This window comes from Malonomonas rubra DSM 5091, from assembly GCF_900142125.1.
GTDB lineage: Bacteria > Desulfobacterota > Desulfuromonadia > Desulfuromonadales > Geopsychrobacteraceae > Malonomonas > Malonomonas rubra.
In genome coordinates, this window is sequence record NZ_FQZT01000005.1 from 1 (window position 1) to 57113 (window position 57113).

The 57113-nt window shown below is 49.8% G+C and carries 56 protein-coding genes; 37 read left to right on the forward strand and 19 right to left on the reverse strand.

Annotated elements, in window-relative coordinates:
* Together BUB13_RS08130 and nrfA are read left to right on the forward strand one after the other, a co-directional pair.
* The coding region (locus tag BUB13_RS08130) for a NapC/NirT family cytochrome c (protein ID WP_072907736.1) at nt 1-392 on the forward strand (392 nt) is incomplete at its 5' end.
* A gap of 30 nt (nt 393-422) precedes the next feature.
* Complete coding sequence (nrfA, locus tag BUB13_RS08135; RefSeq protein ID WP_072907738.1) at nt 423-1931, forward strand: ammonia-forming cytochrome c nitrite reductase; 1509 nt, start codon at nt 423-425, stop codon at nt 1929-1931.
* A gap of 394 nt (nt 1932-2325) precedes the next feature.
* On the opposite strand, the gene BUB13_RS08140 is transcribed toward nrfA, so the two are convergent.
* Complete coding sequence (locus BUB13_RS08140) at nt 2326-2631, reverse strand: hypothetical protein (protein ID WP_072907740.1); 306 nt, start codon at nt 2629-2631, stop codon at nt 2326-2328.
* Between the two features lie 542 nt (nt 2632-3173).
* Here BUB13_RS08140 and BUB13_RS08145 point away from each other — a divergent pair.
* The 11 genes from BUB13_RS08145 (at nt 3174) to BUB13_RS08195 (ending at nt 10150) form a co-directional block, all read left to right on the forward strand.
* Complete coding sequence (locus BUB13_RS08145; protein WP_072907742.1) at nt 3174-3401, forward strand: hypothetical protein; 228 nt, start codon at nt 3174-3176, stop codon at nt 3399-3401.
* On the forward strand, nt 3389-3652 hold the full coding sequence (locus BUB13_RS08150; RefSeq protein WP_072907744.1) for a hypothetical protein: 264 nt from the start codon (nt 3389-3391) through the stop codon (nt 3650-3652). Before BUB13_RS08145 ends, BUB13_RS08150 begins: the two co-directional genes overlap by 13 nt.
* A gap of 89 nt (nt 3653-3741) precedes the next feature.
* Complete coding sequence (locus tag BUB13_RS08155; RefSeq protein WP_072907746.1) at nt 3742-4248, forward strand: hypothetical protein; 507 nt, start codon at nt 3742-3744, stop codon at nt 4246-4248.
* On the forward strand, nt 4245-5012 hold the full coding sequence (locus BUB13_RS08160) for a metallophosphoesterase family protein (RefSeq protein ID WP_072907748.1): 768 nt from the start codon (nt 4245-4247) through the stop codon (nt 5010-5012). The genes BUB13_RS08155 and BUB13_RS08160 overlap by 4 nt, the downstream gene beginning before the upstream one ends.
* A 33-nt stretch (nt 5013-5045) precedes the next feature.
* Nucleotides 5046-5219, forward strand: a complete 174-nt coding sequence (locus BUB13_RS18925; RefSeq protein ID WP_153305035.1) for a hypothetical protein — start codon at nt 5046-5048, stop codon at nt 5217-5219.
* A gap of 21 nt (nt 5220-5240) precedes the next feature.
* The gene (locus BUB13_RS08165; RefSeq protein ID WP_072907750.1) at nt 5241-6002 is read left to right on the forward strand and encodes a metallophosphoesterase; all 762 of its coding nucleotides are present in this window, start codon (nt 5241-5243) and stop codon (nt 6000-6002) included.
* Nucleotide 6003: 1 nt separating this feature from the next.
* Nucleotides 6004-6318, forward strand: coding sequence for a DUF6915 family protein (locus BUB13_RS08170; protein WP_072907752.1), 315 nt, complete (start codon nt 6004-6006; stop codon nt 6316-6318).
* Nucleotides 6319-6415: 97 nt separating this feature from the next.
* The gene (locus tag BUB13_RS08175; RefSeq protein ID WP_072907754.1) at nt 6416-7093 is read left to right on the forward strand and encodes a hypothetical protein; all 678 of its coding nucleotides are present in this window, start codon (nt 6416-6418) and stop codon (nt 7091-7093) included.
* Nucleotides 7094-7591: 498 nt separating this feature from the next.
* The gene (locus tag BUB13_RS08185; protein WP_072907758.1) at nt 7592-8149 is read left to right on the forward strand and encodes a recombinase family protein; all 558 of its coding nucleotides are present in this window, start codon (nt 7592-7594) and stop codon (nt 8147-8149) included.
* 288 nt (nt 8150-8437) lie between these two features.
* On the forward strand, nt 8438-9379 hold the full coding sequence (locus BUB13_RS08190) for a hypothetical protein (RefSeq protein WP_072907760.1): 942 nt from the start codon (nt 8438-8440) through the stop codon (nt 9377-9379).
* Between the two features lie 384 nt (nt 9380-9763).
* Nucleotides 9764-10150: a hypothetical protein gene (locus BUB13_RS08195; RefSeq protein WP_072907762.1), complete on the forward strand. Its 387-nt coding sequence runs from the start codon at nt 9764-9766 to the stop codon at nt 10148-10150.
* Nucleotides 10151-10420: 270 nt separating this feature from the next.
* Here the strand turns inward: BUB13_RS08195 and BUB13_RS08200 are convergent, their stop codons facing one another.
* A complete protein-coding gene (locus BUB13_RS08200; protein ID WP_072907764.1) occupies nt 10421-10954 on the reverse strand; it encodes a hypothetical protein in 534 nt (177 codons plus the stop codon).
* A 278-nt stretch (nt 10955-11232) separates the two neighbouring features.
* On the opposite strand from BUB13_RS08200, the gene BUB13_RS08205 reads away from it, so the two are divergent.
* The 9 genes from BUB13_RS08205 to BUB13_RS08240 all read left to right on the forward strand — a co-directional run bounded on the left by BUB13_RS08205 (nt 11233) and on the right by BUB13_RS08240 (nt 23910).
* Nucleotides 11233-12744: a type I restriction-modification system subunit M gene (locus BUB13_RS08205; RefSeq protein WP_072907766.1), complete on the forward strand. Its 1512-nt coding sequence runs from the start codon at nt 11233-11235 to the stop codon at nt 12742-12744.
* Nucleotides 12745-12860: 116 nt separating this feature from the next.
* The gene (locus BUB13_RS08210; RefSeq protein ID WP_072908245.1) at nt 12861-14390 is read left to right on the forward strand and encodes a type I restriction-modification system subunit M; all 1530 of its coding nucleotides are present in this window, start codon (nt 12861-12863) and stop codon (nt 14388-14390) included.
* Between the two features lie 298 nt (nt 14391-14688).
* The gene (locus BUB13_RS08215; RefSeq protein ID WP_072907768.1) at nt 14689-15036 is read left to right on the forward strand and encodes a type II toxin-antitoxin system RelE/ParE family toxin; all 348 of its coding nucleotides are present in this window, start codon (nt 14689-14691) and stop codon (nt 15034-15036) included.
* Entirely contained in the window at nt 15029-16135 is a 1107-nt protein-coding gene (locus BUB13_RS08220) for a HigA family addiction module antitoxin (protein WP_072907770.1), read from the forward strand. Before BUB13_RS08215 ends, BUB13_RS08220 begins: the two co-directional genes overlap by 8 nt.
* Complete coding sequence (locus tag BUB13_RS08225; protein WP_072907772.1) at nt 16132-16950, forward strand: TIGR02391 family protein; 819 nt, start codon at nt 16132-16134, stop codon at nt 16948-16950. Before BUB13_RS08220 ends, BUB13_RS08225 begins: the two co-directional genes overlap by 4 nt.
* Nucleotides 16947-17069, forward strand: a complete 123-nt coding sequence (locus BUB13_RS19365; RefSeq protein WP_279625977.1) for a hypothetical protein — start codon at nt 16947-16949, stop codon at nt 17067-17069. Before BUB13_RS08225 ends, BUB13_RS19365 begins: the two co-directional genes overlap by 4 nt.
* Nucleotides 17066-18262, forward strand: a complete 1197-nt coding sequence (locus BUB13_RS08230) for a restriction endonuclease subunit S (protein WP_072907774.1) — start codon at nt 17066-17068, stop codon at nt 18260-18262. The genes BUB13_RS19365 and BUB13_RS08230 overlap by 4 nt, the downstream gene beginning before the upstream one ends.
* A 105-nt stretch (nt 18263-18367) precedes the next feature.
* Nucleotides 18368-20938, forward strand: a complete 2571-nt coding sequence (locus tag BUB13_RS08235) for a DEAD/DEAH box helicase (protein WP_072907776.1) — start codon at nt 18368-18370, stop codon at nt 20936-20938.
* A gap of 11 nt (nt 20939-20949) precedes the next feature.
* Nucleotides 20950-23910 (forward strand): type I restriction endonuclease subunit R, encoded by a 2961-nt coding sequence (locus tag BUB13_RS08240; protein WP_072907778.1) that lies wholly within the window; start codon nt 20950-20952, stop codon nt 23908-23910.
* A gap of 48 nt (nt 23911-23958) precedes the next feature.
* Here the strand turns inward: BUB13_RS08240 and BUB13_RS08245 are convergent, their stop codons facing one another.
* Together BUB13_RS08245 and BUB13_RS18770 are read right to left on the reverse strand one after the other, a co-directional pair.
* On the reverse strand, nt 23959-25062 hold the full coding sequence (locus BUB13_RS08245; RefSeq protein WP_139249335.1) for a ParB/RepB/Spo0J family partition protein: 1104 nt from the start codon (nt 25060-25062) through the stop codon (nt 23959-23961).
* A gap of 26 nt (nt 25063-25088) precedes the next feature.
* Entirely contained in the window at nt 25089-25478 is a 390-nt protein-coding gene (locus BUB13_RS18770; RefSeq protein ID WP_139249336.1) for a hypothetical protein, read from the reverse strand.
* 668 nt (nt 25479-26146) lie between these two features.
* Here BUB13_RS18770 and BUB13_RS08255 point away from each other — a divergent pair.
* A complete protein-coding gene (locus BUB13_RS08255; protein ID WP_072907784.1) occupies nt 26147-26776 on the forward strand; it encodes a class I SAM-dependent methyltransferase in 630 nt (209 codons plus the stop codon).
* Between the two features lie 154 nt (nt 26777-26930).
* On the opposite strand, the gene BUB13_RS08260 is transcribed toward BUB13_RS08255, so the two are convergent.
* From BUB13_RS08260 to BUB13_RS08275, 4 genes are all read right to left on the reverse strand, one after another.
* On the reverse strand, nt 26931-27455 hold the full coding sequence (locus BUB13_RS08260) for a DUF6691 family protein (protein ID WP_084091881.1): 525 nt from the start codon (nt 27453-27455) through the stop codon (nt 26931-26933).
* A complete protein-coding gene (locus tag BUB13_RS08265) occupies nt 27455-27997 on the reverse strand; it encodes a YeeE/YedE thiosulfate transporter family protein (RefSeq protein ID WP_072907788.1) in 543 nt (180 codons plus the stop codon). The genes BUB13_RS08260 and BUB13_RS08265 overlap by 1 nt, the downstream gene beginning before the upstream one ends.
* Nucleotides 27998-28069: 72 nt before the next feature.
* Complete coding sequence (locus BUB13_RS08270; protein ID WP_072907790.1) at nt 28070-29065, reverse strand: dihydroorotate dehydrogenase-like protein; 996 nt, start codon at nt 29063-29065, stop codon at nt 28070-28072.
* Nucleotides 29066-29260: 195 nt separating this feature from the next.
* Complete coding sequence (locus tag BUB13_RS08275; protein WP_072907792.1) at nt 29261-29956, reverse strand: peroxiredoxin; 696 nt, start codon at nt 29954-29956, stop codon at nt 29261-29263.
* A 265-nt stretch (nt 29957-30221) separates the two neighbouring features.
* Between BUB13_RS08275 and BUB13_RS08280 the strand changes: the two genes are divergently transcribed.
* Nucleotides 30222-31769, forward strand: a complete 1548-nt coding sequence (locus tag BUB13_RS08280) for a sigma-54-dependent Fis family transcriptional regulator (RefSeq protein ID WP_072907794.1) — start codon at nt 30222-30224, stop codon at nt 31767-31769.
* A 52-nt stretch (nt 31770-31821) separates the two neighbouring features.
* Here BUB13_RS08280 and BUB13_RS08285 read toward each other — a convergent pair whose 3' ends face one another.
* Both BUB13_RS08285 and BUB13_RS08290 read right to left on the reverse strand, forming a co-directional pair.
* The gene (locus BUB13_RS08285) at nt 31822-32214 is read right to left on the reverse strand and encodes an Hsp20/alpha crystallin family protein (protein WP_072907796.1); all 393 of its coding nucleotides are present in this window, start codon (nt 32212-32214) and stop codon (nt 31822-31824) included.
* Nucleotides 32215-32258: 44 nt separating this feature from the next.
* Nucleotides 32259-32693, reverse strand: a complete 435-nt coding sequence (locus BUB13_RS08290; RefSeq protein WP_072907798.1) for an Hsp20/alpha crystallin family protein — start codon at nt 32691-32693, stop codon at nt 32259-32261.
* Between the two features lie 362 nt (nt 32694-33055).
* Between BUB13_RS08290 and dnaK the strand changes: the two genes are divergently transcribed.
* Nucleotides 33056-34972, forward strand: coding sequence for a molecular chaperone DnaK (gene dnaK, locus BUB13_RS08295; RefSeq protein ID WP_072907800.1), 1917 nt, complete (start codon nt 33056-33058; stop codon nt 34970-34972).
* A 42-nt stretch (nt 34973-35014) separates the two neighbouring features.
* Nucleotides 35015-36031 (forward strand): zinc metalloprotease HtpX, encoded by a 1017-nt coding sequence (locus BUB13_RS08300; RefSeq protein WP_072907802.1) that lies wholly within the window; start codon nt 35015-35017, stop codon nt 36029-36031.
* A 15-nt stretch (nt 36032-36046) separates the two neighbouring features.
* On the opposite strand, the gene BUB13_RS08305 is transcribed toward BUB13_RS08300, so the two are convergent.
* Together BUB13_RS08305 and BUB13_RS18930 are read right to left on the reverse strand one after the other, a co-directional pair.
* Nucleotides 36047-36760 (reverse strand): hypothetical protein, encoded by a 714-nt coding sequence (locus BUB13_RS08305; protein ID WP_072907804.1) that lies wholly within the window; start codon nt 36758-36760, stop codon nt 36047-36049.
* Nucleotides 36761-36831: 71 nt separating this feature from the next.
* Nucleotides 36832-36990 (reverse strand): hypothetical protein, encoded by a 159-nt coding sequence (locus BUB13_RS18930; RefSeq protein ID WP_153305036.1) that lies wholly within the window; start codon nt 36988-36990, stop codon nt 36832-36834.
* A 176-nt stretch (nt 36991-37166) separates the two neighbouring features.
* On the opposite strand from BUB13_RS18930, the gene BUB13_RS08310 reads away from it, so the two are divergent.
* Genes BUB13_RS08310 through BUB13_RS08330 form a run of 5 tightly spaced genes read left to right on the forward strand, consistent with a single transcriptional unit; the run spans nt 37167 to nt 42272 of the window.
* Nucleotides 37167-37982, forward strand: coding sequence for an FRG domain-containing protein (locus tag BUB13_RS08310; RefSeq protein ID WP_084091883.1), 816 nt, complete (start codon nt 37167-37169; stop codon nt 37980-37982).
* Nucleotides 37983-38021: 39 nt separating this feature from the next.
* Nucleotides 38022-39188 (forward strand): nucleotide sugar dehydrogenase, encoded by a 1167-nt coding sequence (locus tag BUB13_RS08315; RefSeq protein ID WP_072907808.1) that lies wholly within the window; start codon nt 38022-38024, stop codon nt 39186-39188.
* Nucleotides 39188-39556, forward strand: coding sequence for a diacylglycerol kinase (locus tag BUB13_RS08320; protein WP_072907810.1), 369 nt, complete (start codon nt 39188-39190; stop codon nt 39554-39556). Before BUB13_RS08315 ends, BUB13_RS08320 begins: the two co-directional genes overlap by 1 nt.
* Nucleotides 39557-39565: 9 nt before the next feature.
* Nucleotides 39566-40468: an AEC family transporter gene (locus BUB13_RS08325; RefSeq protein ID WP_072907812.1), complete on the forward strand. Its 903-nt coding sequence runs from the start codon at nt 39566-39568 to the stop codon at nt 40466-40468.
* Nucleotides 40469-40478: 10 nt separating this feature from the next.
* The gene (locus BUB13_RS08330) at nt 40479-42272 is read left to right on the forward strand and encodes a hypothetical protein (protein ID WP_072907814.1); all 1794 of its coding nucleotides are present in this window, start codon (nt 40479-40481) and stop codon (nt 42270-42272) included.
* Nucleotides 42273-42323: 51 nt separating this feature from the next.
* Here BUB13_RS08330 and BUB13_RS18935 read toward each other — a convergent pair whose 3' ends face one another.
* Nucleotides 42324-42479 carry a hypothetical protein gene (locus BUB13_RS18935; protein ID WP_153305037.1) on the reverse strand — a complete coding sequence of 52 codons (156 nt, stop codon included), beginning with the start codon at nt 42477-42479 and terminating at the stop codon, nt 42324-42326.
* A 185-nt stretch (nt 42480-42664) separates the two neighbouring features.
* Nucleotides 42665-43945 (reverse strand): glucose-1-phosphate adenylyltransferase, encoded by a 1281-nt coding sequence (gene glgC, locus BUB13_RS08335; protein ID WP_072907816.1) that lies wholly within the window; start codon nt 43943-43945, stop codon nt 42665-42667.
* 334 nt (nt 43946-44279) lie between these two features.
* On the opposite strand from glgC, the gene BUB13_RS08340 reads away from it, so the two are divergent.
* From BUB13_RS08340 to BUB13_RS08350, 3 genes are all read left to right on the forward strand, one after another.
* Nucleotides 44280-44924: a DUF6198 family protein gene (locus BUB13_RS08340; protein WP_072907818.1), complete on the forward strand. Its 645-nt coding sequence runs from the start codon at nt 44280-44282 to the stop codon at nt 44922-44924.
* A 127-nt stretch (nt 44925-45051) separates the two neighbouring features.
* The gene (locus BUB13_RS08345) at nt 45052-47487 is read left to right on the forward strand and encodes a glycosyltransferase (protein ID WP_072907820.1); all 2436 of its coding nucleotides are present in this window, start codon (nt 45052-45054) and stop codon (nt 47485-47487) included.
* Nucleotides 47488-47645: 158 nt separating this feature from the next.
* Nucleotides 47646-48239: a hypothetical protein gene (locus BUB13_RS08350; protein WP_072907822.1), complete on the forward strand. Its 594-nt coding sequence runs from the start codon at nt 47646-47648 to the stop codon at nt 48237-48239.
* Nucleotides 48240-48328: 89 nt separating this feature from the next.
* On the opposite strand, the gene BUB13_RS08355 is transcribed toward BUB13_RS08350, so the two are convergent.
* Together BUB13_RS08355 and BUB13_RS08360 are read right to left on the reverse strand one after the other, a co-directional pair.
* Nucleotides 48329-48871: a hypothetical protein gene (locus BUB13_RS08355; protein ID WP_072907824.1), complete on the reverse strand. Its 543-nt coding sequence runs from the start codon at nt 48869-48871 to the stop codon at nt 48329-48331.
* A 256-nt stretch (nt 48872-49127) separates the two neighbouring features.
* Complete coding sequence (locus BUB13_RS08360) at nt 49128-49337, reverse strand: three-helix bundle dimerization domain-containing protein (protein ID WP_072907826.1); 210 nt, start codon at nt 49335-49337, stop codon at nt 49128-49130.
* Nucleotides 49338-49511: 174 nt separating this feature from the next.
* Here BUB13_RS08360 and BUB13_RS08365 point away from each other — a divergent pair, with 174 nt between their 5' ends.
* Together BUB13_RS08365 and BUB13_RS08370 are read left to right on the forward strand one after the other, a co-directional pair.
* On the forward strand, nt 49512-50837 hold the full coding sequence (locus BUB13_RS08365) for a PhoH family protein (protein WP_072907828.1): 1326 nt from the start codon (nt 49512-49514) through the stop codon (nt 50835-50837).
* An 11-nt stretch (nt 50838-50848) separates the two neighbouring features.
* Entirely contained in the window at nt 50849-52129 is a 1281-nt protein-coding gene (locus BUB13_RS08370) for a radical SAM protein (protein WP_208610142.1), read from the forward strand.
* Here BUB13_RS08370 and BUB13_RS08375 read toward each other — a convergent pair.
* The 3 genes from BUB13_RS08375 to BUB13_RS08385 form a co-directional block, all read right to left on the reverse strand.
* The gene (locus BUB13_RS08375) at nt 52122-52496 is read right to left on the reverse strand and encodes a response regulator (RefSeq protein ID WP_072907830.1); all 375 of its coding nucleotides are present in this window, start codon (nt 52494-52496) and stop codon (nt 52122-52124) included. The genes BUB13_RS08370 and BUB13_RS08375 overlap by 8 nt on opposite strands.
* Nucleotides 52496-53686 (reverse strand): sensor histidine kinase, encoded by a 1191-nt coding sequence (locus tag BUB13_RS08380; protein ID WP_072907832.1) that lies wholly within the window; start codon nt 53684-53686, stop codon nt 52496-52498. Before BUB13_RS08380 ends, BUB13_RS08375 begins: the two co-directional genes overlap by 1 nt.
* Before the next feature lie 171 nt (nt 53687-53857).
* Nucleotides 53858-55681 (reverse strand): lysophospholipid acyltransferase family protein, encoded by a 1824-nt coding sequence (locus tag BUB13_RS08385; RefSeq protein WP_072907834.1) that lies wholly within the window; start codon nt 55679-55681, stop codon nt 53858-53860.
* Between the two features lie 200 nt (nt 55682-55881).
* Here BUB13_RS08385 and BUB13_RS08390 point away from each other — a divergent pair, with 200 nt between their 5' ends.
* Nucleotides 55882-57072 carry a hybrid sensor histidine kinase/response regulator gene (locus BUB13_RS08390; RefSeq protein WP_072907836.1) on the forward strand — a complete coding sequence of 397 codons (1191 nt, stop codon included), beginning with the start codon at nt 55882-55884 and terminating at the stop codon, nt 57070-57072.
* Nucleotides 57073-57113 lie beyond the last annotated feature (41 nt).

Sequence of the window (57113 nt, forward strand, 5' to 3'; positions counted from 1 at the left end):
CCTGTCACACCATGAACACTCACTATGCGACTTGGCAACACAGTTCACATCGCGGACGGGCGACCTGTGTCGACTGCCACCTGCCGCGTGATTCCGTTTTCAATAAGTACATGGCTAAGGCAAGGGACGGCTTCAATCATTCGATGGCCATGACCTTCAAAACCTACGGCTATAACCTGCGTGCGACTGATAATGCGGCAAAGCGGATTCAAGACAACTGCATCTCCTGCCACGGCAACATTGTCTCGCAGATGCTGGAGAATGCCAAACTGTACAGTAAGACAGAAAGTCATGTGCAGATGGGCCGCAAATGCTGGGAATGTCATCGCGAAGTCCCGCATGGCATCACCCGCAACCTGACAACGACTCAAGAGAACCTGGTTCTTGACTAAATTATAGAAAACTTCCGGAGGAAACGACTTATGAAGAGATCAACGCTTGTAACTGGACTATGTGTCATCGTCATGGTGCCGATGCTGCTGCTGGCGGTGTCGATCAAGGAAAACAAGGCCGAGCAGGCACAGATCAACGCCACACCGCAAATTAAGAAGTTTGAGCCGCGCAGCGCCGAGTGGGGCAAGTACTACCCTCGTCAGTTTGATTCCTACATGCAGACTAAGAAGAGTGACGACATCAAAGATGTACTGAAGGACAACCCGGCACAAATCGTTATGTGGGCCGGATACGGCTTCTCCAAAGACTACAACGCACCGCGTGGTCATTATTACATCCTGGAAGACAACATCAACACCCTGCGCACCGGCGCACCGGTTGACAAGAAGACCGGTCCGATGCCGACTGCCTGCTGGACCTGTAAATCCCCTGATGTCCCGCGCTTGATCGACAAGATGGGCGAAAACGATTTTTACACCGGAAAGTGGGCGCGTCATGGTGGCGAAATAGTCAACCCGGTCGGTTGTGCTGATTGCCACGACAACGAAACCATGAAGCTGACCGTGACCCGCGATTACATCAAACGTGCACTCGATGCAGAAGGCAGCATGCCGTTCGCTGATGCCACCCATCAAGATATGCGGACCCTGGTTTGCGTGCAGTGCCACTCCGAGTACTACTTTAAAAAGACTAAGTGGACTGATGACGCTGGTCAGGAGCAAACAGCTGCTGTGGTCACCTTCCCGTGGAACAATGGTTTCTCCGCCGAAGATATCGAGCAGTATTACGATGAAAGAAACTTCGTCGACTGGACACATAAAGTCAGCAAGACCCCGATGCTCAAAGCTCAGCATCCTGGTTTTGAAACCTTCATTACCGGCGCGCACGGTAAAGCCGGCCTGGCCTGTGCCGACTGCCACATGCCTTACGTCCGCGAAGGTGGCGTCAAGTACTCCAACCACAACGTTGGCAGCCCGCTCAAGGATATCGCTAACACCTGTCTGAACTGCCACAGCGGCACCGAGGCAGAGTTTAAGAAGACTGTTGAAGACAAGCTGGCACGTAAGGACGAGCTGCACCTGAAGGCCACTCAGGTTATCGCCAGGGCCCATCTGGAGGCTGGTAAAGCAATCGAACTGGGTGCCACTGACGAAGAAATGAAGGCGGCCCAGACCGATATCCGTCATGCCCAGTGGCGCTGGGATTACTCGATCGCTGCTCACGGGTCCTTCTTCCACGCACCGGAAGAGACCCTTCGTGTGCTCGGCAGCGCGATTGAAAAGGGTCAGGAAGCACGTATCAAGCTGCGCACCCTGCTTGCCAAGTACGGTGCTGCTGATTTCGAAGCACCTGACTTCTCAACAAAGGAACAAGCTCAAGCCGTTATCGGCCTGCCGTTCGACAAGCTGGTCGATGAAAAGAACGAGTTCCTCAAGGGCTTGAAGCAGGAGTGGTTCCAGGAAGGTCTGGAAAAGGGAATCTACGATCCAAAGAGCCGTGAAGGCATGGTTCTGAAGGTCTCCTATCCGACCAACTAAAGACTCAACGCTAGCTGATCGTTATCCGGCCCTGTTTGCTATCGGTAAACAGGGCCATTTTTTATAAGTCATTTGAAATCAATTGTCCGATGATTGGTTAAATCAATATTATGTATAGTAAATCCGATTGTTAAGTGCATGGAAATCCCAAAAACAGTTGTCGGTCACAGGGCATTGAGACTGCATAAACTTAGGATATCTAGCGAGTTGGGATTATCTCCCCAGACGAACTTCTATTACCTACCAAAAATCCTTTCAAAACTCTCTGTCACATGTCTTTTAGAATATTGGCAAAGGCAGGGAGCAAGGCGGTTTGTTTCAGGTTATGACTTTATGATAAGCCGCCACCTCAATATCGGGGTGGCGGCTTTTTCTAATTGGCTGTCGCATTTGGTCAGTTTTTGTACCACACGATTTCAGCTGCCTCCTGGGCTCGGACATAAAAGAAACGCATAGCTAACGCTGCGCCTCCGATAGACCACCAAACCTCTTTATCCAAGAGTGTTTCGAGACCATATCTAGTGAACCCTTGAACTAAAACGACACCCGCGCCGAAAAGGAGAAGCAGGCAAAACGCATCTACAATTGTCACCTCCTGCATATCACCTCTTCTGCGCATATACGCGCCACATGCTCTACATGCTGTCGCGCCTGTATTGATCCTTGTTCTGCAAAATGGACAAACTTCGCTATAAGCCATATGAGCCTCCTTTTTCGCTTTTGGTAGTAATTGTGAGCCTATTTACTGAGCTTTTTTTATGAATTCTATTTTTAGAGGATTGAAATAAATATATGGCTGTTCAAGTTTGGTTGGATTTGTTCTTTATAAGTATGATGATATTTTATTACTTTAGTATAGGTTGATAATATAATTATTTAACTGTATCTGGAAAAATAAAATTAATACTTTTTTGTTAGTAAAAAAATATAACTTCGTCGAACCTTGAAACTCAAAGATAATCAGATTTTCTTATAGAATAATTTTATCAAACAAAGTAAAAATCTGGAACCCGTAAACTGTCCAGAGTAGAAAAAATAAAAAAAATGCTTTTTCTTTATTTTACGGGTTCCGGATTCTTCAGCTAAACCTTATAATGATTTCAGCCTTCCAAGCTACATTTCAAAGATCTTCTCTACATCATCATCATTTTATTTTTTCGCGCACAGAACACTCAAGGATCACTTTTTCGACCATGGGGCGTTTTGTTTGTTCTGACGAGTTTTCTCTGAACAGGAGGCGATATGGACAAAAAGATGGATGCTGTAAGCAGTACGATTTCGAAGGGTTTGAAGGAATGGCTCAAAACACTTCCTCCTGACGGAACATTCAAGATCACTCTGCCACCCAAAAGACTCAGTGCTGCCGAATTTGCCGAGTTGAAATCCCGCATGAAGTCAAGCGGAGTCGATCATCAAAAGACAGCCCGGAAACTTTTGAAAGCTATTGAGAGTGACTCATGCTCTCGCTGAAAGCAACGATTCAGGCAGTGATGACACCTGCCGTTGAAGAGGCTTTCGTTTGCTGGCTCCATAAAAACTCTGATGCCAGTAATGAACTGTATGTCGCTCGTCTGGTAAAGCAACTGCAGAACATGAGTTCGAGCCGCGAACTGGAACTTGAATTCTGTGCATTTGTGGCAGAGCGAGCAGGTTTTGCCGACATCATGGTTGATGATCATTTTATGTCTGCATATACCTGGGATTTTGTCGAGTGGCGTTAAGGCCGCAAGAGGCTTTGGCAGATGAGATTATGGAAAAGAGGGACTTTGCTTCGTTCAAGTAAACGTTTTTTGACATGCTGGAGACCTGAATGAAAGAGATTTTCCTGACAGCCGACCACCATTTTGGCCACGAAAAGATCCTGGAATACGAACCAGAAAAGCGTGGCCGGTTTTCAAGCATCGAAGAGCACGACGAATTCCTGATCGAGCAGTGGAACTCTGTGGTTCGGCCGGTCGATACAGTGATCCATCTTGGCGATATTTCTTTCGGAAAGCAGGGTTTTAATTGTGTTCGCAGATTGAATGGCTACAAAAAACTGATCCTCGGCAATCACGACAATTTGGATACCCAAGAGTACCTTCAGGTCTTCGCCAAGCTGCACGGATCGCTCTTTTTCAAAGGAGCTGCGTTATTGACCCATGTGCCGGTGCATCCGCAACAGTTGAATCATCGTTTTGCCTTCAATATCCATGGGCATTTACACGGCCGTGGAGGCATTGACGATCAAAGGTACATCGATGTCGGTATCGATGCCTGGGATTTTCGCCCGGTTGCGTGGAGCGAATTGAAAAAGATTATTGAGGAGAAATTATGAAGCGCTTGATCGCAGTGGGTGATATTCACGGACAGAGGAAGTTGCTTGCTGACCTCATCAATCAGATCCAGCCAGAAACTGAAGATCAGCTGGTATTTTTGGGCGACTATATCGACCGGGGCCCCGACAGTCCTGGAGTTATCGAAGATTTACTGGATATTCAATTCATTTTCCCGCAAACCGTATTTTTGCGAGGCAACCACGAACAGCTATTTTTGGATTCTCTGATTTCTTGCGGAGTTCTCCAGGGCAAGCGACTCGAAGAAATCTCTGCGACCTGGGGCCGTGAAATGATCAGGGATACCGATGTGGCATGCTTCAAGCGCAACGGCGGCGAAGAGACGCTAAAGAGTTACGGCGTTGAAATGGTTAGAGACAGTTCCCATGACGATAATGTTTTGTGGCCAAAATACATCATGCTGGGTGAACTTCCTCAAGAGCACTTGGGTTTTTTCCAGGCGACTCAACTTTATTATCAGCATGACAATTTTACGTTTGTCCATGCCGGATATCAGACACGGTATACCAACAAAGATATAGCTCAGCAGGCTTCTGACGACCCCTGGATTTTGTTGTGGGAGCGCTATGGCGGCAAAGGAACAGACGGAGAAACAATTGTCGTCGGTCATACCCCGGTACCGGATAAGCCATGCTTTGAGGCAGGTCGAATCAACGTTGATACCGGGGCTGCCTATGGTAAGCCGTTAAGTGCAGTAGACGTGCTGACAAACGATGTTTTCCAAGCATGTCCATGGTCGGACTGAACTGTAAATCTCAGATTTTGGGAGGCAGCGTAGATGCGGAATGATTTACCGAAAATCGACCCAACAGTTCCTGACGAACAAATCCTCGCATGGGTCCATTCGGTTTTCGACAACCTTGATCAATACAAAGCGGAACAGAGTACCTATATGTGGGCTGTCGCGTTGGTCCGTGAAGCACAAAACAGACAAATCCTCGTATGGCACTAATCTTTAGCGAAGAGAGGTAAGATGAAAATCTTTCCCATTGCCGACATGCACATTGAGAGTCATTGGCAACAGCTCGCCACGTATCGCGGCAAAGCAGACGTCATTATTGCCGCCGGCGACATTCACACCAAAACCGATGGTCCCGCCGAACTCCGTAGAATCTTTGGTTCGAGAGAGATTATTTACATCGCAGGCAATCACGAATATTACGGAAGTGTTCTTAAGGACGAAGATGAGCGTTTGCGAACCGCATGCGAGAGAAAAGGAATTCATTTTCTGCAGTGCGATGCAGTGGAGATCAAGGGTGTCACGTTCGTTGGTTGCACTTTTTGGACAGATTTCAATTTGTTTGGTGAGGAGAAAGAGGCTCAGGCACGTTTTCAAGTCGGTCAATATCTCAATGATTATCGCCTGATTCGGCAAAGCCAAAATAACCATAGACGCCTAAGCACGTTGCAGGCTCTGAAGATCCATGAGCAGCACAAAGCCTGGTTGGTCGAACAGTTTGAGATTTACCGAGGGAAACCACTGGTTGTGGTGTCTCACCACGGTCCATCGGCAAAATGTATTCATCCCGATTATACGGAAGATCTGCTCAGTGCCGGCTTTGCCAGTGACCTTGACGATTTAATCCTGCAAAGCGGCGCCAGATACTGGATTTGTGGCCACAGTCATGTTGGTCAGCATTTTAAGGTTGGCGAGACCGAAGTCTGGCAGAACTGCAAAGGGTACGCAAAAGAGCGGATCGAGGGGTTCAACCCCTGGTTGGAGTTGGAGATTTAAAGTGAACCAGGAGCAACACGAAAAGGCCTGCCAAGAGAAATTCGGACGACCTTGGGCAGAGGTCCATATTTTTCTCGACCAGTACTACGAACTGACGCGAAGCATGACGCATCGGGTTGTTCTGCACCACCGGAAAGGAATTGAAATCGTTGTTGAAGCGTTCGGTGAAGAAGCACGCGGCCCCGCTGAGCAGCACATCATGTTGGATCTTGGATTTGTGCCTGATAGCCCGGATGAGATGGAAAGGTTTTTCTGTCCACTCAGCCCAGAAGAGGAAGATCTGATTCTACAGAAGTTGGAAAAGTTATATGGGTAAGCAAATTCGTTTCATTGGCGTGAAAAGAGATTTACTCCCCGCTGGACCAGCCTCCGGCCTCTGGCGGGGTTCACTATAGAATAGGAAGTAGGCGGTTATGAGGATTTTTGTTGATACTGAATTTTCAAGCCTCGAAAAGCCCAAGCTGATCAGCATCGGCATGGTCAGCGAAGATGGGCATGAATTCTACCGAGAATTGACTGATGGCTGGAAACTGGTTGAGTGCACGATGTTCGTGGTGGCCTGGGTGTTGCCCTGGCTCTCTGAAGGGCGGGTTGGCTACAAGCTCTACTCAAAACTCGACAAACATCTCGACTTGCTCCAGTACGAATGCGATGTTGACAACCTTTTTTCGAAGGCCAAGGAGGAAATGCTCGATCAAGCACTGCAAGTAGACACGGAACTGCTGGAGCATCTCGGGTTTTTATCGAAAAACTATGGCACAACGGACCTTCAGGTTCGGCAAAACAAGTTTCTTCTCAAGCGTATTGGCGGGTATCAGCCCAACAACCTTTTGAGCGGAGATCAAGCTAAGCCAAGAGATTTGGTAAAACAGGATCTTTTAGAATGGCTCAGCAGGTTTCAAAATGTCCAAATCTGCTGTGACTACGATGGTGATTACGAACTTCTGAAAAACTTGCTAGAGCAACCGCTCGAATGGCAGTTGATCGAGAATCGTGCGGTCAGGACGCCAGAGTGGCAATTGCACCATGCTCTGTCGGATGCGAGGGCAATGAAGGAGGGATTCCTTAACCAACAAAGGGACAAGAAATGACAAAGACACATACGTTGCCAGATATTAACTCTGAAACTCCTGATGAAGAAATTTGTGATTACCTTCAGCAAGTTGCGGAACGAGCTGATCAGTTTCGTCGGAGTCAGTCCGGATGCAGTTGGGCCGTCGACTTGATTTTAGAGGCTCGGAGACGAGGTATTGAAATTCCTGAGGAGAAGAAGAGTTGATGGATACTTACATTATCTCGGGACGAAGAAGGTACCTTGATTCTCAATAGACACATTTCAAGAATGTTGTGGCGGAAGCGACTCCCCACGTAAAAAACTGAAGCTCGCAAACAGAGCAATACCTTGCGGCGGTAGGTGCGCCCCGCGTTAACAACTGAACGCACCAAGCAGAATGTAGCAGAGATATTTTCTCTAAATAGGGCACGGTCCAGCGGGAGAAACAAGGTAGCCGGAAAGTTTTCCCACACAAGTCGCTACAGAGTTTTAAGAAGAATTTCCCACAACATCTAGACCTCAATAGGAATGTTGCATGGCGATTATCGGTTACGCTCGTGTCAGCACAGCAGATCAACAACTTGATGTTCAAATCGAACAGTTGCAGACGGCCGGGTGTGAAAAAATCTATCGGGAAAAGGTTTCCGGCGCGGATATCTCCCGTCCACAACTTTCGGCTTTGCTCGACTACGCCAGAGAAGGTGACACGGTTGTTTGCTGCAAGCTGGATCGAATTGCTCGATCTACAAAGCATTTGCTGGAAGTCGTTGATCACCTTCAGCAAAAGAACATTGCCTTCAGGGCGCTAAATATCAACCTGGACACAACCACTCCAACTGGCAAACTGATGTTGACAATGCTTGGAGCCATCGCCGAGTTTGAGCGCGAACTGATGCTGGAACGGCAGCGTGAAGGGATCGCTAAAGCCAAAGCTGCCGGTAAATACAAAGGGCGTAAACCGACTGTACTTGCACAGACCAAGCGGATTGTTGAGTTGGCTGAGCAGGGAAAGAAAAAAACAGAAATCGCTGCAGAGCTCAATGTCGGCTTGAGCAGTGTTTACAGGATTTTGTCAGCCGAAATCAAACCTTGAGCACATCAAAAAAGGCGCAATATGGATGAATAAGCAATCTATCCATTTCATCTAAGCTGAGTTTGCGCTTGTCAATATATCCTCTTGCAAAGATCTTTGGTTTTTCAAAAAAATTGCTTTTATTTTCTTTAATGTAGCAACAGGAAATGCATTGAAATCAGATGTTTCTTATTTTTCACTCGCACACTTTTGTGCGAGAAAAGCCTTGTAAAACAGGAGGTTGTGTGGTTTTGCGTGTAGACATGCCATAAGGTTTCTGTCATTATTACGTACAAAGGAGGGAAAACAATGACCGAAATCGAACAGGAAATATTTGAAGCAATTGAAGCGCTGCCAGCAATTTATGGCAAAGCTGACAGAAAAGAAAAGGCTATTGCAGCTGCGAGGCAGGTTTTCGAAAATAGGCTCGGCAGAATTCAACAAATATTTTCTATCGACTCACCTCTCGACCTGGATTCCAGGCTAGAAGAACTCAACGACATTGTTGAATGGATTGGATTTAGCCTCCGCAAATTCCCGCACACAATAAAGTGGCTGTGTGTAAAAGTTGGCAAGGGGCCGTCAGAGAAAAGCAGAAGATGCTCAATCGAAGTTTATAGGGGCGAACCTGGCCCAAATCCTCAATATACTCCCAGTATTGGCAAGTCTACCTTCATTACGGCGGCAAGCATCATTTATAGTGATGCGGAAGGAAACGCTTGGTTACCTGAGTTTGTTGTTAAGGAAGGTTTAGAGGGGGTCAAACAAAGAGCTAAATACCGCTCCCAGCAATATGTCCGAGTGCCAGTTGCTGCACCGACGTGGCCAGGCAAGGAGGAGTATCTATCTAGGCTAACGGCCTTGTTGCCCTCTCAGGAAGAAATCGATAAAAAGCAAGAAAAACGTAAGGTACAGGCAGAAAAGAAGAGGAAAGAAGACAAAGCGAGGCTCGCTGCTCAGAAGCTCGAGCTAGAGAAGAAGAGGAAGCTTGAAGAACAAAAGGCCGCTGAGGAAAAACAGAAAAAAGATGCCCGGCGAGCAAAGATGGAGCAGGTCCATAGTGTGAATGTTACTCGCTCCTATAGCATTCAAGTTAAGGATGGTCGCTACAAACGCTGGCAGCGTTGTGAAGAAGAGTTTCAGGATGTTTCGTTATTTTTCAGCGGCCAGCGAGTCTATATCGTAGAAGAAAACGGAAATGAAACGATCTCAACACGACAAAATGTTCAGATCCAGAACAGTGCGGCATAACTTGCTGAAGGTTGACTAACGGGCTTGCAGGAGCGGGAGTGACCGATGATTTGACAGCGACTGCAAGGTAGCAGTATAAGTTTCAGTGAGAGGGGCTCAGTTCTTCTCTAGAAGCTCCAAGGCGGCATCCCCCCCCCTCCGCTGTCTTGGAGCTTTTTATTAGTGGCTTAGATGTTTCATTGTTATTTTTCTCTCCACTATATTGATCTTACGATAATTGGCATTTTTTGAGCCAATGGCCTCTTCCCTAGAGCCGACAATACCTGCCTTCATTAGAAAGGTCCATAGGTCATTAAGCTTCAATCGACCCAAATCGAACGAAAAAGCCGCAAAAACGGTGTTTTCTGAGCACTTTCAAAAAAAATTATATGGTCCAATAGATCCATGGACCAAGAATTCGAAAAAGATAAATTAAAAAGGACATCTCAAAAAGCCAAGAACGCGCTGGAGAAAGATGGAGTTGCCTTCAAATTTATTGACCACCTAGACCATTACCCCCCGTGTATTTGGCATCAGGAAATCAGTCGATACTTTCCGTTTTTGAGTCCTAAAACTATTCTCAACCGCCGCGCCAAGGGGGCTTCTGTACCAAGGTCTTTTCAGTGTGGAAGAGCAAGGCTGTATTCTACTCGAGATTTTTTGACTTGGCTTGATCAACTATTTGAAATTACAGAGAAAAATAGCAGGCGGGCCAAAGGCTCTAGCCCCAAAAAACGCAAGGGCCGGAAAACAAAACAACAAGAAGTGAAAGAACGCCGAGGGATCAAGTAACGGTTCAAACCGTAACAATACAAGAGAAAGGATCGTGAAATGTCAGACAAAAAAGAAAAGAAAAAATTCTTAATCCCTGAGTGGATTTCTATCGCAAAGAAAGAAGAACTCATCAAGTCGATGACTCTATCTATGGGGTTCGCTCCTGACTTTATTGTTGCGGATTGGACTCTTAGGAAATTTCGCTTCCCCGGAGATGGGTTCCAGACCCCACACGGTGTGTACAAAAACTATTCGTTGCACAGAAAATATCTATCCATTCCCTCTCTGTTAAAGACACGGTTGTTCAATCTTACTTCTCAGTCCGTAATCCTCATAAACCTGATCGATATCTGGAGAGTTAAGTTCAATCACAATTGCAAAATCATCATTGACTATCTCTATATTAAAAATGCTGCTTCCAAAGTAATTCAAGGCGTATACTTCCTCTGTTCCTGATAGTGGAAGCCTAGAAGGTTCCCTTTTTATGTTTGGATCCCCATAATATTTCACTCCAGGGCTGGAGAACGATTTATTTTTTACTATTTCGATAATTCTACTTTTTATTTGGTCTGCAGAAAGATTTTTTTCTTTAATTATGGAGGTCACAAAAAAATACTCATGTGGACTAAACCTGTGTATGTATGCAATACCATCAACAACCGATTTGAAAAGGAGATCCACGTCATCCTTTTTGTGGAGAGTTATGGGGCCTGTAAAAATTAAATTAATGGGCTCCTTGTGGCTGTTTGTGTCTGATGATGGTTGGTTTACATAGATATAGTGATTTTTTAGTGACGCCATAACGTCCTCTCTTTTTGACATAGAAGGTCTCCTTTTGGGGTAATAAATATCTGAAGAGTATTTTAAATGAGTCAAAAATGTTTTTGTGATCAGAAAACACCTGTTTCCCGGCTTTTGTCGTTTTTTTGCATCAGATTATGCTCGGGAAGCACTCGTTGAGATCCAATAAGGAGGAAAAGCTGAAAACCTTTTCCCTTTCAAAGCCCCCCTTGAATCTATATATTTCTGGAGGGGGAGCATGAAGACCGCATGGCATTTCCTCGCGGTCTTTTATTTTGAAAATTTCCAGGAAAACATTGATGAAACCAGTACTATCACAGCCACAAAACATCGACATATCATCCCTGTCAAATCATCTCTGGCATGCAGCCAATATCCTGCGCGGGCCAGTTGATGCGGCGGATTTCAAGACATATATCTTCCCACTGCTCTTTTTTAAGCGGATATCGGATGTCTTTGACGAAGAGCTAGCTGTCGCCTTAGAAGAATCGGATGGCGATTTCGAGTACGCGCACTTCCCGGAGAACCACCGTTTCCAGATCCCAGAAGATAGTCATTGGCAGGATGTTCGTGGCAAAGCAGAAAACATTGGACATGCGCTTCAAAAAGCGATGCGAAGTATCGAGCAGGCTAACCCGGATACGCTTCATGGCATCTTTGGCGATGCCCAGTGGACCAACAAAGACCGATTATCCGATTCTCTACTGAAAGATCTCATCGAGCACTTCTCTCAGTTAAACTTCGGCAACAAAAACTGCCGTGCCGATATCCTGGGACAATCCTACGAATACCTGATTAAGAAGTTCGCCGATCTGACCAACAAAAAGGCTGGTGAGTTTTACACCCCGCGCTCTGTTGTTGCCCTGATGGTGCGAATACTGGCGCCCCAATCAGGGGAAACAATCTACGATCCTGCCTGTGGAACGGGCGGAATGCTTCTCGAAGCCCTTCACTATGTCACCGAGCATGGTGGTGACGAGAAGTTGATGCTTGGCAAGCTTTACGGGCAGGAGAAAAACTTGACCACATCATCCATTGCGCGGATGAACCTCTTTCTACATGCCGCTGAAGATTTCCATGTCGAGCGCGGCGATACCTTGCGCCAACCAGCTTTTCACATTGGTGATAGCCTGGCCCAGTTCGATTGCGTTATTGCCAATCCGCCCTTCTCACTCGACAAGTGGGGAGAAGAAGTCTGGACCAGCGATCCCTATGGACGCAACTTCGCCGGGTTGCCTCCTGCCAAATCGGGCGATTTCGCCTGGGTGCAGCACATGATCAAGTCGATGGCAGCAAAAACCGGACGCATGGCCGTGGTTTTGCCGCACGGCGTGCTGTTCCGCATGTCCAAGGAGGGACAGATCCGCAAAAAGCTGCTGGAAATGGACATCCTCGAAGCGGTCATTGGTCTCGGGCAAAATCTCTTCTATGGAACGGGGCTTGCGGCTTGTGTATTGATTTTCAAGCAGAGCAAATCTAAGGAACACCGGCAGAAGGTTCTTTTTATCGACGCCTCAAAAGAAATGAAGGTCGGTCGGGCACAGAATGAAATGCAGCCTGAACAAGTCGAGCGTATTAATGGCTGGTATGCCGATTATCAGGATGTCGAAGGTCTCTGTAGAGTCGTAACCCTCGATGAGGTCCGCGAGAATGATTACAACCTAAACATCCCACGCTATGTCGAACCTGTCATTGAGGAAGAAACGATAACTGTTGAGCAGGCCATGACGAACCTAAAAGAGTCTCTTGAGTCTGCCTATACCGCTGAGGATCGGCTAAAGGAGCTTCTATCGCGGGAGGGACTTCTGTGACAGTTGGCGACAATACAGACGATACCAATCACCAGTCCGAGGAATATGGGGCTAACAATAAGCTAGTTACTCGTGAGCGCGCAGCCGAACTTAAAAAGCTGCTGAAAAAGAAATTGATGCACGTAGGCTCTAAGCAAATTTCACAATCACAACTTGAATCTTATCTCTGGGGAGCCGCCACCCTTTTGCGTGGCTATATCGATGCCGGAGACTACAAGCAGTTCATCTTTCCCCTGCTTTTCTACAAGCGCCTGTGTGATGTTTATGATGAAGAATTAGCTGAGGCGTTAGCAGAGTCTGATGGTGACACTGAGTATGCCGCTATGCCAGAGCAGCATCGTTTTCAGATTCCCGAAGAAGCCCATTGGTCGGTAACGAGAAACCATGTCAGCAGTGTCGGTAAGGCGATTCAGAATGCTTTGCGGGCAATTGAAAAGGCCAACCCGGACACTTTGTTCGGCGTATTTGGTGATGCACAGTGGACCAACAAGGATCGCCTGCCGGACCGCATGCTACGAGAGCTGGTCGAGCATTTCAGTTCCCAAACGCTTTCATTGGCCAATTGCCCTGAGGATGAGCTTGGTGTTGGTTACGAATTTCTGATCAAGAAGTTTGCCGATGATTCAGGGCATACGGCCGCAGAGTTCTATACCAACCGGACCGTGGTTCACCTGATGACCGAGATGCTTGAGCCGCAGCCAGGTGAGTCGATTTACGATCCTACCTGTGGCTCTGCGGGGATGCTGCTTTCGGCTGTGGCCCACCTCAAACGGCAGGGTAAGGAGTGGCGCAACCTTAAGCTTTTCGGCCAGGAACGCAACCTGCTGACGTCAGCGATCGGCAAGATGAACATTTTTCTGCACGGAATTGAGGATTTCAAAATCGTGCGTGGTGACACCCTTGCCAACCCTGTCTTTGTTGAGGGGGATCAACTTCAGCAGTTCGATCTGGTGCTGGCCAACCCACCCTACTCGATCAAACAGTGGGACCGTGATGCCTGGTCTTCTGATCCTTGGGGGCGAAACATCTATGGAACCCCGCCGCAGGGGCGTGCAGATTATGCTTTCTGGCAACACATCGTCAAAAGCATGAACCCGCAGACGGGGCGCTGCGCCATCCTCTTTCCGCACGGCGTTTTGTTTCGCAATGAAGAATCTGCGATGCGCGAAAAGTTGGTTGCGCATGATGTGGTCGAATGCGTTCTCGGCTTGGGTCCCAACCTCTTCTACAATTCTCCGATGGAAGCCTGTGTTGTCATCTGCCGGATGAATAAGCCCAAGGAGCGCCGAAACAAGGTGCTCTTCATCAATGCGGTAAATGAGGTCACTCGCGAGCGTGCGCAGAGCTTCCTCACTGATGATCACATACAAAGGATTGTCGAAGCCTACCAGTCCTTTTCCGATGTGGAAGGATTTTCCCGGGTCATCAGCAACGATGCAATTCGTGAGAAGAGCAGCAATCTCAGTATTCCACTTTACGTTCGGGCAAACAATTCTTCCGGGCTTACTGTCGCTGAAGAACAGGCCGCTTATGGCGCAAAAGACTTAGAGCAATCGATTGCAGATTGGCAGAACAGCTCGAAAGAGTTACGGACATCAATGGACAATCTTCTGAAAATGTTGGAGGGGGTCAACAAAGGAGCATAAGTCGAGTACTCTTTGACACAAAAATATGCCTTTTTTTGTGTCAGGATAGATATGGGTAAAAAAGAAAAACCAGTTGATAGTAAGGTGCTTAGCAGAATTTATGGTCACGTGAGGGGTTGGGCCTTTCACCCAAGTGCTGATGAAGGATATTCCGCGACCTGTCGGATAAGATGACCTCTGAGTGAAAGAATTTATAAAGATGGTTCGAAGACATTGCGAGATTCCATGGACAAGCTATTTGATGAATTGTAATATTATTAACCCAATGGGTTAATAAAAATGTTGACGGAGGGCGGGGTTGGATATATCATTTAAAAACAAAAAGTTTGAAAAAGAATTCAATGAGGGGGCACAGCTGAACAAAACCCATGGGGCCAAGCGTGCTAAAAAAATTCGCCTGAGAATGGCTGAATTTCGAGCTGCTATAAGTCTGATGGATTTTTGGCCTCCCAAAAGTGGCCCAAGTAGATGCCATGAGTTAAACCAAGGCAAACGCAAGGGTCAGCTTTCAGTCGATCTCGACCATCCTTACCGCTTGATTTTCATTCCCGACCATGATCCTGTGCCCACCCGTGAGGATGGTGGATTAGATTGGTCGCAGGTGACTGCTATAAAGATTATGGGAGTGGAGGATACCCATGAGTAAAGCTCAAGAGAACAGTTTCGTTCCCGACTATTTAATTACTCCTGGTGAAGTGCTAGAAGACTATCTTGACGATATGGGCATGACTCAGGCCGAACTTGCAGACCGGACGGGTTTGTCCAAAAAAACAATCAACGAAATTATCAAGGCCAAGTCACCTATTACGACAGAAACGGCATTAAAGCTAGAGCGAACCCTGGGACGACCCGCGCATTTCTGGAGCAATTTGGAAAGGCAGTACCAAGAAGATCGCTTACGGATAGCTGAGCAGCAGCGAATAAAGTGCGATATGGAATGGTTAGAAAAAGTCCCCGTTGCTGCCATGGCCAAATTGGGTTGGATTCCCAAGCTGAAAAGTCCGGTTGAAAAGCTTGAAGCGGTTCTTCGTTTTTTTGGCATTGCATCTCCCGCTCAATGGGAAACGGTGTGGCGTGAACATCAGGTCGCTTACAGACAGACGGAACGTTTCGAAAATTGTGCGGAATCTGTTTCAGCATGGTTGAGACAAGGTGAAATTCAAGCGCAGCAGATTTCCTGTGCACCATTCGACAAAAAAGCTTTTCAGCATGTTCTTGGCGAAGTTCGTGATTTGACTCGAGAGGAAGCTCCGGATGTTTTTGTCCCCAAGCTTGTTGAGCTTTGTGCTTCTGCTGGTGTTGCTGTCGTTTTTGTCCCTGAACTCCCAAAGACAGGTACTTACGGTGCAACGCGGTGGCTTGGAGACCGAGCAGTGATTCAGCTCAGTTTGCGCTACAAGAGTAATGATCATCTCTGGTTTACCTTTTTCCACGAGGCCGGGCATATCCTCAAACATGGCCGCAAAGATGTCTTTATCGAAGGGAAAAACGGTTTAGACAATGAGAAGGAAGAAGAAGCGAATGTTTTTGCCCGCGACAAGCTGATTCCTCCTCAAGAGTATCGTCGTTTCCTCACTAGTTGGGACGGATGCTCTCTTGCGCCTGTTGTTGCCTTCGCTGAAGAAATCCAAATTGCTCCGGGGATTGTTGTTGGGCGCTTGCAACATGACGGTCGTCTTCCCATAAAAATCGGCAATAAATTGAAAGTTTTTTATCGCTGGGCGGCTAGTAAGGGCGAGAAATGAGTGTGCAACAACCCTTTGATCCTGGAACAATTGAAGCAATATCCAGGGTTCTTGGTGAGGCCGGTTCAGGAACAGATATCAGTCGATATCTTCAAACGAATGGTCTTGTTGATGATTCTGGTGAATCGACCAAATGGCGACGTCTCAATTCGATATTTCTGAGAAGCCAGTCCACGACAAAAAGCGCAAACCAGATTCTTTCTTTTGTTCAGTCGTATCTTGTACCAACCCGTTTTGTCGGGAAGAGAGATGAATTTGAAAACCATCGCGGTGAGCTCAACGCGATTTTGATTCTGCATGGCCTTGAATATGGCAAAGAAGGCCTATTTAGGGAGACTGTTCAGGCAAAAACATTAGATGAAGCAGAGTCACGAGCCCAGGCTGTTCGTAACAAGTTGGCTCCCCGCAATACTCACCCCGAAGTTTATAAATATTGTCAGCCTGAGCTGATGCAGGAGAATTACTTCCACGCCGTTTTTGAGGCCTGCAAAGGATTATTCCAAAGAATTCGTGATCTTTCCGGGGTTGAAGCCGATGGGGCCAATTTGGTTGACCGTGTTTTCTCGGTTGAAAAGCCATTCCTTGCATTTAACACCCTGCAGACGGAAACAGAAAGGTCTGAGCACAAAGGATTTGCGCAGCTTCTGAAGGGATGTGCGGCAGCGATCCGTAACCCGCTTGCCCACGGACCGAAAATTCTGTGGCAAGGTGAAACCGATGCCGCTGATTACCTTACCTTACTTTCCATGCTGCATAGAAAGCTGGATCAATGTGTAAACGTTCCTCAGAACAAAGGAGTGGAAGTCAGCAAATGAACAAATCTGCCTTAAAAACTCCCCTTCAATCAATAGACTTGAGTAGCTATGCAGAAAACATTCTTTCCGCCGAAGACCATCAACTTTTTGGCGATGCTGTTGAGGATGAAGAGTCATGACTTCTCAATTTCTTAATCCCGGCTGGAAGATGGTGAAATTCGGCGAGGTGGTGAAGAACGCCAATCTTGTGGAGCGAGATCCCGGGGCGAATGGAGTTGAAAGAATCGTCGGGCTTGAACACATCGACCCCGAAAACCTGCATATTCGTCGCTGGAACTCTGCCGAAGATAGCACTTCCTTCACTCGCAAGTTCGTTCCAGGGCAGACGCTGTTTGGAAAGCGTCGCGCTTATCAGCGTAAAGTTGCGTATGCAGAATTCGAAGGAATCTGCTCTGGGGATATCCTGACATTCGAATCGAAGGATAAAGCAGTTTTTCTACCCGAGCTATTGCCCTTTATATGTCAGAGCGATGCGTTCTTTGACCATGCGCTTGATACTTCTGCGGGGTCACTTTCGCCAAGAACAAACTGGAAAGCTCTTAAAGGGTATGAATTTCCCCTCCCACCACTGGGAGAACAGATGCGCATCGCCGAGCTACTATGGGCGACTGATGACGCAATTGAAAAACAAAAAATTGCCCATAAAAAAACAACTCAATTGCTCGAATCGATACGCGACCACGAAATATGTTCAAAGGCTTACAAATGGAAAAAACTTGGGTCAGTTTTGAAATCTATAGTTGCCGGAAAAAGCGTTGTTGGGGTCAATACACCGGCAGGTGCGAATGAATTTGGTGTCCTGAAAGTTAGTGCTGTTGGCTCGAACGGGTTTGAAGCAAATGAAAATAAACGTCTTATCGATTCTTCAGCATTTCTTCCTCAATACAGGGTAAATGAAGGTGCGCTGCTCATAACTCGTTGCAACACAACAGATCTAGTAGGGCGAGCGTGTCTCACGCACAAGGGCTATTCCAATCTGATGCTGTGTGACAAAACGCTTCAACTTGTATTGGACGATAGCAAAGCTGATAAGAGATACATATTTGAGGCTTTGCGGGCTCGAAACCTAAGAACTCAAATTATGGGACGTGCGACTGGAACAGGTGGAGCGATGAAGAATATTTCACAACAAGATATACGCTCACTATTAGTGCCGTTTCCACCGCTTGAAGTACAAAAAATGATAGCTGCTAAAGTAGTGGAGGTCAATAAAAGGATTGTTGAACTGGATAATCAAATATACACACTGCGTAGTCTTGCCAAGCGGCTGTCGATTGAATTGATATACGAAAGTAGGATCGACCACGCTTAGGGAAAAAAGCCCTACCAAAAACATGGTTGCGGAAGAACAATTTTTATACGGTGGAGCTCTCAACGATTACACAGTTTATAGATAACTGCCCAAGGGGGGCGCAAAATGGCATTCAAAATACCTTCCAAGTCTTCAATATCCATAAAAGATCCAGAAACGTTATTCCGGGACCTGCGAGATCGTACCGTAGAGGGACTTCTCGCGCAGCAAGCAGATATGCTTCGTAAATACATGGAGCATGTCGACAAAAACGACATAGCACTTGAACTCCCCACCGGTAGCGGTAAGACTTTGGTTGGCCTGCTAATTGCGGAATGGCGGAGAAGAACCAAAAGAGAGCGATGTGTCCTGCTTTGTCCAACCAAGCAACTTGTTCACCAGGTTGTTGAGCAGGCCAAGGAAAAATATGGCATCAATGCACTTGATTTTTCAGGCTCTGCCCGTCAATTTCCCATGGCCGATAAAACAGCCTTCAACAATTGTGAGGCCATTGGAATAGCCACCTATAGCGCGCTATTCAACACGAACCCCTTCTTCGACGGTGCTCACACCATCATTTTTGACGATGCTCATGCCGCTGAAAACTACGTTTCAAGCTTTTGGTCGCTCGAAATCAGTCGTAATGAAGACGAAAAAACCTTCGATGCGATCTGGCAAGTTATTGCGCAATACACGACAGACAATGACCAGCTTCGTTACGATCAGGTCAATGACGGATCTCTTGACACTTCTTTTGTCAACAAAATCCCAACACCTTATCTGTTCACCTGCAAGACAGCATTGACCGTTGCGATTGATAATGCGTGCAATAGAGAAGATAGCCCTGACGAATACGGCTACAGATGGCAAATGATCAAGGATCATTTACATGCATGTCATCTTTACTACACTAGCCAATCAATCCTTATTCGACCTCTTATTTCACCCACGAAAAGTTTTTCACCTTTCCAGAATGCGCGACAGCGCATCTATATGTCAGCTACTCTTGGCGAAGGTGGAGACTTGGAAAGAATCTTTGGTCGTAAGAAAATCGAGAGAATTCCAGCACCAGAGGGGTGGGAAAAACAGGGCATTGGACGCCGATTCTTTGTTTTCCCAATGCGGAAGTGGGATGAAACCACCTCATTACAACAAGCCATTTCTTGGATAGGGAAATTTGACAGATCCCTCATCCTCACACCAAGCAATCGTGCTGCTGATATCGTTAGAGGATTTATCACAGCAAACCCAGCAACCCAAAAGCATTTGCAATTTAATGCCTCGAATCTAGAGGCGTCCAAAAAGTCTTTCACCCAGGCAAAGTCAGCAATTGCGATACTGGCTAACAGATATGACGGTATCGATTTGATCGGAGACGAATGTCGATACTTAATGATTTTTGGTCTGCCCGAGTCAACAAACCTCCAAGAGCGCTTTATTATCAGTCGCCTGGGCGGATCTGTTCTATTCAATGTTCGTATTCGCACAAGAGTCACTCAAGCAGTAGGAAGGTGCACCCGCTCCTCAACCGACTACGCCCTTGTGGTCATCATCGGTGATAAAGTCCATCAGTATTTTCACAGGCCAGAAAATAGAGACACCTTACATCCAGAATTACAAGCGGAAGTCAATTTTGGCGTTGAGCAGTCAAACGTCGATAACCCCCTGGAGTTAAGTAATAATATTGATATTTTTATTGACCACGGGCCCGAGTGGAAGTCAGCCGATGGGCACATATTGGAAACAAGGGATGAACTGACTCAATCACCCCTACCCTCTGCAGAGCCGCTCGGTAACTCTGTTTCCCATGAGGTTAAATTCCAAGATGCTCTCTGGTCTGGGGATTTTGAAAGCGCCCTGTCTTCCGCCAAAGACGTTCTTGCCTGCCTTGCGGGAGGACATGAACTGAAGGGCTATTCTGCTCTTTGGAACTACCTCGCAGGTTCTGCTGCCTATCTCTCAAATCAACCACAGGTCGCCCAAAGCCACTTTTCATCAGCATTTTCATGTGCCAGTACATTGCCATGGCTTAAGCAGATGCAAAAACTAATCTCTGCTCAGTCAACTGAAGTCCCAGTTGAGGTCATTTATGGAGAGCGTATTGAGCGTATTGAAGGCGTGCTGGAAAAGTTTGGCAAGTCCGGAAGTTTGAAGGTTGATAGATATTTACAGGCGATTCGAGATGGACTTGCAAGTTCTGAATCAAAGCCCTTCGAGGAAGCGCAAGTTAAACTTGGACGCATCCTAGGGTTTGAATCTGGCAACACTGAGCGTTCAGGTGACCCAGATCCTTGGTGGATTTTTGGACGACAAGGCATTGTCTTTGAGGACTACACTGCAACTGGGGACAACCCGGTTGTCTCTAAGGATAAAACTCTACAAGCGAAAGCTCACCCAGACACGCTTTCGGAAGAACATCCCGGAGTAAATTTCTCGGTCGTAATGTGTTCGAGTTCTGACAAGTTGCATCATGCCGCTACGCCTCATACTGGCGATGTGTTTTACATAAGCGTTGACGAATTCAAAAAATTCTCTGAAGAATGCATGACAACCATACGTGTTCTCTGGGATGCTTTCCAATCACCAGGAATCATTGAGTGGAGAGAGTTTGCTGCACGAAAGCTTACTGAAACCCAGTTGGGTACAGAAGAGATTCTGGCACGATTAACGAGTACGAAGCTTTCAACTTTGGCGTGAGGGGGATACGAATGGCTTACTTCAACGAAGAAAACACCGTTGAACAATTGATTCTCGATACGCTCTCTCGTAATGAAAATGTGGACATCGTTTCCGAAGAAAACGCTCTTTACGGTAATGAGTTTGAGGGTTGGAAATTCATCCCCGCTGACGATTTGCCCCGTCAATATTCGGACGTCTTCGTTGAAAAACATGTACGTGACGCCCTCATCCGGCTGAACCCTGAAATCAAATACCAGCCTGATCGAGCCGACGAAGTTCTCTACCGAATTCGCACAATTCCTCTGTCTGTGCAAAGCGAAGGCCTGGTTCGGGCCAACGAACTCTTTACCGAATGGCTTCGTGGCGAAAAAACCATGCCCTTCGGTGACAAAGGGGAGCACACCCAAGTCAGGTTGATCGACTTCGATGATCTATCAAAGAACGAGTTCATCATCACCAGCCAGTGGGTTTATCCAACCAAAGAAGGAGGCAGGCGTTTTGACATTGTACTACTGGTCAACGGCCTGCCTCTTGTCATTGGGGAAGCGAAGACACCGGTTCGGCCGGCAGTGACCTGGGTGGATGGTGCCAACGACATCCATAACGGTTACGAAAAGAGCGTTTCGCAGATGTTCGTACCGAATGTTTTCTCCTTCGCTACCGAAGGAAAATGTTTTCGTTACGGTTCGATCCGCATGCCGATTGATATTTGGGGGCCCTGGCACGATCCGGACAACAAATCTGAAGGAACTCTGGCAGATGTACAACGAGTAGCAAAAAACATGCTTCGCCCTGAGATCGTGCTCGACATTCTGCAGAACTTCACTCTCTTTGCCACAGACAAGAAGCACCGGCGAATCAAAATCATTTGTCGATATCAGCAGTATGAAGCTGCAAACCTGATGGTCGATCGGGTTATCAATGGCTATCCGAAGAAAGGTTTGATCTGGCATTTTCAGGGATCGGGCAAGTCGTTATTGATGGTATTTGCGGCCCAGAAGCTCCGAATGCACCAAAAGCTGCGGAATCCGACAGTTATGATCGTTGTTGATCGGATCGATTTGGACACCCAGATCACCGCCACCTTCAATGCTGCCGACATTCCGAACATGATTGGTGCCTCGACTCGACAAGAGTTACAAGCCCTGCTGGGGCAGGATATCCGCAAGATCATTATCACGACCATCCATAAATTTGGCGAAGCGGATGGACAGCTAAACGATCGCTCTAACATCATCGTCATGGTTGACGAAGCCCACCGAACGCAAGAGGGTGACCTGGGGCGTAAAATGCGCGAGGCACTGCCGAATGCCTTCCTCTTCGGTTTAACCGGAACCCCGATCAACAAAAGGGACCGCAATACCTTCTGGGCCTTTGGGGCAGAAGAGGATGACCAGGGTTACTTAAGCCGCTACTCGTTTCAGGATTCGATTCGCGACAAAGCAACCAAGCCTCTTCATTTCGAGGCTGTGGATGTGAAGCTACACGTCGATAAGGTTGCGATCGATGAAGCGTTCGAGAACCTCACCGATCAGCTGGATGAGCAGGACAAGGATGATTTAGCGAAACGTGCCGCCAAAATGGCGATACTTATCAAGTCGCCGGAACGGGTACAAGCGATCTGCCAGCACATCGTTGATCATTATCAGGAAAAGATAGAGCCGAACGGATTCAAGGCACAGGTCGTCACTTTCGACCGGGAATGCTGTGTGCTCTACAAGCGTGCGATGGATGAACTGATCGGGCCGGATGTCAGTGCCATAGTTATGCACACCAAGGGTGGCAAGGGGGACGAGTACGCCGAATGGAAGATTTCAAAGGACGAAGAAGAAAAACTTCTCGACCGCTTTCGTGACCCCAGCGACCCACTGAAGTTCCTGATCGTTACCTCGAAGCTGCTCACTGGCTTCGACGCACCGATTCTGCAATCGATGTATCTCGACAAGCCGATGCGCGACCACAACCTTTTGCAGGCAATCTGCCGAACCAACCGGGTTTACCCTGGCAAGACCCATGGCTTGATCGTTGACTATCTAGGGATCTTCGATGATGTAGCTACCGCCCTCGACTTCGACGAAAAAGCAGTACAGAAGGTCATTACGAATCTCGACGAACTGAAAAAAGAGCTACCGATTTTCATGACGAAGTGCCTGGCTTTCTTCCCTGATGTTGATCGGGCGGTTGGCGGCTACGAAGGGTTGATGGCTGCGCAGGATTGCCTACCGAACAACGAAATTCGTGATAAATTCGCCGCCGAATTTTCCGTTCTCTCTAAAATCTGGGAGGCGCTTTCACCCGATGCTTGCTTAGGCCCTTACAAAGAGGACTACAAATGGCTGACTCAGGTATACGAATCGGTCAAACCGCCAAGCGGCCATGGCAAACTGCTTTGGCACACCCTTGGAGCAAAAACCATCGAACTCGTCCACGAAAATGTTCATATCGACGCAATTCGTGATGACCTCGAAACCTTGGTAATGGATGCCGAAGTTCTCGAAGAGCTACTCAATGCTGCTGACCCGAAAAAGAAGGGCAAGGAGATCGAAATCAAGCTGATCGCCCGTCTGCGTAAACACCAAGGAAACCCAATCTTCGTTAAGCTCGGTGAGCGGCTGGAAAAGATCCGCGAGCGCCACGAGCAAGGTTTGCTCAATAGTCTCGACTTCCTTAAAGAACTGCTGACTTTAGCAAAGGACGTGGTTGAGGCCGAAAAGGATGTCGATACTGAAGACGAACAAGACAAGGCGAAAGCTGCACTTTCGGATTTATTCGCCGAAGTAAAAACCGGTAGCACGCCGGTTGTTGTCGAACGAATTGTAACCGACATTGACGAAATCGTTCGGCTCGTTCGCTTTCCAGGCTGGCAAAATACCAATGCCGGCGAAAGAGAAGTCCAAAAAGCCCTTCGAAGGGTGATTTACGTCAAGTACAAGATCAAAGACCAAGACCTCTTTGATAAGGCCTATAGCTATATCAAACAGTACTATTGAGCATCCGTTGAGGAGGCCTTCGGCGCACCGAAATCGATCTCCATTGGCTTAAGGTGACAATAAACCTTGAACTGTTGAGGTCAATTTTCGCAACTTCGCCTCAATGCCAGTCCGTTTGTTACCGAAGGTTTCGAGATCGGTTTTCGCCAATCGGGTGCGCAGGATTTCAATATTTTTTTGCAATGTAATTGGCGATTTTATTTGGTTGACAGCATGCCGCAAGTCATTGATCGCCATATCCCCCCTTCGGTATCTATTGAAAAGGTCTATCATCTCTTCCGCACTACCAACCCGAGCAATCTGAACCAAAGCGCTACGGGGAATCTTTTTGTCGTTCCGACACACTTCTTTAATGGCTTTAGGTAGCCGATTAAGGCTCAATATTTCGCAGACTGTCGACTCAGCCCTATTGATCAGATCAGCGACTTCAAGTGATTTGAGTCCCCCTTCATTTTTCAGACGCAATAATGCTTCTGCTTCAGCTATTGGGCTCAAGGTTCCGTTATTTAATTGCTTAACCAAAGACATTACGTTCGAAGATAGGCTTGCCATAAAGATTGCTGGAATCTTTTCCAGGCCAGCATCCTGAGCGGCCACAAGACGGTGACTACCGGCGGCTAAAATCAAATATCCTTCGGTATCCATACGAAATCTCACTGGACGCAAGACTCCAGATTTCGCAATAGATAATCTCAACCCATCCAAAACATCTGTTTTAAATGCATTATTTAGCCGATCAGGGTCTGGCAATAAAGACTGGATGGGGACCTGGTATAGTTCACGGTCCACAAGAACTTGTTCCTTATCAAGAAATTCATACTTTTTATCTTCAGCCGGGGTTTTGAGTTCTGCAAGTTTTCCATTTTTCTTCATTTCTGCCCTTTGCATTTTTTTCAGGCGGTTGGCTTCTACAACAAAAGTACAAATTCGTTTTCTGTAAGGAGCCGGATATGGCCTGATGTTTCTCATGTTCCATGCCATGACAGATGAAGTTAGCGGAGAATCATAAAACGCGAAGTTTTCTGTTGCGATTATCCAACCTAAGCCCTTTTTCCCGGCAACATTGAATAGATGGACTTCGCCGTCCAGCGGTAGGTTCTCAGGGTAAACAATTCCGATTTCTCTCAAACACTCAAATAGCTCATAAATCATAAACACACCCTTCTCTTTATGAATAATTAGATATTCCCACGACGTTCTTGCACCTGTTTTAATTTAGTTTTCCTTCCCCTTCTTGGTGTTTTTATTTTAGTATCTGATTTAGAAAGAGGCTCTTTATTTACTTCTTCAGTCAGGCTGTCAAGCCACTCTAAGAAGCTTTTTGTCTCGTAAACGACTGAATTAAGGCATTTAACTGATTTAGGAACAGACATTCCTAGACTTTTTCTGTTTGCTAATGTCTTTTTACTTACAAAAGGAAAATATTTTTCTATATCATTCCTGGCAATAAATGGTGGGAATTCATTTAAATGATCTATGAACTTAAAGGCTGATTTTTTTTCTGTCCTAACAGGCTCCACCGTAAAAACCTTTTGGACTTTTTGCTCTTTTTCGTCAAATCTCCGCATTTCTTAATTTCAACATAGAAAATCTGAAAAAAGTGATCAATAAAGGGCAATTTTGCGGCTTTTGTCGGTTTTTTTGTAAAAATTTGTCTTTTTTCTGCGTTGTCGAGGGAGATGATTTGGCGATGGAGGTTCGAGAAATAGATTTTCGAGAAGCCCGAATCTGACATTAAATTGCAATTTTCTACATAGGATCGATGCCTCCAGATGGAAAGTTTCATCTCGATCAACGGTTCAATGTTTCAAGAAAGTCTCATTCGCGAGAGAGCTTTTCTGGATGGCCTCTCTGCTCCATTGTTGTGACAGTTCAAAAAATAGTTCCCTCTGATTCCCTGGAGTTCCCGCTGCGCCAATTTTGCGGCACTCAATAATTTTTCACGACTTTTCATTCTTTGTAACTAGCTGTTTTTGCAGGGATTATGATCGTCGACAACTATCTGAAAAGGTCTTCAAAACCGATGTGGGGCGTATCCCGTCCCGGGTGGGTTCGATTCCCATCTGCCTCCGCCATTAATAAAAAACAGGGGGTTGCGAACTTTTTCGCAGCTCCCTGTTTTTTTATGCCTAGCACATCCAGCATTGTTGCGACATTATTTAATATCACCTAGAAGCAGACCTTTAGAGATTGGTCACCGAACTTTCGAATTTCAGATGAGCGAATGGAGGAATAGTTGGTTTCAGGAGATCAGAAGCAGACTTCAAAGAAGGCTTGCTGGCGTGTGATATCAGCTCCCCATTCTTGTGATGTGGAAACTGAAGTGGCATGTGGTTTTGGTGTCCGATCGCCGGAGTTTATCTTTGATGAACTCAACCTTAAGGCAGGGGATTGTTTTTTAGACGCTGGTTGCGGGCCGGGGGAGTATGCCATGCTCGCAGCTAAACGGGTCGATACACAGGGGGCAGTCATCGCGTTGGATCGCGATCCCTTCATGATCAGGCAAGTAAAAAGAAAAGCTGAAAGTCTGGGTATTGAAAACATTTCTGCGCAGTTGGGTGAACTTGGAACGCCGTTGGCGTTAGCTGATCAGGGTGTTGACAGTTGCCTGGTGTCTGCGGTTCTCCACATGCCCGGGCTTGATGATCGTTGGGATGTCCTGTTCGGAGAAATATATCGGGTTCTACGCTTTGCCGGAAGGTTGGGTATCGTTGAACGTTGCCAGGAAAATGTTTCTCCAGATCAGCCGTTGCATTTGCGCCTGACACCGGAAACAATCATTGCTGGAATAGAGCAGCATGGTTTTCAAAAGTGCAAGCTGGTTGAGCTGGGCTCTTCTTGTTTTATTGTATTTGAGCGTATCTGAAATTGCGCGTTAAAGAAATTTCTGTTTTCATCTCGACCTTCTTTTTCAGCGACTCGCCATATTAAGTAAAAATCCCTCTAACTCTGCTGAGAAAGAGGGATTTTTAAACAGATGGACCGTCGGCCTGTAACTTTAGCCGGAGACCTTTTGCAATCTAGAGATTTTTCTTTTCAAACCAGGAAAGCATCACCACGCCGAACACAATAAAGACTCCGATGACTGGCCAGGGTGATATCCCCAGAACCTGAGGAAGGGTGATTTTTCCGTAGTTGCCCCAAGCCAAAATGGTTTTTTTCAACACAGGGTAAGCTTCGGCATAAATTGCAGCACCAAGTAGCATGCCGAGGATCGCCCAGACAGCATGGATCCGCCCTTCAGCTAATGCCCCGACCGATGTCCCCGGGCAGTAGCCGGCGAAAGCCCATCCAATACCAAACATTAATCCGCCGATGATTATGGCAGCGACATTGGTTGCTTTCAAACTCAGACTGATAACACCGGCGGCAGAGAAGGCGTAAATGCCAACCATGCCGACCAGGACGGCGGTAAACATGAACTTAATAATGGTCATATCTTTAAGCAGCATGAAGCCGACTTGTTTTTCAAATCGCAGAACTTCGCCTTTCTGCAGCAAAAAACCAAACAGGATACCTGTAATCAAGCCGATGATCTGTTCCATCATTGACCTCCTTGACCATAAACAAACCGGGCCGTTACGATAGCGCCGACAAGAAAGAAAACGAGCGCCATGAGTCCGCTGACCGCCAGCTGCATATTCCCTGAAAGGCCATGGCCGCTGGGGCATCCGCCTGCCAGTCGAGCACCGAACATCAAAACCATCCCGCCGAAGAAGGCACCCACCGCTCGAACTGTTGCGCTGGGTCCAAAGCGTTGTTCCCATATGGGTGGGACCGTTTCGAGTTTGCTTGTCTTACCGAATCTTGCAGCAGCAAATGCCCCGATAAAAACACCGCCAACAAACAGCATCTGCCAATCGACTTTAACTTTTTTCGAATTGAAATAACTGTTCTGTGCGACGTGCTCTTCTGCCACGGTTTTTTCGATAAAGCCAGCCGCCCGGACAAATGTCGTCGAGGCCCCGAGATATTTAGGCTTTTCAAGCACGAGCGTTGTGACGACAACGGAAAGAACGGCTAAAACACCGACCAATGCACCTGCCACATAAGGATTCCAGCGTGCGTTAAAAATGGATAAGTTCATCTTTCCTCCCGATATTCAGTTTTCACCTCTGCAAGAGAAACGGCTAGAAATTCCAGTGAGTAATGTCAATGGCTACAAAATTTCTTCATATCCGCTGAAGTACTTCATGAACTGGACTCTTTCGTAAGTCGCCGGATTAGTGCTCTTGTTCTGACTCATTTTCCCACGGAAATCTTCAAGCTTGCTGTGACCGTGCCGGGTCATCCAGTCTTTAAGCTGATCCAGCATGGTTTGGATGTAGAACGGGCCGTTCTTGTACAGGGTCGAAACGACCTGTACCGCCTGTGCGCCCGCCAGCAATTGTTTGATGACGGCTTCTCCGTCATGAACACCGGTGGACGCGGCAAGGTCACAATCCACCTTCTGCGACATAAGAGCCATCCAACGCAGCGATATGGCCAAATCTCCGGGTGTGCTCAAAATATTGTTCTGCGTCACTTTGAGTTCCTCGATGTCGAAGTCCGGACTGTAGAAGCGGTTGAAGAGGGTTAAGCCCGAGATCCCCTGCGTGGAGAGCTTCTGAATTGTCTGGCCAAGACAGGTGAAGTACGGGCTGATCTTCAATGCTACCGGGATGGAAACTTTATTGAGGACCTTCTCGATAACATTGAAATACGCGCGTTCCATCTCGTCAGCACTGCGTTCCAGGTCTGTAGGCAGAAAAAACATGTTCAATTCAAGGGCATCAGCGCCTGCAGATTCAAGATGCTCTGCGTATTCGATCCAGTCGTATGAGTATGTACAGTTGATACTTGCCACGATCGGAATCGCTACCGCACTTTTTGCATCACTGATTAGGCTCTTATATTTTTTCAGGTTTTCGCTTTTGAGATCCAAATCGAGAGTATCGAAACGTTCCAGGTAGCGACTGGTTTCGGGGAGATCTTTCATGAGATCATTCATCTCGTGAAGAATTTCCTCCTCGAAGATTGACTTGAGCACAATGGCTCCTGCGCCCCCTTCTTCGAGTTTTTTGATGCCGGCTACTGAACTGGAAAGTCCTGAGCTGCCGGCGATAATCGGGTTTTTTAAACTCAGTCCCATAAATTTGGTCGACAAATCTAGCATTTTCGATTTTCTCCTTCCATGTTCAGGGTGATCGTAAATCAAGCTGATTCAACCGGTCGCTTTACAGTCAGAGGCGACCTCAGTTGGCTTGAGAAATCGGCATAAGGCACTCATCTTTGAGTCATTGTACCTTATGCCGATGTTTGGCAAGAAGCCTGCGCAATTATTTAGCGCACCTCATTACAGTATAGCTTGTTACGCAAGAATCTCTTCCAGCGTGATATAGTCACCGACATTACCCGTCATCTGTTCTACATCGGTATTTACAGGGAGGGTTTTCTTCCCTTTACGCCAGTTTGCTGGGCAAACCTCTCCTGTGCTGTAGGCGTGTTGCCATGCTTCAATTTGACGGATCAGCTCAATGACACTTCGGCCGACGGCGTCGGCAACGGTTTCTTCAGCAACGACAACGCCATCTGGGTTGATGATAAAACGCCCGCGCAGTGCAACGCCCTCCTGCTCGATCCAGACGCCAAATTTGCGTGCAACATTGCCGGTGTTGTCGGCGCCCATGGTCAGTTTCAGGTCTTTCAGCAAAGGCTCTGTCTCGGCAAAACGCTTGTGGCTGAACTTGGTGTCTCCTGAAATTGGAACAACAACTACGCCAAGCTCATTCAGCTTGTCGAGCTGGGAATTCATTGCAGCAATTTCCGTTGGGCAGACAAAGGTAAAATCGGCTGGGTAGAAACAAACGACAGCCCATTTGCCTTTCAGCTCTTCACTGGAAATCGTTGTGTAGTGACCTGTTGCGGCATTGTAAGCTTCCATTTCAAATTCCGGCATGCGGCGCATAACTAATGTCGAGCTCATCTTCTTTTTCTCCTGTTCGGGTTGGTTTTCGGTAACAATTGGCTCAGAGTCTTCAATGATTTTTGTTGTGTCACATGGCATGACAGCCCTCCTGAACGAAATTTTTTTGACAAGTCCTTTTGGGATTAAGGGGCGCCCCCTGTATCCGTTTTCTGTTTTTGCTTTGAGCAAGTGGCATGCCACACTATTTATTTTTTCTTTAAGCTCTGTAAAAATAGGTATTTGCGTTCTTTTGCTGGGTCCGGATCAGCCTCTTTGCCTTGACTTTCACCGATATTGCGTTGTTTTATAAACGTTATTTCGGTGTTTATTTGCAGATAACGATATTTCGTTGGATGGAGGATGCATGGATAGGAAGCGTCTTGTCCCTAGCTCGTCTGATAAGATTTTGGAACTGATTCTTACTGCGTTGCGCGATTTGGTTGACTACGAGCTGGCGGTCATTCTGAAATTGACAGAAAGCAACACCCTGACAGTACAAAAAGCTCAGGGCCCTTTGGCTAATGAGCGGATTAAAGATTTCAGCGTCGATCTCAGCCGCCGCAGGGATCTTGCCCGCATTATCCGATTCGATCAGCCCTATCTGTTCGCTGAACAAGAAGAACACGAAGATACCTATGAAGACTTGATGGATCTGCCAGAGGGACATTCATGCCTGGTTGCCCCGCTTTATTTTCAGGATGCTCCCATCGGCCTGATGACCCTGGATCACAGCGTTTGCAATATGTTTTCCCCGGCAATTGTTAAATTTATCGGAACCATCTCACGCCTGATTGCAGTCATTATCGCCCAGAATGAATCTAGCCAGTATCAAGACACCCTCAGACGTGATTTAACCCGGGAGCGTAACCTGCTGCTGACCCGTGAATCTCCACAACTTAAAAATATCCGCGGCGATTCTCCTGCCTGGTCCCGGGTAATTGATCAGGTGAAGATTGTCGCAGAATCCGATCTGCCGGTCCTGATTCATGGCGAAACCGGGACTGGCAAAGAGCAGGTGGCTCGAACCATCCACAAGCTCAGTCCACGGAATGACAAGCCGTTTATCACCCTGAATTGCTCGGCGTTGAATGCCAGTTTGGCGGAAAGCGAACTTTTCGGTCACGAAAAAGGGGCTTTCACCTCGGCGATCGCTCAGCGCAAAGGTCGCTTTGAAATCGCAGATGGAGGCACGTTGTTTCTGGATGAGATTGCCGATTTGCCAATGGAAATTCAGCCGAAGTTGCTCAGAACTCTGCAGGAAGGAACTTTCGAGCGGATTGGCGGTGAAACTACGCGCTCATGCGATGTGCGTATCATTGCAGCCAGCCACATGGATTTGAAGAAAAGGGTCCAAGAAGGACTGTTTCGCGAGGACCTATATTACCGATTGGGGGTCTATCCCCTTGAGCTTCCACCCCTGCGCCAGCGGAAAGAAGACATTATCCCTCTGACCAGGCACTTTGCCCAGCAAGAAGCTCGTAAAGCCAAAATCCGCACACCGGATATCAGCGAAGAAGCACTAGAAGGATTGTTGAGATACCCTTGGCCCGGCAATGTGCGTGAGCTGCAGAACGCTATCAGCCGAGGGGTCCTGCTGGCAAAAGGGAAAGAGATCGGCTGCCATCATTTGGGTCTGTACCCTAGTGCTCTTGTGCCAGAAACAGATCCGTTAGACAGTTTTCAGGTCGCGCCAGCTGAATCTCGGTCGAGGTTTCCAAGCATGGTTGCTGTTGAAAAAAGGCACATTGAAAATGCTCTCAGCCAGACGGCAGGAAAAATCTACGGCGAAAATGGTGCCGCCGCCCTGCTTGGGATGAAACCTACAACTCTGCAAAGCCGCATTAAAAAGCTTAAAATTAAACGCCAGGATTTTTTGACATCCGATGTCAGCATTGTGGACATGCAGAGGTAAAAAACAGGCCCCTGGAAATTCCAGGGGCCGATTGTCTCAAGGTGCCACCTTCTTAATGCCTGATTTCAATCTTTTTCGGTTTCGCTGATTCAGCTTTCGGAATATCCAGTGTCAGGACTCCGTTGTTCAGGTCCGCCGTGGTTTTCTCGGCATCGATCTGCTCCGAAATCTTGAATTGGCGGTAGTAGTTCGCCGCTGAGAATTCACGAAGTACTGGCTTCCCACGTTTTTCTATCGAAACCTCGCCGTTGATCGTGAGCACCCCTTTTTCCAGGTTGATGTCGAGCCCGTTCTTGTCGACGCCAGGCATATCGGCGACCAGAATGATTTTGTCGTCAGATTCAAAAATATCGACTGCCGGTGTCCAGACCCGACCCAGGGTTCTGGTTTCCTCGTGCTGACTTGGAGTTGTTTCCTGCCGCTTGGCCATCTCTTGAGCTGCCATGGTTCTATCCTCCTCTCTTTCAGGTTCTTTAAGTTTTTTCCCGATCAGCTTGCCCGCACCGAGATTTTCTTCGGCTGTTCACTTTGCGGTTTCGGCAGAGTGATCAGGAGCACCCCGTTACGATACTCGGCATCGACCTTGGAACCGTCGATGGAATCTGGAAGCTCGATGGTGCGCATAAATTTGCCTGAGCCGCGTTCATGCCGATGCCAGGTCCGCTCCTTTTGATCATCAGCTTTGCGCTCACCGCTTAGGGTCAGTGCTCCGCGCATCAGGTTCAGGTCCAGATCTTTTGGATTGATGCCGGGGACCAAGGCTTCAACATAATAGTTGTTGTCGTCTTCGCTCAGGTTAATGCGTGGATATTCGCCGGTTCCAATCCCGGGAAGAAACGCTGAGCCCCTGCCGAGGCCCCTGAAAGCATGATCGATTTCTCTGCGCAACATATCCATCTCTTGAAACAGATCTAATCCAGCCATTTTCTCCTCCTTTTAAAAAAGTTTTCTGCTCCGGTTGCCGTGGTTTAACCATCGAAATAACAAATCCCGTGCCAACGGAAAGAGAACTGACAAAAGTTTTTTATTCATAAGTTTCAGGGAGTTGTGGTCCACGAGCGCAAGCTTGAAATGCTCATTTCGGACAAGCTGTCGCAACTATCGTCGCATGCGACATTTCCTGCGACAGCTGTGACGTCGCAACTCTCAGAGCGAAATCACAAAGGCCCTGTTTCTGCGGTTCTACAGTTGGCATGGCCTTTGATTTAACTCTCTATCAGCAGATAAAACCAACGAGCTTGGGGCCCGGTCCCCAAGAGAAAACAAAACGAAGGAGGAAAAGAAAAATGAGCAAGATAATCGGCATCGACCTGGGAACCACTAATTCATGTGTTTCCATTCTGGAAGGGGGAAAACCCAAAGTTATTGAGAACAGCGAGGGGGCGCGGACAACTCCATCTATCGTTGCTTACTCGGCCGATAAAGAAGTTCTGGTCGGACAGACCGCCAAGCGTCAGGCCGTTACCAACCCGGAGAATACTCTGTTTGCCATCAAGCGCCTGATCGGACGTCGCCATGATGATCCGATGGTGGAAAAAGACAAAGGCATGGTGCCATACCAGATTGTTAAAGCGGGTAACGGCGATGCCTGGGTCAAGGTGGCCGGCAAGGAATTGTCGCCACAGGAGATCTCGGCGAAAATTCTGCAGAAAATGAAGAAATCTGCTGAAGATTATTTAGGCACAAGCGTTTCAGAAGCGGTGATTACTGTTCCCGCGTATTTTAACGATTCTCAGCGGCAAGCGACCAAAGATGCCGGCAAGATCGCCGGGCTCGATGTCAAGCGGATCATCAACGAACCGACCGCAGCCGCCCTGGCTTACGGGCTGGATAAAAAAGGTGATCAAACCGTGGTGGTCTACGATCTCGGCGGCGGTACTTTTGATGTTTCGATCATCGAAATTGCCGATGTCGATGGCGAGCAGCAATTCGAAGTGCTGGCAACCAATGGCGATACCTTTCTCGGCGGGGAGGATTTCGATACCAGGCTGATCGAGTTCATCTGCGATGAATTCAAAAAAGAGCAGGGGATTGACCTGCGAGGTGACCAGATGGCCCTGCAGCGGCTGAAAGAGGCGGCCGAGAAAGCCAAAATCGAACTGTCCACAACAGAGCAGACCGATATCAATCTGCCTTTTATCAGTGCTGACGCCAGCGGCCCGAAGCATCTGAATATGAAGATCAGCCGGGCCCGTTTCGAATCACTTGTCAGCGAGCTGGTCGAGAAGACAATCGAACCCTGCCAGCAGGCGCTCAAAGATGCCGGCATGAAGGCAAGCGAGATCGACAGCGTGATTCTGGTCGGCGGCCAGACCCGCATGCCGCTGGTACAGCAGAAGGTGAAGGATTTTTTCGGCAAAGAGCCGCGCAAAGACGTCAACCCTGACGAAGCTGTGGCAATCGGTGCCGCTATTCAGGGTGGTGTGCTCGGCGGCAGTGTCAACGACGTGTTGTTGCTGGATGTCACCCCGCTTTCCCTCGGCATCGAGACCCTTGGTGGCTTGATGACCAGGCTGATCGAAAAGAACACAACCATCCCGGCGCAGGCCAGCCAGGTGTTCTCGACTGCTGAAGATAACCAGTCGGCCGTGACCGTGCATGTGCTGCAGGGAGAGCGGGAGCAGGCGGCCTACAACAAGTCGCTCGGCCAGTTCAACCTGGAAGGGATCAACCCGGCGCCGCGGGGTATACCGCAGATCGAGGTCAAGTTTGATATCGATGCCAACGGTATCCTCAACGTTTCTGCCAAGGACAAGGTGACCGGCAAAGAGCAGTCGGTGGTGATCAAGGCTTCGAGCGGGCTGAGTGAAGAGGAAATCGAGCGGATGGTGAACGAAGCGGAAACCCATGCAGAAGAAGACCGCAAATTCCACGAACTGGTCAGCGCCCGAAATCAGGGTGAAGCCCTGGTACATGCAACCCGCAAGACCCTGGCTGATGTCGGCGACAAGGTTGACAGCAGCAACAGGGCAAGCATCGAGAGCCTGATCAACGAGCTTGAAGCGGCGCTCAAAGGCGATGATAGAAACGCCATCGAGACCAAGAGCCAGGAGCTGAGTGCTGCATCGGCCAAGCTGGCTGAGCAGCTTTATGCTCAGGCTGATCCCGACGCGCAGGAGTCAGCCCCTAGCGGCCATACAGAGGATGGCGTCATCGACGCTGAATTTGAAGACGTAACAAACAAAAAGAACAACGCGGCCTGAGCAGCCTGATGACTGTCCGGGCTGACAGAAAGGAAAAAGCTGATGTTCCGCAGGTCCCCGATCAACAAAAAAGACTGGTTCCGTCACAGTTGGCAGAACCGCGTGCAGACCGCCTTGCTGCTCGTTTTTCTCGGCAGTTACCTGTTCCTGGTCGGCTGGTTGGTCTGGGGATCTGCAATGACTGTCTGGTTGCTGGTGCTGACTACAATTATGTTGTTGTTGGCACCAGCCCAGTCGCCCCACCTGTTTATGAAGCTGTCGGGTGCGCGGCCATTAAGCAGGCGGCAGAATCAGGAGCTTTACAACCTCACGGATGGTTTGTCGCAGGTCGCAGGATTAGAGCGCTCACCGGAGCTCTATCTTCTGCCGACACGTCAGCCGAACGCTCTTGCGAGCGGCAGCCGTCATGAGCCAGTCATCGCCGTGTCGGATGGTTTGCTGCAATTGCTCAACCGGCGCGAGATGGCAGGGGTTATTGCCCACGAGATAAGCCACCTGCGCAATGACGACATTTGCGTCATGCGGCTTGCTGATCTCGCTGCACGTTTGACCGGCAGCTTGTCTCTGTTTGGTCAGGTCCTGTTGTTGCTCAACTTGCCATTAGTTCTTTTCTCCGGAGAGAGTATCAACTGGGGTCTGGTTCTCCTGCTGGTTTTTGCGCCGCAGGTCAGCTCCCTGGCACAGCTTGGTTTGTCACGGGTGCGTGAATTTAGTGCTGACCTTGGGGCTGCAGAGTTGACTGGAGATCCGCACGGCCTGGCCAGTGCCCTGCAGAAGATCGAGCGATCGGTCGGTGGTTTTATGCAGCGATTTTTAAGAAATTACCGGATGCTGCCCGACTGGCTGCGGACCCACCCACCGACCCGCGAACGGATCCGGCGACTGCTGGAGCTGGCAGATCATGCTTCTACCAGCGTTGCAAAGGCGGCACATGCTACGGCTTGGCAACTTAAGCCATGGCCCGATATCGTTGTCAGAGGCTTGCAGCCAAAGGCAATTCCGATTGTTATCTATCCATCGGGGTTGAATCAGCGGCGAGCGATAAGGCGTAAATGGTAAATTCCTGCTGACTGCTTAAAGTTGCCCTTGGTTTTTCATCGCTGCTAAGCCTGCTTGATTTAGAGGTGATGAGATTTCAACCACAATTTTCGGGGAGCCGGGCAATCCGCCGGGGCCGAGGTATCGCAGGAACAGGTGATCCCCCTCGCGGAACCAGTAGGTGGCTTTCCAGAAGGGGGCAGCCAATCCGCTCAGCCTCAGCTCGATCTTCTGCGCCTTGATCTGCTCTCCCTGAATTTCTAATATTTCAATCCCTTTTTTGATCGCCTTCAGCTTGTGTATGCCGAGGGTGTCGGGACGTACAATCCAGAACCTGATTTTTTCATCGCTGCTGTCAAGGAAAGGACGGAAGGAAATCGACATGGTCTGGAACCAGGGAGCTTCGTCGATATTTTTCCAGTGGTCGATCGCCTCCCCCGCAAAAGTGCCGGTCAGGTGAAGATGGTTGAAATGGCGCTCGATCTTCAGCTGAGTTTTCTTCTCTTCATCGCTTACCCGCCAGCTGCGCGTGGCAAGATTTACATCCATTTCGGTTCGATCGACTTCAGCGTTTATTTCGGTAACGATTTGCTCCGGGTCACCGCTCAAGCGCTGCCAGCGCATGGTCGCGGTTTCAGTGCCGAAAGTCCGTGTGTACTGATGTTGTTCGAGCACTGTGGCGGCAAGAAGGCTTTGTGTGCAACAGAGCCAAAACAATAGGGCGCTGCCGATAATTTTAAGCTTTCGCATAAATTTCTTTCTAGCTAGATGGCTTGGGTGCTTGCAGGCGGTGTAGCAGCAGAATTTCCGATGTCGATCGCCTACAGTTCGGTCTCTGAACCAGCGGTGATATCTTGGGCGGAAAAAGGTAGCAGGGATGCCCCTTTCTCTATACTGATACCAAGAGCAGCAAAGCTATCTGCTGGCTTGAGAGGTGTCTTTAAATTTTGATCAGTGCCAAGCACTTTCAGCTTCTGCAAAAAAAAACTCCACTAATGCAATTTTGCCGATCCTGACCGTGTTTTGTTGGGGTTTGATTATCCGAATGTCAGAAAAAGATGTTTTCCGATGAAACCGCTGGTCAAACGCTAACAATGTTCACATCCGTTACAAACGTTCTCTGTTTTATATGTCAGCCGAAAGAATGGAGAATGGATTGAACGAAGTCAGAGTCAACAGCTGGAGCCAGCTGCAAGTTGAGCTGTTCGTAGATTCCTGGAGTGCTGATATCGGGCGTTTTCGCTCGCGTTACGCATTCCGTGGTTTGTCGAACGTGGATTATCGGCTGGACACGACGTTAATACGTCTGGGCGGAGATTTTGTTTCGCTGGAGCGGCACCTGCTGCGCAATTTTAAAAAGTATGCCCGCAGCAACGTGGTCGAGCAGGACTCGGTCTGGCACTGGCTGGCGGTGGCGCAACATTACGGGCTACCGACCCGACTGCTCGACTGGACCTATTCCCCTTACGTCGCCTTGCATTTTGCCACTGCCAATCTGGAGCGGTTCGATACCGACGGTGTTATCTGGGCGGTCAACTATCTGAAGGCGCACCAGCTGCTGCCCCAGCTTTTACGCGATAAATTGGAAGAGGAAGGTGCCAATGTCTTTACCGTTGAGATGTTGTCCGAAACCCTTGCCAGCCTGGCCGAATTCGGAACCCTCGAGCCGAATGATTACAGTCTCTTCTTTGAGCCGCCATCAATCGATGATCGCATCATCAACCAGTTCGGCTTCTTCTCCGTCATGCCCAAAGCCAATTGTTCTCTAAACGACTGGCTGAGCCGACACCCCGATTTCTGGCGAAAAATCATTATTCCCGCCAACCTGAAATGGGAAATCCGCGATAAGCTGGACCAGGCTAACATCACCGAGAGAGTACTGTTTCCCGGCCTCGATGGACTCAGCCACTGGCTCAGAAGACACTATAGCCCGAAAGATGAGCAACCGGTAATACGCCTGGTGGGAAGTTGACCTTTTGTTTTACAGTACGAAAAGGAAAGAGGTTTAAAGATGAAAATTGCCGTTGCCGGTACCGGCTACGTTGGCTTGTCCAACGCCGTGCTGCTCGCTCAACACAACCAGGTTGTCGCTCACGACATTGTTCCGGAGCGGGTGGCTATGCTTAAAAGTCGCCAGGCTCCGATCGAAGATCGGGAGATTGAAGAATACCTGACCTCCCGCTCTCTAGATCTTACAGCGACCCTGTCTGCGAGTGAAGCTTACCGCGCTGCCGATATCGTCATTGTTGCTACTCCGACCGATTACGATTCGGCAACCAATTATTTTAATACCAGTTCGGTCGAAGCGGTTATCCGTGACGTACTCAACTACAATCCATCAGCTCTGATGGTGATCAAATCGACGGTGCCGGTTGGTTATACTGAGCGGGTGCGCAAAGAGTTCGGCATTGACAACCTGATCTTTTCTCCGGAATTCCTGCGCGAAGGCAAAGCGCTTTATGACAACCTTTACCCCGCACGCATTGTTGTTGGCGAGCGCTCGCAGCGGGCACAGAATTTTGCCGATCTACTCAGGCAGGGCGCGTTCAAGCAGGATGTTCAGGTCCTGCTGACCGACAGCACTGAAGCGGAGGCGATCAAGCTTTTCGCCAACACTTACCTGGCGATGCGGGTCGCCTACTTTAACGAGCTCGATACCTACGCTGCGAGTCATGGTTTGGATACCCGTCAGATCATCGATGGTGTCTGCCTTGATCCACGTATTGGTGACCACTACAACAATCCAAGTTTCGGTTACGGTGGTTACTGTCTGCCGAAAGATACCAAACAGCTGCTGGCCAACTACCGCGATGTTCCACAAAACCTGATCAATGCCATCGTCATGGCCAATACCACGCGCAAGGATTTTGTTGCCGATCAGGTTGTCAGCAAAAAACCGGAATGCGTCGGTGTTTATCGATTGGTGATGAAGCAGGGCTCCGACAATTTTCGCTCCAGTTCTATCCAAGGCGTGATGAAGCGGATCAAGGCCAAGGGGATCAAGGTTGTTATTTACGAACCGGTGCTAGAGGTTGATGAGTTTTTCAACTCGCAAGTCGTGCGCGATCTTGAAGAATTCAAACGTTGCTGTGATGTGATCATCGCTAACCGCCCGCATGCGGATCTGGATGATGTTATGGCTAAAGTCTACACGCGCGACCTTTTCGGCAACGACTGATGAAGGGCAACACCGGTATCAAGCGGATCGTCCTGGCCGCCGGTTATTCGGCGCAAGGCTTAAAAGCGGCCTTTGTCAATGAGGCAGCTTTCCGTCAGGAGGTTCTGCTGGCAGTGGTGTTGATTCCGCTGGCCTGCTGGCTGGATGTCAGGGCAATTGAGCGGGTACTGATGATCGCTTCGGTTGTGCTGGTGATGATTGTCGAACTGCTCAACTCGGCGATTGAGGCGGTGGTGGACCGCATCGGTCCGGAAAAGCATGAGTTGTCTGGACGGGCCAAGGACATCGGTTCCGCCGCAGTAATGATTTCGTTGCTGCTGACTCTCTACATCTGGACTGAAGTGCTCTGGCCCAAACTGTTCGGTTAAACGATCGGGATGACGACCATCATTAACAATGTTTTGCCGCTGGTCCTGATCTTTCTGCTTGGGGTGCTGCTGAAACGCTTCGGTGTGTTCGTGCAGGATGACGCCCATCGACTCCTCAAGCTGTTTTTCTATGTTTCGCTGCCGGCGCTGATTCTACGCTCGATCCCGGAGATTGAGCTGAATGCTCAACTGCTGTTCCTGCCGATCAACGCGGCGATGATTATTTTCGCAACCTATCTGGTAGCTTTTTTCTGTGGCAAAAGGCTGCAGCTGGCACGCCCATCTTTCGGTGTATTCCTGGTCGGTGCGATGGTGATGAACGGTGGTTTCGCCTTCCCCTTTGTCCTCTCAGCTTACGGTGAGCCGGGGATGGCGCTGGCGACCCTGTTCGATTTCGGCGGCGGAGTGATGGTTTTTACCTTCGTTTATTACCAGGCCTGTCGTTACGGCAGCGATGGCCGGGGCGGCCTTCATCTGTTGCGAAAATTTCTGCTTTCACCGCCTCTGATGGCTCTTTGCATTGCTCTTTTTCTCAACCTGACCGGGGTGAAGATACCGCAGGTCGGAATGAGCTTCCTCCAGCAATTGGCTTATTTGACCACACCGGTTGTGCTGCTGGCTCTCGGCATCGCATTCAACCCACGACTGGTGCAGCGAACACCGTCGATTGTGGCGATCGGTATCCGCATGTTTGCCGGTTGCCTGTTCGGCCTGCTCTGCTGTGAGCTTTTTCAGTTGCAGGGGCTTGCCCGGCAAGTGACCCTGGTGATGTCGGCGGCCCCGAGCGGAGTGAACACGCTGGTTTTTTCCTCGCTGGAAGATTTGGATAATGAGTTTGCCGCCAGTATCGTCTCTTACGCCACCCTGCTGGGGATGTGCTGGTTGCCACTGCTGATTTACCTGCAGGGATGACTTTATCGCGATGAAACTGATCCCCGAATCCTTCCCTGGCCTGCCGCAAACCAAGACGGTTGTGAATCGCAGCAATGAATCGATCGAGCGTGACCTCTTCATCATCGATGGCTCGGCGCCCTTTTTTGCCCCCTTCGTTGATGGCAAGCGCAAGAACTGGTCGAAAGCACCACTTGCTGAACTGACCACTCATGGCAAGATTTCGGCGAAGATGGCTGATCGCATCTGTGAAGAGCTGACTCTTTATTGCCAGCGGGTTCGTGAGATCGGTTACACGGCGATCACCTTCGATGACCTGGCTCACATCACCCTGTTCGATTTTTATCCCTATATGCTTAGTCGCAGGGTGCATTCCTATCAGAAGCTGTTTCGGCGGGTGTTTAAAATCGCACATGCCGCCGGGCTGAAAATCTTTGTCACCACAGACCTGATGTTTTGGAATTGTTTCATTGAGGAACAGGTGCGGGGAAAAGACGCCCGCATGCGTGATCTGTTTGCCGAGGCGGTCGAGCGGTTGTTTGACCTGTTCCCCAAGGTCGACGGTATCGTTACCCGGATCGGAGAGGCTGACGGTCTGGATGTCGAATCGGCATTCAAGAGCCGACTGGTGATCCGCACACCGAAGCAGTGTAACCGCTGGCTGCAGAGCCTGTTGCCGGTGTTCGAAGCGCACGACAAGCTGCTGATCTTCCGCACCTGGGGACTGGGCGCTTTTCCCATCGGCGACATCAATTGGAACGCTGCTACCCAGCGTCGCGCTTTTGCCAATATCGATTCGCCCGCGTTTATCCTTTCCCACAAGTATGGTGCCGGTGATTTTTTCCGCAATCTGCCACTGAACGATTTTATCCGCAGCTCAGAACATCAGCAGATTATCGAACTGCAGGCGCGGCGCGAGTATGAGGGATTTGGCAGCTTTCCGGCCTACGTCGGCCGTCAGTATCAGGAATATCGCGATGCGCTGAAAAATTCGCCGACCCTGCGCGGTATCTCTGTCTGGTGCCAGACTGGCGGTTGGTCGCATTTCGACCGGCTGACCTTCCTGCCCGGTTCATCCCCCTGGAACGAGCTGAACACAGTCGCTGCGCTGCAACTCTTCTCCAGCGAGAAACCCGCTGATGAGATTCTTGATGATTTCTGTCGTGAACGTTTCGTCAACACCGACCCGGCCAAACTGGTCGAAATGGTCAAGCTGTTCGACAGCCTCATCGATCACCTCTGGTACTTCGCCCCGTTTGCGCAACGTTCGGTCTGGTTCCGGCGGTTGCGGGTGCCGCCGCTGTTATGGATTTTCTGGGATACGGTGCTGGTCAACCGGGCGCTACGACTGGTACTGCATGCTTTTCAGGAGAACCCCAAGGAATTGCGGCAGAAAGATAAGGAACAGCGGGTTGTGCTGCGTGAGCTGAAAAAACTGGTCGCTGAACTGGAGGTTGAGAAGAAGGATCTGGCCATGGCGGTCGATACTTTTTCGCTGCTGATAGTGTTACGGCGCTTTTATTTGGGGAAGGCGGGTAAAAAGCGGGAAAAGAAAATCAAAACCAAGCTGAAAGCTTATCGACAAAAACATCCTCAAGGTTTTGATGTTGAATGTGACTTCGCCCCTTTTCATATCCGTTGGATTACCGCCGGTCTGCTTTTCAGTATCTTTCTGCGGCGCAAGCCGAGCTACCGTGCCTTTGACCGTTTCCTGCTGATCCCGTTGACGGGCTGGATGTTTCCTCTGGTTAAACGCTGGCAGCGGCATCGCATCCCTGATATCGCCGAACGTCAAGCTGCGGGTGTGGAGATTTTCTTTCGCTGAATTTTGCAAAAAGCCCACTCTTTAAATAAGAGTGGGCTCTATGACAGGCTGTTACCTGTGAAGGCGCTTCTGGGTGGCGCTTCCTTTTGATGTAGTTCCAGTTTTCACTTCCCCTTTGCCTTTACTGCTCTTGTTTTGTCCGCCGCCAGCAAAAGCAACCCCGCTGGTCAGAAACACAAAAATCATGATCATGGCAATACTTTTCATTTTTACTCCTTTGCATGTGAGTGGCGGCCCGGACCTGTTCCGGGTCTTTCATTTCCACTCTATTTAAAACGGAGCTATTGCCACTTGGTTGACAGGGAAAGGTAAAAAAATAAACCCCGAAAAGATTTGGGGTTTATTTTTTCTGTTTTTGAAATGTGTTCTACGCTGTGAAATCCTTTACCGGATCAGGCGTAGCCTTCCCTTTGGCCGAGCATTCCCCGGGTGACCAGAACAAGGCCTTTTTCCGTGATCCGGAAGCCGTTTGCTTTGTCCTGTTCGGGATCGAAGCCGATCACCGATCCCTCGGGGATCTCGCAGCCGCGATCGATGATTGTCCGCTTGATTTTACAGTTCCGGTGAATCACGGTTTCCGGAAGGATGACGGTTTCATCTATTTTCGAATAAGAGTGTATCCTGACGTTGGAAAAGAGCAGGGTTTTACGTAACTGTGAACCGGAAATAATACAACCGCCGGAAACGGCAGAGTCGACGGCCATGCCGCGCCTGTGATCCTGGTCGAAAACGAATTTGGCGGGTGGCAGTTGAACCTGGTAGGTCCACATCGGCCACTGCTGGTTGTAAAGGTTCAGTTCCGGTTTTGGAGAGATCAACTCCATGTTGGCTTCCCAGAAAGCATCCAGCGTGCCGACATCCCGCCAATAAGCGCGTTCACCGGTTTCCGTATCCCGGAAGGGAAAGGCGAAAACCTTGTGCTTGTCAATGATCGAGGGGATGATGTCCTTGCCGAAATCGTGCTCCGACGACTTGTCAGCGCCGTCCTGGCAGAGGATGTCGAAGAGGAACTCGGTGTTGAAAATGTAATTTCCCATCGACGCCAGAGTCAGTTCCGGATTGTCGGGAAGCGGTGCTGGGTTTGCGGGTTTTTCCTCGAAACCGATGATGCGCTTATTTTCATCAACCTGCATGACGCCGAAGGCACCGGCAGCCTCCTCGACAGGAACTTCAAGGCAGGACACGGTCATTTCGGCGCCACTTTCAACGTGCTGCAACAGCATATCCCGGTAGTCCATGTGGTAGATGTGATCACCAGAGAGAATCAGGACATATTTGGGCATTTCCGCCCGAATGATATCCAGATTCTGGTAAACCGCATCTGCAGTTCCCTGGTACCAGGATTCGGAAAAGCGTTGAGAGGCCGGAAGGACTTCGACAAATTCGCCGAGTTCTTTTTTGAAATGACTCCAGCCCCGCACCAGGTGGCGGATCAGGGAATGCGATTTGTACTGCGTTAAAACCCCGATACGGCGAATCCCAGAATTGACGCAATTGGAAAGGGGAAAGTCGATGATGCGGTATTTCCCTCCGAAATAGACTGCCGGCTTGGCCCGCCATGATGTCAGTTCATGCAGTCGGCTACCGCGCCCGCCGGCAAGGACCAGGGCGAAGGTGTCTTTAACAAGGTGGCTGACGTAGCGATATACAACACGATTGTCTTTGTCCGGCATGATGTCTCCTAGGTAAATGAATTGTAAGTCTTCCGCTTATTCTAGCAGTAATAATAAGATTTTCTGAGTCGCTTTCGTTCTTTAATGCTCTTCATTTTAAAGAAACGCAGAGGGGCTCGGTGTGAGTGACCCGCAAGGCTAAAAAATAAGGCCTGGATAGTTACTTTGCAACGCTATGTTTTTCCAGCAGGCTTTCATCGGAACCATGTTCTTTTAAGCGTTCGATAATATCGAACGAAACCAGCATAAAGTTCTATTGGATTAATTGCTAAGATTCGCTTAAAACCTGTGTCATAGATTCAAGGAATTGATTTGAACCAACAGGACGCAGCGTATGAAAACGATTTACATGAAATTATGGGCGGAAGACTTGGAGCAGAACCTGTTCTGTCTGCTTGGCAGCCTGGCATTGGCTCTGGGGGTGACGCTTTTCATTCAGCCGAACCAGATTGCAGGCGGTGGTACTCCGGGAATGGCGATTCTGCTCAGCCACCTCAGCGGTTTGACCATCGGCAGCCTGATGCTCATTATCAACATTCCGCTGTTAATTCTGGCGGCATATTTCCTCGGGCAGAAGTTTGTCTGGCGGACTGTCGTTACAGTGGGAATGATTTCCCTGCTGGTCGATTTTTTCAATGAAATCCTTCACGTTTCTGCTCTGACCCAACAACCTGTTCTGGCCGCTTTACTTGGCGGTGCCGCCATCGGTATCGGTGTCGGCCTGATCCTCAAAGGCAACGCCTCTGCCGGTGGCCCGACCATCCTTGCCCGGATTATTGCCGGACGCAGCCGCATCCGCCCGGGGCACTTGATACTGGCCTTCGATGCCATCATCGTCAGCTCTTCCGCGTTTGTTTTCGGTTCCATCGCGTCGGCCCTGCTGAGTCTGCTCAGCGTACTGGTTACCGGCCGCTGCATCGATCTGGTGCTGAGGAAAAACGAACTGAATGATAAGAGAGTTTCAGTGTCGAGCTGTTGAAAAAGGTTTTACCAGCCAAACATTCAGCTAACAAACTATCCAACAGGCAAACAGACTTCTGACAATCGACTCACCTGCGCCTAATCTGGTTATTGATAATCGACAAAAACCAGAGGAGAAAAAAGAGATGGCCAGAGTCGATTTACACGCCCATTCCAAGTATTCCAATCACCCGTCTGAATGGTTTCTGCAGCGCCTTGGGGCTTCCGAGTCCTACACCGAGCCGGAAGCCGTTTATAAAATGGCCCGCAGCCGGGGGATGGATTTCGTTACCGTGACCGACCACAACTGCATGCGTGCATCGTTGGAGCTGGTGCAGAAATATCCGCAGCACTGTTTCACCGGGGTCGAGGTAACAACCTACTTTCCAGAAGATAATTGCAAAATTCACGTGCTGGTCTATGGCCTGAATCAGGACCAGTTCGCGGTGATTCAAGCGTTGCGTAAGAATATCTATCAGCTGCGTGACTACCTGCGCGACCAGGATCTGGCCTGCGTGGTCGCACATGCGACTTACTCAATCAACAACCGTCTGACCCTCGATCACCTGGAAAAGCTGATCCTGCTGTTCAACAACTTCGAGGGGCGCAACGGCAGCCGCAGCACCCTGCACAACGATGTCCTGGCCCGGGTGCTGAAGGGACTGGATGCTGATGATATTGAAAGGCTGCAGGCCAAGCACAAGCTTGAGACCTGGGGCGAAACTCCCTGGCAGAAAGGGCTGACCGGCGGATCTGACGACCATGCCGGTTTTTTTATCGGCAAGACATGCACCGAAACGAACGCCGCCACTCCGCAGGAGTTTATTGCTCAGCTGAAAAATGGGCGGATGCAGCCCTGCGGCCGGCAGAACGATTTCCAGGGGCTGACCTTTGCCATCTACAAGATCGCTTACGATTTTTCCCAGCAGCACAACACCCCGTTTTCGCACTCGACGGTCAGTGAGCTGACCCAGCACCTGTTCTGTGAAAAGCGACTCGGATTCAAAGATCGCCTGAAGCTGAACAAGCTGAAAAGACAGAAAGAAAACCCGATCTACCAGAGCATTATCCAGTTGCTGGAAACCAGCAAAGCTCTCGATCAAGATGATATCGACAGCCGCCTTGACCTGCTCTATGAGTGCATCAGCGATATTTCCGATCAGTATTTCTGCTCGTTGTTGAAATCGCTCAACGCGGATATCGAGGAGATGGACATCATTCGCATGATCCAGGGATTGTCATCGACGATTCCCGGCATTTTCCTCTCGGTGCCCTTTTTCAGTTCGTTCCGCCACATGTTTGGCGACCGCGACCTGATCAACAGCCTTGACACCAGCCTCGGCAAGCATACCGAAGAGCGCCCCAAGCGGATTCTCTGGTTGACCGATACCCTGACCGATCTTAACGGTGTCTCCATGACCCTGCAGACCATCGGCCGTCTGGCCGACGAGAAGGGCTACGACATCAAGATCCTCGCCAGCCTCGATCCGGATCAGGAGCACGGCAACCTGCCGAAATCGACCCTGATGGTGCCGCCGATCCACGAGTTCCAACTGCCGCATTACGAGCAGCTACAGATTAAGATGCCCTCGGTGCTGCGCATGCTGAAAATGGTTTATGCCTACAACCCGGACGAGGTTTACATCTCGACGCCCGGCCCGGTTGGCCTGCTGGGGCTGATGATGGGCAAGATGCTCGGCACCAAGGTGAGCGGTATCTATCACACTGACTTCACCATGGAATCGGCGGAGATTCTCGACGAACCGGCAATTTCGAACATGATCGAATCCTACAACAAGTGGTTTTTCAACCAGTTCGATACCCTGCTGGTACCGACCGAAGAGTACATGCAGCTGCTCAAAGAGCGTGGCTACCGCTACCGTCACATGCAGCGTTTCCAGCGGGGGCTGCGCACCGAACACTTCAAACCGGAAAAAACTGCCAACCGCTTTCACAGTGGTCAGCAGCCGCGCCTGCTTTACTGCGGCCGGATTTCGAAAGACAAGAACCTCGACTTTCTGCTGGCGACTTATCGACAGCTGCTTCGGTCGCATCCGACCGCGGCTTTGACCGTTGTCGGCGATGGCCCCTACCTGGCGGAAATGAAGGAGCAGTGTCGCTACCTGAACAACGTTGAGTTTCTCGGCCGGGTCGATTACCAGCAGCTGCCACAGATTTACAACAGCCATGATCTTTTCCTCTTCCCGAGCATCACCGATACCTTCGGCATGGCGGTGTTGGAAGCCCAGGCCTGCGGTCTGCCGGCGCTGGTTTCCGATGTTGGTGGACCGAAAGAGATTGTTGTCAACGGGCAAACTGGTCATGTGCTGCCGGTCAAAGATCCTGCCGATTGGGCCAAAGCCCTCGATTGCAGGCTGCGCGATCTGAAGGAAGGTGGCGAGTCCTACGCGCTGATGAGTAAAGAAGCGCGCAACCGGGTGGAAAACAATTACAGCTGGGACCGGATACTGCACAACATGGTCAAGGCTGATGCCATAGATGCGCCGCGCCGGCACAGTGTGCGGCAGCGCTCACCCTTTAACCGTTTATTGAAACTCGCGTCCAGCATGATGGTCGGCTAGCCACGACCGTCATTGTTTAGGCTCTGCCTCTATTGCCCGGGTCCTCCGGGCATTTTTTTTGTGCGCAAAAGTCGACGGCTGTGGTGTGAGATCGCTCATTCATTGCTAACATGATTAATTTATAAAGAATAACTTATTGATCGTCCCTGGGAGGCGTTATGGCATCAGTGAAAAATGAACAAATGTTTGCCGCGTTGGAAAAGGAAACCGGCAAAAAGATTCAGCAGGCAGTCAAGCAGGGAGAGGGGAAAAACCTGGTCGCGCAAACCATTGCCCGCGAACAGTTCGAAAAATATTTTGCCGAAAGTGGCGACATGGCAGCGGATGGCAGCAAAATAGCGCGCCGTATTCTGCTCGGCGCTTTCCGGGCGGCTGAAAAGTTGGAATGGTCACTGGAAAAAGCAATTGTGCCACTGGCACAGGGCTTGATGGCCGGGATCTACAAGAACTGTCATGACTACACTGAAAGCTCCATTGTCCTGATCAAAGCCGCAATCCAGAGCAGCACGCTGGTTACGGACGAAGTTGTTCCGCTTGGGACGAAAGTGCTGCAGACAATTATTGAAGGTGGCGAAGAGGTCGAGGCCGATATGCCTGATCTGCTGAAAAAGGTCACACGTGCAGCGACTAAAGCTGCCAAGGGTGCACCGAAAAAAGAAATGAAGGATTTGGAGAATATCCTTATGGGGCTGTTGGAAGGAAAGTGCAGCCTGAGAGCTGATGGTGTGGTGTGGAAGAAAAAGACCAAGTAAGCTCTTAGTTGCTGGATGAAAGAAAGAAAGCGCCCGGATAAAATATTTATTCGGGCGCTTTCTTTTGTGACTTTACGCGAAGTTTCGTTTTAGCCCTTGAACATCTTCATCAGGCGTTCGGTCAAATCTGCTTCTTTCTTGTTGATCTCGAACACTACGGTTTCGCCTGCAGGGCCGGCACCGAGGACAGTCTTGGCGTAAGGCATATGGCCGTGGGCGGCAAATTTTTCGCTGCTTTCTTTGCTACCGACGACGTAGAGGCGGTTCATGTACTTATAGACAGCGTAGTCATCACCCTTGGATTCGACCAGGAATGGGGTGCGCTCGTAGGTGCTCATGAGGCGCTCGGTCAGGTTCGGGTCTTTTTTGGCAATCTCGAAAACCACGGTTTCGCCATGGGGGCCCGCGCCGAGAACAGTTTTGGCGTATGGCATGTGGCCATGGGCGGCAAATTTCTCACTGCTTTCCTCGCTACCGACGACATAGTGGCGATCGAGGTAGTCGTAAACGAAGAAGTTCCCTTCTTTGCTCAGCAGCATTTGCGGGGTGTCAACATCAACCTGCTTGGCAGTGCTGGCACAACCAGTCAAGGCGACAAACATCATTACCATCATGATCCAGATTTTTTGCATCTTTAACTCCTTGTTGGGAAAATTTTGCTCATAAAAATAGATTCGCGTAAGCATTCTGTTTGAGCTTAGTAAGGATTGCGTTAAAAGCGGACGCAGAAGATCTCTCCCCGGCGAAGCTTCTCTGCGAAGGTTGCCGGTAAAAGATTATCGGAGGAAGAGGTTTGTGTGAGGATTCAGTGAGAGAGGGGGTGCGACGCAATAAAAAAGCCGTATCCAGTTTTCAGCATGTGGATACGGCTTTTGCTTGTCGATTTTTTTAGTGGTGTTCCAGGTAGTCTTTCACTTTACGACTGACGAAAATCGGTAAGTAAGTACGAATGCTGGCATCTGCGATCATGGGCTCAAGGTTGGCGAGGTAGTTTTTACGGACCTGATCCTGCTGGCCGGGGAACTGCTCACACAGGCGGTTGATCGCTTCTTCGTGCTGATTCTTCTCGATATCGTCCTGAAAATCTATATGTCCCATAGGAATGTCCTTTCTCCTGAGGATTAGTAAAGTGTCAGAAGATTGTTAGGGGAGTGTTAGCATAAAATTAAAGTTGTCAGCGCTTTGTTCTGGTATTGAAACCTTAGCCTGATTCACACATGTTCTTAACATTGTGAAACCAAGCTGGCTTAACATCCTCAAAAGGAGCCGGCTTTGTCAGAAAAAAAATATCTCCTCGATACCAACGTCCTGTTGCACGATGCTCATTCCCTCCACAACTTTGCCGATAACCAGGTCATTCTGCCGCTGGCCGTAATCGAAGAACTGGATCGCTTTAAAAAAGACGCCAACGAAAACGGTCGCAATGCCCGCCAAGTGTCACGCACCCTTGATCGATTGCGCCTGCAGGGGGTGTTGACCAACGGCGGGGTGTCGTTGGAGAACGGTGGCCTGCTGCGGGTCGTGGTGAGCAAATCGAACAATCTGAAGCTGCTACCGCCTGAATTGCGGCAATATACCGTCGATCACCAGATTCTTGCTCTGGCGTTGGAAGAGCAGCAGCGCAGCGAAGAACCGGTGATCCTGGTCAGCAAAGATATCAACCTGAGAATCAAGGCCCACGCTGTCGGTCTGCAGGCGCAGGATTATGAAACCGACAAAATTTCGCTTGAAACTTTGTATACCGGTGTCGAGCAGCGCAGCTTCAGCCAGGAGCAGATCGATCGTTTTTTTCGCGACCAGTGCCTGCATGAGCTGGAGGAAGACTTCCCGCCGCACCTTTGCCTGAAGCTGGATGCCTTAGAAAATCCACAACAGCAGGCGATCGCTCGTTACGATCAACAGCAGCGTGCACTGTTGCCGCTGCGACCCTTGCCAGTGGAAGGTTATTGGGGAATTACACCGCGAAACGTCGAACAGAAGTTTGCCCTGGAGCTGCTCTCCCATCCTGATATCCACCTGGTGACACTGGTCGGTCGTGCCGGAACCGGGAAAACCCTGCTGGCACTGGCTGCCGGCCTGCAGGCAGTGACCGAAGCCAACCAGTACTCGCGCCTGCTGGTGTCTCGGCCGGTCTTCCCGATGGGGCGGGATCTCGGTTTTCTGCCGGGAGATGTGGAAGAAAAGCTGGCGCCCTGGATGCAGCCAATCAACGACAACCTCGACCTGCTGCTTAACCAGCATGATAATGGGCGGCGCGGCAAACAGCGGCACCAGGAGCTGAAAGATCTGGATATCATTTCTGTCGAACCGCTCACTTACATCCGGGGCCGGTCGATCCCGCGCCAGTACATGATCGTTGACGAGGCACAGAACCTGACCCCGCACGAAGTAAAAACCATTATCAGCCGTGCCGGAGAAGGAACCAAAATCGTTCTCACTGGTGACCCGGAGCAGATCGATAACCCTTACGTTGATTCCTCCAGTAATGGTTTGACCTACGTGGTTGAGCGGTTTCGTAACAATCCGCTGTCGGGGCATATCATGCTGACCCGCGGTGAACGTTCGCCTTTGGCTGATGCTGCGAGCGAGTTGCTGTGAGGAACGTTTTTATGGGGAAAGAGAAAATGAATCGGATAACGAAAAATATACAGGTCGCTAAAACTTTCCTCCAGGGGCGCGTCCCCGGCCAGCTGGTGATCCAGTACACAGATCTTTGCAACGCCCAGTGCCCGCAATGTGGTATGCGTGCGAGCAACGATTTTCCGCGCACGACCTTGGGGGTTGAGCGGACGAAAGAAATCATCGCAACCGCTGCAGAAAAAGGTTTCGCCGCTCTTTCTTTTACAGGTGGCGAGCCTTTCCTGCATCTGGATGAGGTTTGCGCGTTGAGCTGTTACGCTGACCAGCAGGGGATCGATTATATCCGCACCGGCACCAATGGCTACCTTTTCGCCGGCAGTGACAAAGCCGGTTTCAGCGACAAGGTCAAGCGACTGGCGGACAAGCTGGCAGCGACGCCGATCCGCAATATCTGGGTCAGTATCGATTCCAGCGATCCGCAGGTGCATGAACAGATGCGCGGGCTGCCGGGGGTGATAAGGGGAATCGAGAAAGCGTTGCCGCTCTTTGCCGAGCGGGGGATTTATCTTTCTGCCAACCTGGGGATTAATCGCAACTTCGCTGGTCGGCAGGAGCGCGAGGAACTCGATGCCGATTTTTTCCGGGCCGGTTTCGATCGTTTCTATCGTTATGTTGCCGACCTCGGTTTTTCCATCGCCAATGTCTGCTACCCGATGTGGAGCGAGCCGGAGCAAGCCGATACGGAAGCGGTTTATGCTGCGACCACCAGTGACCAGATCACCTATTTCAGTCATGTGGAAAAGCTGGCGTTGTTTTCGGCCCTGTTCGAGACCATCCCGCAGCACCGGCAGCGGTTGCGCATTTTCACGCCGCGCGCAAGTTTGCACGCTCTGCTCAATCAGTATCGCGGTGAAGAACATTTGAGCAGCTCCTGCCGCGGCGGGATCGATTTTTTCTTTGTCGACAGTGCTGATGGTAACACCTACCCCTGTGGTTACCGGGGCGAAGAGAACCTGGGTCCGTTCGAGCAGCTCGAGATGAAAAGCTGTGCCGGGGGAGATGACTGTCGCCGTTGCGACTGGGAATGCTTTCGTGACCCGTCCGAGTTGTTCGCGCCGATGACCGCTCTGCGTACGACACCGCTCAAACTGCTGCAGCGGTTGCGTCAAGACCCTGAGTTCATTCGCCTCTGGTGGGAAGATTTGCGTTACTACCGGGCCTGCCATTATTTCAACGGGCGAATGGCACCGAGCAGCAGCAAGCTACGGGACTGGGAGTTGCAAGGCGCGCCGGTTGCGGCGATCAGCTGAAGCCGAGTTCGAATTGAACTTTGGCGCGCAGGGCGCTGATGCTGCCTTTACAGATGTAGCCATCAGCTTGATACTTTACTGCCGATTCGCGCAGGATATCTTCATCGTTGGAAGAGTAAAGGTAGATCGGCAGGGAGGTCAGTTCCGGTTCATCACGCAGCAGTGAGCAGAGTTGATCCCCCGGCAGCGCCGGCATGTTGACATCGATCAGGAGCATGTCTGGCTTCGTTTTCAGGACAGTTTCGGTGGTGCGGAAAGGGGAGTTGTGCATCACCACGCGAAAGCCGAGTCCTTCGATAATCCCTTTGGCGGTGAGCAGATGGCTTTCGTCATCATCAATAATCAATACTGTTTTTTGTACTGTCATCAACTTGCGACCTTTAGTTTTGGTTTGGTTGTGCAGGGGAGGGAAACGTCGAAGCGGCTGCCAACGCCGTAGGTGCTTTCGACGCTGATTGCCCCACCGAGCAGCTGAATCAACTGACGGGTGATGGTCAAACCCAGTCCGGTTCCCTCAAAGCGTCGTGTTTTTGCGTCCTCGAGCTGATCGAAGGCGGTGAACAGGCGTTCCAGGTTTTCTTTTTTGATGCCGATGCCGGTGTCCTTCACTGCCAGATGCAACTGGTCAGTCACTTCTGCAGAAATCACGATAATGCCGCGATCACTGTACTTGACGGCGTTGCTTGCCAGGTTGAGCAGGATCTGCCTGGTTTTTATCCGGTCAGCCTGCAGTTTGATCGACGGATCGGGGCAGTCGATTTCGATCTGCAGAGGCTTGTCTCCAGCCAGAACCTTGCAGGTTTCCAGCACCTCGGCGAGGAGTTCACAGAGCGAGAACTCTTCGCTGTGGATTTCCATCCGCCCCGCTTCGATTTTTGACAGGTCAAGGATGTTGTTGACGATGGCGCGCAGGTTCTGAGCGTTGGATGAGAGCAGCGAAAGGTATTTCGGGACATCATCCCGTTTCCCATCGTTGTGTCTCATCTGCAGCAGCTCGGAAAAGCCGATAATGGCGCCGATCGGCGAGCGAAGTTCATGGGTAATGTGCGCCATGAAACTTGTTTTGACGGCATCCAGCTTTTCCATCTCTTTCGCTCTGGCGATGGCCAACTCGCGCTGGGCGATACTGCTTGCCAGGTAGTTGCCCTGTTCCACAACCAGGCGCTTCACTGATAGTCGGCCAACGTACTTGTCCTCATCATCGACCACAAGAATTTCATCGTAGATGTCGTTGAAGTCGCGGGCCATCGCTTTGTCCAGGACCCCGTTCAGTGACTCGTCAATATGCACGATCATCGGGGTCATGTCGGCGATAACGCTGATCGGTTTTTTCCCGTAAAGGGCAAAGCCAAAGCGGATAGCGAGTGTTGTCAGGATTTTACTGCGTGTCGCCAGCCCGTACGGGTAACCGTCTTTCACGATTGGTAAAGCGTCCAGTTCCGGCTCGTTATAGAAACGCTCCGACAACACTGATACCAGGGTGTCGGGCGAAATCGCTTCGCCGTAACTGATCAGGTCGCTGATTTTTGGCGTCATCTGTTCTGAATCGTAGGTCATATTTTCCGTTATCCATATCTGTTCGGGCCGTCAGCCGGCTATCAGATATAAGGTTTGTCTGTTAGACCTTCGTGAGAAAAAATTAAAAAATGTTGTTTTAGATTTTTTTCTGAGCAAAAAAATAGCCGGGCAGAACGCCCGGCCGAATAGCACTTTGGGTAAAAGAGTCGATCACGCGCAGTGAGCCGACTCGGGTTGATGGTGGTTTATGTAGCTCTGGTAGCCTTCCCGGCTCATGTAGCGTTGCAACTGTTTGCGCTCGGTCTGGGTCAGGTCGACCAGCAACAGGCCGTCGATAACGTCGCTGAAATCAGGGTCGAGGTTGAAGGCAAGCAATTTGCCACCCAGCCCGAGGTAATGACGGAGCAGCACAGGGATGCCTTTGTTATCGGTCTCCAGATCGGCTACCAGGGCGGAGACTTCTTCCATGTCCTGCAAAAGCGGGTCGGCCTGACCGACAGGCACACCGTTGATCTGCAGGGGTTTCAATGGCACCGGCAGGCGCGGCTGTACCAGCGCAGCAAGGTCGTTTATCAGGAAGTTGCGTGCCAGGGCACTGGTCATCAACTGTCGCGAGGTGCTGCTGTAATCACCGGAGATACTGACCGGGCCGAACAGGTAGCGGTACTGCGGGTTCGCGACCAGGTAGTGACCGATCCCCTTCCACAGCAGTAGCAAAGAAGAATAGGAGCGTTGATATTCGGTGCGAATGAAGGAGCGTCCCAGTTCCAGCGAGTTCTGCAGGCGGTCGAGCAGTTGCGGCTTGAAATCGAACAGGGTCGAGGTGTAGAGGCCATCAACGCCGTTTTTCTCTATTAATTCGTCGACCCGGCCGAGACGGTAAGAGCCGACCAGCTCGCGCTTCTCCCGGTTCCACATGCAGAGATGGGTATAGTCCTGGTCGAAGCGGTCGAGGTCGACGCTTTGCCCGGTGCCCTCACCGACTTGGCGGAAAGTGACTTCTCGCAAGCGGCCGATCTCCTGTAGAAGCGCCGGAGCCTGTGTGGCCGAGAAGGTGAAGATGTCGAATTCGCCGCTCCGCAGCAGGTGCTGCTCTTGCGGTAAGGCGGCAATTTCCGTTTCCAGTAACTGACTATCGAGTGCGGCAATGATCTGCTGCTGTTTGCAGGTCGCTGTGGCTCCAGCAGCTGTTTCTGTCTGTGAGGGTGACAGCTCCAGCGCATATGTGCGCAGGCGCAGATAAGAGTTCATCTCGTTGTCATCGTTGAAGCGCTTCAGCTTTTTGCTCTGCAACAGGTTGCCAATGCGGACTTCCAGTTCTTGCCCGGCTTTATTCAGCAGCATGCGCGGCAGTAGCGCAGTGCGCAGGCACGGGTGGATGCGCCCGGCTAGCTGAAACAGGGGACCGTTTTCACCCGGGAAGAAGACCGGCAGCACCGGGGCTTTGCTCAAGCGAACCAGGCGTGGCAGGGTCGAACTCCAGGTCGGGTCGCAGACCAGTTTCTGCTCTGCCTGGTAGGAGGACACCTCGCCGGCCGGGAATATGACCAGCAGGCCCCCCTGCTTCAGATGATTGAGTGATTGCCGCAGCGGCGCCAGGTTGGTTTTAGCGGCATCTTCACCACCAAAGGGGTCGACGTTGATCAAGCGTTCACGCAACTGTGGAATGCGGCTGAGCATGAAATTGGCCATGACTTTGAAGTCGGGGCGCCGCTTGCTGAGCAGATCGATCAGGATCAGGCCTTCAATGCCGCCGTAGGGATGGTTGGCAATGAGAATACAGGGGCCTGTCTGTGGGATCCGAGCGGCGGCGTGTTCTTCCAACCTGTAACCAACCTCAAGCTTCTCCAGGGCCGCGGCGGGGAAGCGGTCGGCGGCCAGGTCCGGGCCGAGCTGGTCATAAAGTTGCTGACAGCGCCGCAGGCCGAGAAGTTGCTCAATTATTTTCAAGGCGTGCTGTTTCAGCTGTTGTTTTTCTGGTTTAGCGGATCTTAGCAGAAACGGATTGGCTGGTATTTCGCTGATAACATTCATAAGTGTTCTTCTCCTGAATCGAGTTGTCTAACTCAAACGGAGAATTGTTATCAGGCGATTGTCTGTGGGTTAGTTTTTGATTGCCGCTCATAAAGTTATGTTAGAAGAGCTAACGAAATGAACATTAAGGGCTAATTTCTTCGTAACCGGAAAAGGCGAGTGTTTCCCTGTGTAATCTTATTGAACTCTGGAGGGCGAAGATGGAACAGGTGGAAGCGACAGTGACAGATCCCCGGGACGGGCGGCAGGGTGATATCAAGAACCGGGTGTTGCAGATTGTCGGCGAGGACAGCGGCAAGATCCTGGTGGTGGAAGATGAAATTGAACTGGCAGAGGTGCTGGAATTCAACCTGATCCGCAAAGGTTTTGACGTGTTGCTGGCTCATGACGGGTTGGAGGCCTGCCGCCTGATCGGTCGTGAGCAGCCTGACCTGATTCTGCTCGACCTGATGCTGCCGCTGCTCGATGGCTGGGAGGTTTGTCGCATGGTGCGCTCCCATCAGGATCCCGCTTTTCGCAAAACCCCGATTATCATGCTCAGTGCTCTCGGCTCGACAGAAGACCGCATCAAGGGCTACGACCTCGGAGCCGACCTTTACCTGCCGAAGCCTTACGCGATAAAAGAAGTAATAATCAAGTCGCGCCAGCTGATTCAGCAGCATCGTGATTTTCTGCAACTGAACCAGCAGGTCAGTTCGCTGCAAAGTTGGGCCGACATGCAGGACCAGTGGCAGCAGGCGTTGTTCCACGAGCTGCGCAACCAGTTGACAGTTATCTCCGGCATGGCCTTACACCTGCAACAGGACCGGCAGTTGCCGCCGGGTCGCACCGAGCAGTTCGCCGAGCAGATCAGTAGCAGTTCCCATTATCTCGGTGCCTTGGCAGAAAACTACCTGCTGGTTCGCCGGCTTGAGGACAAGCCGGGCCAACTGCAGGGTGAGCCTTTTCTGCTGGCCAACCTGCTGGGTGAATTGCAAGAGCTGTTTCAGCCTCTGGCGGAGCAGAAATCCTGCCAGCTAAAGTTATCTTGCGATTCCTCGGTATTACTGGAACTGCATCCGATAGGTTTGAAAATCGTTCTTTCCAGCCTGATCGACAACGCGCTGAAGTATTCAATGCTTGATGGTCATATTCTCCTCAGTGTGCAGGTGGACACGGAGTGCGTGCGGATTCTGCTGCAGGATGATGGCCCTGGCGTTGATCCGGGCGAGCGGGAAAAGATTTTCACCAAATTCTATCGTGGCCGCGATAACCGGGAAAAACTGGTAGGAAGTGGGCTTGGCCTATACATGGCACGTGCCCTGAGCGAGGCGATGGGGGGCAGCCTGTGCCTGCTCGATAATGATCAGCCCGGCTGTTGTTTCCAGCTCAGCCTGCCTCGGCCATGCTGATTTTGGCCATTTTTACCTACCGAAAGGGAGAACCAATTTCC

Bases quoted from the DNA above. Each gene is read 5' to 3' on its own strand.
- nrfA (WP_072907738.1), top strand. From the start codon at position 423: ATGAAGAGATCAACGCTTGTAACTGGACTATGTGTCATCGTCATGGTG.
- BUB13_RS08140 (WP_072907740.1), bottom strand. From the start codon at position 2,631: ATGGCTTATAGCGAAGTTTGTCCATTTTGCAGAACAAGGATCAATACA.
- BUB13_RS08145 (WP_072907742.1), top strand. From the start codon at position 3,174: ATGGACAAAAAGATGGATGCTGTAAGCAGTACGATTTCGAAGGGTTTG.
- BUB13_RS08150 (WP_072907744.1), top strand. From the start codon at position 3,389: ATGCTCTCGCTGAAAGCAACGATTCAGGCAGTGATGACACCTGCCGTT.
- BUB13_RS08155 (WP_072907746.1), top strand. From the start codon at position 3,742: ATGAAAGAGATTTTCCTGACAGCCGACCACCATTTTGGCCACGAAAAG.
- BUB13_RS08160 (WP_072907748.1), top strand. From the start codon at position 4,245: ATGAAGCGCTTGATCGCAGTGGGTGATATTCACGGACAGAGGAAGTTG.
- BUB13_RS18925 (WP_153305035.1), top strand. From the start codon at position 5,046: ATGCGGAATGATTTACCGAAAATCGACCCAACAGTTCCTGACGAACAA.
- BUB13_RS08165 (WP_072907750.1), top strand. From the start codon at position 5,241: ATGAAAATCTTTCCCATTGCCGACATGCACATTGAGAGTCATTGGCAA.
- BUB13_RS08175 (WP_072907754.1), top strand. From the start codon at position 6,416: ATGAGGATTTTTGTTGATACTGAATTTTCAAGCCTCGAAAAGCCCAAG.
- BUB13_RS08185 (WP_072907758.1), top strand. From the start codon at position 7,592: ATGGCGATTATCGGTTACGCTCGTGTCAGCACAGCAGATCAACAACTT.
- BUB13_RS08190 (WP_072907760.1), top strand. From the start codon at position 8,438: ATGACCGAAATCGAACAGGAAATATTTGAAGCAATTGAAGCGCTGCCA.
- BUB13_RS08195 (WP_072907762.1), top strand. From the start codon at position 9,764: ATGGACCAAGAATTCGAAAAAGATAAATTAAAAAGGACATCTCAAAAA.
- BUB13_RS08200 (WP_072907764.1), bottom strand. From the start codon at position 10,954: ATGTCAAAAAGAGAGGACGTTATGGCGTCACTAAAAAATCACTATATC.
- BUB13_RS08205 (WP_072907766.1), top strand. From the start codon at position 11,233: ATGAAACCAGTACTATCACAGCCACAAAACATCGACATATCATCCCTG.
- BUB13_RS08210 (WP_072908245.1), top strand. From the start codon at position 12,861: ATGCACGTAGGCTCTAAGCAAATTTCACAATCACAACTTGAATCTTAT.
- BUB13_RS08220 (WP_072907770.1), top strand. From the start codon at position 15,029: ATGAGTAAAGCTCAAGAGAACAGTTTCGTTCCCGACTATTTAATTACT.
- BUB13_RS08225 (WP_072907772.1), top strand. From the start codon at position 16,132: ATGAGTGTGCAACAACCCTTTGATCCTGGAACAATTGAAGCAATATCC.
- BUB13_RS19365 (WP_279625977.1), top strand. From the start codon at position 16,947: ATGAACAAATCTGCCTTAAAAACTCCCCTTCAATCAATAGACTTGAGT.
- BUB13_RS08230 (WP_072907774.1), top strand. From the start codon at position 17,066: ATGACTTCTCAATTTCTTAATCCCGGCTGGAAGATGGTGAAATTCGGC.
- BUB13_RS08235 (WP_072907776.1), top strand. From the start codon at position 18,368: ATGGCATTCAAAATACCTTCCAAGTCTTCAATATCCATAAAAGATCCA.
- BUB13_RS08240 (WP_072907778.1), top strand. From the start codon at position 20,950: ATGGCTTACTTCAACGAAGAAAACACCGTTGAACAATTGATTCTCGAT.
- BUB13_RS08245 (WP_139249335.1), bottom strand. From the start codon at position 25,062: ATGATTTATGAGCTATTTGAGTGTTTGAGAGAAATCGGAATTGTTTAC.
- BUB13_RS18770 (WP_139249336.1), bottom strand. From the start codon at position 25,478: ATGCGGAGATTTGACGAAAAAGAGCAAAAAGTCCAAAAGGTTTTTACG.
- BUB13_RS08260 (WP_084091881.1), bottom strand. From the start codon at position 27,455: ATGGAACAGATCATCGGCTTGATTACAGGTATCCTGTTTGGTTTTTTG.
- BUB13_RS08265 (WP_072907788.1), bottom strand. From the start codon at position 27,997: ATGAACTTATCCATTTTTAACGCACGCTGGAATCCTTATGTGGCAGGT.
- BUB13_RS08270 (WP_072907790.1), bottom strand. From the start codon at position 29,065: ATGCTAGATTTGTCGACCAAATTTATGGGACTGAGTTTAAAAAACCCG.
- BUB13_RS08275 (WP_072907792.1), bottom strand. From the start codon at position 29,956: ATGCCATGTGACACAACAAAAATCATTGAAGACTCTGAGCCAATTGTT.
- BUB13_RS08280 (WP_072907794.1), top strand. From the start codon at position 30,222: ATGGATAGGAAGCGTCTTGTCCCTAGCTCGTCTGATAAGATTTTGGAA.
- BUB13_RS08285 (WP_072907796.1), bottom strand. From the start codon at position 32,214: ATGGCAGCTCAAGAGATGGCCAAGCGGCAGGAAACAACTCCAAGTCAG.
- BUB13_RS08290 (WP_072907798.1), bottom strand. From the start codon at position 32,693: ATGGCTGGATTAGATCTGTTTCAAGAGATGGATATGTTGCGCAGAGAA.
- dnaK (WP_072907800.1), top strand. From the start codon at position 33,056: ATGAGCAAGATAATCGGCATCGACCTGGGAACCACTAATTCATGTGTT.
- BUB13_RS08300 (WP_072907802.1), top strand. From the start codon at position 35,015: ATGTTCCGCAGGTCCCCGATCAACAAAAAAGACTGGTTCCGTCACAGT.
- BUB13_RS08305 (WP_072907804.1), bottom strand. From the start codon at position 36,760: ATGCGAAAGCTTAAAATTATCGGCAGCGCCCTATTGTTTTGGCTCTGT.
- BUB13_RS08315 (WP_072907808.1), top strand. From the start codon at position 38,022: ATGAAAATTGCCGTTGCCGGTACCGGCTACGTTGGCTTGTCCAACGCC.
- BUB13_RS08320 (WP_072907810.1), top strand. From the start codon at position 39,188: ATGAAGGGCAACACCGGTATCAAGCGGATCGTCCTGGCCGCCGGTTAT.
- BUB13_RS08325 (WP_072907812.1), top strand. From the start codon at position 39,566: ATGACGACCATCATTAACAATGTTTTGCCGCTGGTCCTGATCTTTCTG.
- BUB13_RS08330 (WP_072907814.1), top strand. From the start codon at position 40,479: ATGAAACTGATCCCCGAATCCTTCCCTGGCCTGCCGCAAACCAAGACG.
- BUB13_RS18935 (WP_153305037.1), bottom strand. From the start codon at position 42,479: ATGAAAAGTATTGCCATGATCATGATTTTTGTGTTTCTGACCAGCGGG.
- glgC (WP_072907816.1), bottom strand. From the start codon at position 43,945: ATGCCGGACAAAGACAATCGTGTTGTATATCGCTACGTCAGCCACCTT.
- BUB13_RS08340 (WP_072907818.1), top strand. From the start codon at position 44,280: ATGAAAACGATTTACATGAAATTATGGGCGGAAGACTTGGAGCAGAAC.
- BUB13_RS08345 (WP_072907820.1), top strand. From the start codon at position 45,052: ATGGCCAGAGTCGATTTACACGCCCATTCCAAGTATTCCAATCACCCG.
- BUB13_RS08350 (WP_072907822.1), top strand. From the start codon at position 47,646: ATGGCATCAGTGAAAAATGAACAAATGTTTGCCGCGTTGGAAAAGGAA.
- BUB13_RS08355 (WP_072907824.1), bottom strand. From the start codon at position 48,871: ATGCAAAAAATCTGGATCATGATGGTAATGATGTTTGTCGCCTTGACT.
- BUB13_RS08360 (WP_072907826.1), bottom strand. From the start codon at position 49,337: ATGGGACATATAGATTTTCAGGACGATATCGAGAAGAATCAGCACGAA.
- BUB13_RS08370 (WP_208610142.1), top strand. From the start codon at position 50,849: ATGGGGAAAGAGAAAATGAATCGGATAACGAAAAATATACAGGTCGCT.
- BUB13_RS08375 (WP_072907830.1), bottom strand. From the start codon at position 52,496: ATGACAGTACAAAAAACAGTATTGATTATTGATGATGACGAAAGCCAT.
- BUB13_RS08380 (WP_072907832.1), bottom strand. From the start codon at position 53,686: ATGACCTACGATTCAGAACAGATGACGCCAAAAATCAGCGACCTGATC.
- BUB13_RS08385 (WP_072907834.1), bottom strand. From the start codon at position 55,681: ATGAATGTTATCAGCGAAATACCAGCCAATCCGTTTCTGCTAAGATCC.
- BUB13_RS08390 (WP_072907836.1), top strand. From the start codon at position 55,882: ATGGAACAGGTGGAAGCGACAGTGACAGATCCCCGGGACGGGCGGCAG.